Origin of the sequence: Pseudomonas fragi, assembly GCF_002269505.1 — a bacterium.
GTDB lineage: Bacteria > Pseudomonadota > Gammaproteobacteria > Pseudomonadales > Pseudomonadaceae > Aquipseudomonas > Aquipseudomonas fragi_D.
This window is the reverse complement of sequence record NZ_NQKQ01000018.1, coordinates 1-56,440: the sequence shown is the minus strand read 5'-3', so window position 1 is coordinate 56,440 and position 56,440 is coordinate 1. Positions and strand designations below refer to the sequence as shown.

The 56,440-nt window shown below is 57.8% G+C and carries 61 protein-coding genes (1 of these 61 cut by a window edge); 58 read left to right on the top strand and 3 right to left on the bottom strand.

Features of this window, described 5'->3' with window-relative positions; translation table 11 throughout:
- The 40 genes from fliF to CJU81_RS15965 form a co-directional block, all read left to right on the top strand.
- A protein-coding gene (fliF, locus tag CJU81_RS16165; RefSeq protein ID WP_095037446.1) for a flagellar basal-body MS-ring/collar protein FliF crosses the window boundary here: on the top strand, nt 1-1,063 show its 3' portion. Its footprint begins 725 nt before the window's first position; the window shows 1,063 of its 1,788 coding nt (coding positions 726-1,788); the start codon falls outside the window, past its left edge; its stop codon occupies nt 1,061-1,063.
- Nucleotides 1,056-2,078 (top strand): flagellar motor switch protein FliG, encoded by a 1,023-nt coding sequence (gene fliG / locus CJU81_RS16160; protein ID WP_083369860.1) that lies wholly within the window; start codon nt 1,056-1,058, stop codon nt 2,076-2,078. Before fliF ends, fliG begins: the two co-directional genes overlap by 8 nt.
- The gene (fliH, locus tag CJU81_RS16155) at nt 2,079-2,837 is read left to right on the top strand and encodes a flagellar assembly protein FliH (RefSeq protein WP_095037445.1); all 759 of its coding nucleotides are present in this window, start codon (nt 2,079-2,081) and stop codon (nt 2,835-2,837) included. It begins immediately after the preceding gene.
- Entirely contained in the window at nt 2,827-4,185 is a 1,359-nt protein-coding gene (fliI, locus tag CJU81_RS16150; RefSeq protein ID WP_095037444.1) for a flagellar protein export ATPase FliI, read from the top strand. Before fliH ends, fliI begins: the two co-directional genes overlap by 11 nt.
- Nucleotides 4,186-4,191: 6 nt before the next feature.
- Nucleotides 4,192-4,644, top strand: coding sequence for a flagellar export protein FliJ (fliJ, locus tag CJU81_RS16145; RefSeq protein WP_095037443.1), 453 nt, complete (start codon nt 4,192-4,194; stop codon nt 4,642-4,644).
- A gap of 67 nt (nt 4,645-4,711) precedes the next feature.
- Complete coding sequence (locus CJU81_RS16140; protein WP_095037442.1) at nt 4,712-5,017, top strand: STAS domain-containing protein; 306 nt, start codon at nt 4,712-4,714, stop codon at nt 5,015-5,017.
- Nucleotides 5,018-5,025: 8 nt separating this feature from the next.
- On the top strand, nt 5,026-6,363 hold the full coding sequence (locus CJU81_RS16135; RefSeq protein WP_095037469.1) for an ATP-binding SpoIIE family protein phosphatase: 1,338 nt from the start codon (nt 5,026-5,028) through the stop codon (nt 6,361-6,363).
- Nucleotides 6,364-6,393: 30 nt separating this feature from the next.
- A complete protein-coding gene (locus tag CJU81_RS16130) occupies nt 6,394-6,756 on the top strand; it encodes an Hpt domain-containing protein (protein ID WP_095037441.1) in 363 nt (120 codons plus the stop codon).
- 78 nt (nt 6,757-6,834) lie between these two features.
- A complete protein-coding gene (locus CJU81_RS16125) occupies nt 6,835-8,016 on the top strand; it encodes a flagellar hook-length control protein FliK (protein WP_095037440.1) in 1,182 nt (393 codons plus the stop codon).
- Between the two features lie 196 nt (nt 8,017-8,212).
- Nucleotides 8,213-8,704, top strand: a complete 492-nt coding sequence (gene fliL, locus CJU81_RS16120) for a flagellar basal body-associated protein FliL (protein ID WP_095037439.1) — start codon at nt 8,213-8,215, stop codon at nt 8,702-8,704.
- Nucleotides 8,705-8,713: 9 nt separating this feature from the next.
- A complete protein-coding gene (gene fliM, locus CJU81_RS16115; RefSeq protein ID WP_019828822.1) occupies nt 8,714-9,682 on the top strand; it encodes a flagellar motor switch protein FliM in 969 nt (322 codons plus the stop codon).
- A gap of 58 nt (nt 9,683-9,740) precedes the next feature.
- Nucleotides 9,741-10,205, top strand: a complete 465-nt coding sequence (gene fliN / locus CJU81_RS16110) for a flagellar motor switch protein FliN (RefSeq protein ID WP_095002606.1) — start codon at nt 9,741-9,743, stop codon at nt 10,203-10,205.
- Entirely contained in the window at nt 10,206-10,640 is a 435-nt protein-coding gene (fliO, locus tag CJU81_RS16105) for a flagellar biosynthetic protein FliO (protein ID WP_095037438.1), read from the top strand.
- Nucleotides 10,640-11,383 carry a flagellar type III secretion system pore protein FliP gene (fliP, locus tag CJU81_RS16100; RefSeq protein WP_095037437.1) on the top strand — a complete coding sequence of 248 codons (744 nt, stop codon included), beginning with the start codon at nt 10,640-10,642 and terminating at the stop codon, nt 11,381-11,383. Before fliO ends, fliP begins: the two co-directional genes overlap by 1 nt.
- A gap of 4 nt (nt 11,384-11,387) precedes the next feature.
- Nucleotides 11,388-11,657, top strand: a complete 270-nt coding sequence (fliQ, locus tag CJU81_RS16095; protein ID WP_095002603.1) for a flagellar biosynthesis protein FliQ — start codon at nt 11,388-11,390, stop codon at nt 11,655-11,657.
- Nucleotides 11,658-12,440 (top strand): flagellar biosynthetic protein FliR, encoded by a 783-nt coding sequence (fliR, locus tag CJU81_RS16090; protein ID WP_095037436.1) that lies wholly within the window; start codon nt 11,658-11,660, stop codon nt 12,438-12,440.
- A gap of 2 nt (nt 12,441-12,442) precedes the next feature.
- Entirely contained in the window at nt 12,443-13,579 is a 1,137-nt protein-coding gene (gene flhB, locus CJU81_RS16085) for a flagellar biosynthesis protein FlhB (RefSeq protein WP_095037435.1), read from the top strand.
- Nucleotides 13,580-13,912: 333 nt separating this feature from the next.
- Nucleotides 13,913-14,449, top strand: coding sequence for a fimbrial protein (locus tag CJU81_RS16080; protein ID WP_095037434.1), 537 nt, complete (start codon nt 13,913-13,915; stop codon nt 14,447-14,449).
- A gap of 56 nt (nt 14,450-14,505) precedes the next feature.
- Nucleotides 14,506-15,072 carry a fimbrial protein gene (locus CJU81_RS16075; RefSeq protein WP_254924887.1) on the top strand — a complete coding sequence of 189 codons (567 nt, stop codon included), beginning with the start codon at nt 14,506-14,508 and terminating at the stop codon, nt 15,070-15,072.
- Nucleotides 15,073-17,646: an outer membrane usher protein gene (locus CJU81_RS16070; RefSeq protein ID WP_095037433.1), complete on the top strand. Its 2,574-nt coding sequence runs from the start codon at nt 15,073-15,075 to the stop codon at nt 17,644-17,646.
- Between the two features lie 44 nt (nt 17,647-17,690).
- On the top strand, nt 17,691-18,407 hold the full coding sequence (locus CJU81_RS16065) for a fimbria/pilus periplasmic chaperone (RefSeq protein ID WP_254924889.1): 717 nt from the start codon (nt 17,691-17,693) through the stop codon (nt 18,405-18,407).
- A gap of 22 nt (nt 18,408-18,429) precedes the next feature.
- Entirely contained in the window at nt 18,430-19,002 is a 573-nt protein-coding gene (locus tag CJU81_RS16060) for a fimbrial protein (protein ID WP_095037431.1), read from the top strand.
- A 9-nt stretch (nt 19,003-19,011) separates the two neighbouring features.
- Entirely contained in the window at nt 19,012-19,509 is a 498-nt protein-coding gene (locus CJU81_RS16055) for a fimbrial protein (RefSeq protein ID WP_095037430.1), read from the top strand.
- 13 nt (nt 19,510-19,522) lie between these two features.
- Nucleotides 19,523-20,002 (top strand): fimbrial protein, encoded by a 480-nt coding sequence (locus tag CJU81_RS16050; protein WP_095037429.1) that lies wholly within the window; start codon nt 19,523-19,525, stop codon nt 20,000-20,002.
- A gap of 11 nt (nt 20,003-20,013) precedes the next feature.
- Nucleotides 20,014-20,565, top strand: a complete 552-nt coding sequence (locus CJU81_RS16045; RefSeq protein ID WP_095037428.1) for a fimbrial protein — start codon at nt 20,014-20,016, stop codon at nt 20,563-20,565.
- 40 nt (nt 20,566-20,605) lie between these two features.
- Nucleotides 20,606-21,562: a fimbrial protein gene (locus tag CJU81_RS16040; protein WP_176464857.1), complete on the top strand. Its 957-nt coding sequence runs from the start codon at nt 20,606-20,608 to the stop codon at nt 21,560-21,562.
- A gap of 664 nt (nt 21,563-22,226) precedes the next feature.
- Nucleotides 22,227-24,356, top strand: a complete 2,130-nt coding sequence (gene flhA, locus CJU81_RS16030) for a flagellar biosynthesis protein FlhA (protein WP_095037467.1) — start codon at nt 22,227-22,229, stop codon at nt 24,354-24,356.
- 11 nt (nt 24,357-24,367) lie between these two features.
- Nucleotides 24,368-25,690: a flagellar biosynthesis protein FlhF gene (gene flhF / locus CJU81_RS16025; RefSeq protein ID WP_095037425.1), complete on the top strand. Its 1,323-nt coding sequence runs from the start codon at nt 24,368-24,370 to the stop codon at nt 25,688-25,690.
- Between the two features lie 119 nt (nt 25,691-25,809).
- Nucleotides 25,810-26,637: a flagellar synthesis regulator FleN gene (fleN, locus tag CJU81_RS16020; protein ID WP_016781547.1), complete on the top strand. Its 828-nt coding sequence runs from the start codon at nt 25,810-25,812 to the stop codon at nt 26,635-26,637.
- Nucleotides 26,637-27,377, top strand: a complete 741-nt coding sequence (fliA, locus tag CJU81_RS16015) for an RNA polymerase sigma factor FliA (RefSeq protein WP_095028720.1) — start codon at nt 26,637-26,639, stop codon at nt 27,375-27,377. Before fleN ends, fliA begins: the two co-directional genes overlap by 1 nt.
- 194 nt (nt 27,378-27,571) lie before the next feature.
- A complete protein-coding gene (locus tag CJU81_RS16010; RefSeq protein WP_162939305.1) occupies nt 27,572-27,943 on the top strand; it encodes a chemotaxis response regulator CheY in 372 nt (123 codons plus the stop codon).
- Nucleotides 27,944-27,963: 20 nt separating this feature from the next.
- Nucleotides 27,964-28,752 (top strand): protein phosphatase CheZ, encoded by a 789-nt coding sequence (locus CJU81_RS16005; protein ID WP_095037424.1) that lies wholly within the window; start codon nt 27,964-27,966, stop codon nt 28,750-28,752.
- Nucleotides 28,753-28,816: 64 nt separating this feature from the next.
- Entirely contained in the window at nt 28,817-30,991 is a 2,175-nt protein-coding gene (locus tag CJU81_RS16000) for a chemotaxis protein CheA (protein WP_095037423.1), read from the top strand.
- Between the two features lie 47 nt (nt 30,992-31,038).
- Nucleotides 31,039-32,184: a protein-glutamate methylesterase/protein-glutamine glutaminase gene (locus CJU81_RS15995; protein WP_095037422.1), complete on the top strand. Its 1,146-nt coding sequence runs from the start codon at nt 31,039-31,041 to the stop codon at nt 32,182-32,184.
- Complete coding sequence (locus CJU81_RS15990) at nt 32,184-32,924, top strand: flagellar motor protein (RefSeq protein WP_095037421.1); 741 nt, start codon at nt 32,184-32,186, stop codon at nt 32,922-32,924. The genes CJU81_RS15995 and CJU81_RS15990 overlap by 1 nt, the downstream gene beginning before the upstream one ends.
- A 2-nt stretch (nt 32,925-32,926) precedes the next feature.
- A complete protein-coding gene (gene motD, locus CJU81_RS15985; RefSeq protein WP_095037420.1) occupies nt 32,927-33,817 on the top strand; it encodes a flagellar motor protein MotD in 891 nt (296 codons plus the stop codon).
- 38 nt (nt 33,818-33,855) lie between these two features.
- Entirely contained in the window at nt 33,856-34,644 is a 789-nt protein-coding gene (locus CJU81_RS15980) for a ParA family protein (protein ID WP_095037419.1), read from the top strand.
- Nucleotides 34,645-34,728: 84 nt separating this feature from the next.
- Nucleotides 34,729-35,451, top strand: coding sequence for a CheW domain-containing protein (locus CJU81_RS15975; protein WP_095028713.1), 723 nt, complete (start codon nt 34,729-34,731; stop codon nt 35,449-35,451).
- Nucleotides 35,452-35,532: 81 nt separating this feature from the next.
- Nucleotides 35,533-36,012: a chemotaxis protein CheW gene (locus CJU81_RS15970; protein WP_016781537.1), complete on the top strand. Its 480-nt coding sequence runs from the start codon at nt 35,533-35,535 to the stop codon at nt 36,010-36,012.
- Nucleotides 36,013-36,405, top strand: coding sequence for a DUF2802 domain-containing protein (locus tag CJU81_RS15965; protein ID WP_095037418.1), 393 nt, complete (start codon nt 36,013-36,015; stop codon nt 36,403-36,405). It begins immediately after the preceding gene.
- A 158-nt stretch (nt 36,406-36,563) separates the two neighbouring features.
- Here CJU81_RS15965 and CJU81_RS15960 read toward each other — a convergent pair whose 3' ends face one another.
- Entirely contained in the window at nt 36,564-37,439 is an 876-nt protein-coding gene (locus CJU81_RS15960; RefSeq protein ID WP_095037417.1) for a LysR family transcriptional regulator, read from the bottom strand.
- A 108-nt stretch (nt 37,440-37,547) separates the two neighbouring features.
- On the opposite strand from CJU81_RS15960, the gene CJU81_RS15955 reads away from it, so the two are divergent.
- Both CJU81_RS15955 and CJU81_RS15950 read left to right on the top strand, forming a co-directional pair.
- Nucleotides 37,548-37,961, top strand: coding sequence for a VOC family protein (locus tag CJU81_RS15955; protein ID WP_095037416.1), 414 nt, complete (start codon nt 37,548-37,550; stop codon nt 37,959-37,961).
- Between the two features lie 29 nt (nt 37,962-37,990).
- A complete protein-coding gene (locus tag CJU81_RS15950) occupies nt 37,991-39,271 on the top strand; it encodes an amidase (protein ID WP_095037415.1) in 1,281 nt (426 codons plus the stop codon).
- Nucleotides 39,272-39,418: 147 nt separating this feature from the next.
- On the opposite strand, the gene CJU81_RS15945 is transcribed toward CJU81_RS15950, so the two are convergent.
- Nucleotides 39,419-39,736, bottom strand: a complete 318-nt coding sequence (locus CJU81_RS15945) for an EscU/YscU/HrcU family type III secretion system export apparatus switch protein (RefSeq protein ID WP_095037414.1) — start codon at nt 39,734-39,736, stop codon at nt 39,419-39,421.
- Entirely contained in the window at nt 39,733-41,304 is a 1,572-nt protein-coding gene (gene fliK, locus CJU81_RS15940; protein WP_095037413.1) for a flagellar hook-length control protein FliK, read from the bottom strand. The genes CJU81_RS15945 and fliK overlap by 4 nt, the downstream gene beginning before the upstream one ends.
- 192 nt (nt 41,305-41,496) lie before the next feature.
- Here fliK and ccmA point away from each other — a divergent pair, with 192 nt between their 5' ends.
- The 16 genes from ccmA to CJU81_RS23845 all read left to right on the top strand — a co-directional run bounded on the left by ccmA (nt 41,497) and on the right by CJU81_RS23845 (nt 56,399).
- Nucleotides 41,497-42,132: a cytochrome c biogenesis heme-transporting ATPase CcmA gene (gene ccmA, locus CJU81_RS15935; RefSeq protein ID WP_095037466.1), complete on the top strand. Its 636-nt coding sequence runs from the start codon at nt 41,497-41,499 to the stop codon at nt 42,130-42,132.
- Entirely contained in the window at nt 42,129-42,797 is a 669-nt protein-coding gene (gene ccmB / locus CJU81_RS15930; protein ID WP_016781529.1) for a heme exporter protein CcmB, read from the top strand. The genes ccmA and ccmB overlap by 4 nt, the downstream gene beginning before the upstream one ends.
- An 84-nt stretch (nt 42,798-42,881) precedes the next feature.
- Nucleotides 42,882-43,640, top strand: a complete 759-nt coding sequence (locus CJU81_RS15925) for a heme ABC transporter permease (protein WP_176464856.1) — start codon at nt 42,882-42,884, stop codon at nt 43,638-43,640.
- Nucleotides 43,637-43,813: a heme exporter protein CcmD gene (gene ccmD / locus CJU81_RS15920; RefSeq protein ID WP_016781528.1), complete on the top strand. Its 177-nt coding sequence runs from the start codon at nt 43,637-43,639 to the stop codon at nt 43,811-43,813. Before CJU81_RS15925 ends, ccmD begins: the two co-directional genes overlap by 4 nt.
- Nucleotides 43,810-44,271 (top strand): cytochrome c maturation protein CcmE, encoded by a 462-nt coding sequence (gene ccmE, locus CJU81_RS15915; RefSeq protein WP_016781527.1) that lies wholly within the window; start codon nt 43,810-43,812, stop codon nt 44,269-44,271. Before ccmD ends, ccmE begins: the two co-directional genes overlap by 4 nt.
- The gene (locus CJU81_RS15910; protein WP_176464855.1) at nt 44,271-46,256 is read left to right on the top strand and encodes a heme lyase CcmF/NrfE family subunit; all 1,986 of its coding nucleotides are present in this window, start codon (nt 44,271-44,273) and stop codon (nt 46,254-46,256) included. Before ccmE ends, CJU81_RS15910 begins: the two co-directional genes overlap by 1 nt.
- Nucleotides 46,253-46,789, top strand: coding sequence for a DsbE family thiol:disulfide interchange protein (locus CJU81_RS15905; protein WP_095037411.1), 537 nt, complete (start codon nt 46,253-46,255; stop codon nt 46,787-46,789). Before CJU81_RS15910 ends, CJU81_RS15905 begins: the two co-directional genes overlap by 4 nt.
- Entirely contained in the window at nt 46,786-47,262 is a 477-nt protein-coding gene (locus CJU81_RS15900) for a cytochrome c-type biogenesis protein (RefSeq protein WP_095037410.1), read from the top strand. The genes CJU81_RS15905 and CJU81_RS15900 overlap by 4 nt, the downstream gene beginning before the upstream one ends.
- Nucleotides 47,255-48,457 carry a c-type cytochrome biogenesis protein CcmI gene (gene ccmI, locus CJU81_RS15895; RefSeq protein WP_095037409.1) on the top strand — a complete coding sequence of 401 codons (1,203 nt, stop codon included), beginning with the start codon at nt 47,255-47,257 and terminating at the stop codon, nt 48,455-48,457. Before CJU81_RS15900 ends, ccmI begins: the two co-directional genes overlap by 8 nt.
- A 2-nt stretch (nt 48,458-48,459) precedes the next feature.
- Complete coding sequence (locus CJU81_RS15890; protein WP_095037408.1) at nt 48,460-48,855, top strand: hypothetical protein; 396 nt, start codon at nt 48,460-48,462, stop codon at nt 48,853-48,855.
- 399 nt (nt 48,856-49,254) lie between these two features.
- Entirely contained in the window at nt 49,255-50,670 is a 1,416-nt protein-coding gene (locus tag CJU81_RS15885) for a TolC family outer membrane protein (RefSeq protein ID WP_095037407.1), read from the top strand.
- 155 nt (nt 50,671-50,825) lie between these two features.
- A complete protein-coding gene (locus CJU81_RS15880) occupies nt 50,826-52,973 on the top strand; it encodes a type I secretion system permease/ATPase (RefSeq protein WP_095037406.1) in 2,148 nt (715 codons plus the stop codon).
- 50 nt (nt 52,974-53,023) lie between these two features.
- On the top strand, nt 53,024-54,439 hold the full coding sequence (locus CJU81_RS15875; protein WP_095037405.1) for an HlyD family type I secretion periplasmic adaptor subunit: 1,416 nt from the start codon (nt 53,024-53,026) through the stop codon (nt 54,437-54,439).
- Between the two features lie 40 nt (nt 54,440-54,479).
- The gene (locus tag CJU81_RS15870) at nt 54,480-55,154 is read left to right on the top strand and encodes a hypothetical protein (RefSeq protein ID WP_141232612.1); all 675 of its coding nucleotides are present in this window, start codon (nt 54,480-54,482) and stop codon (nt 55,152-55,154) included.
- 520 nt (nt 55,155-55,674) lie between these two features.
- A complete protein-coding gene (locus CJU81_RS24255; RefSeq protein WP_254924886.1) occupies nt 55,675-55,809 on the top strand; it encodes a hypothetical protein in 135 nt (44 codons plus the stop codon).
- A gap of 260 nt (nt 55,810-56,069) precedes the next feature.
- Nucleotides 56,070-56,399: a hypothetical protein gene (locus tag CJU81_RS23845; protein WP_141232611.1), complete on the top strand. Its 330-nt coding sequence runs from the start codon at nt 56,070-56,072 to the stop codon at nt 56,397-56,399.
- The last annotated feature ends 41 nt before the right edge of the window (nt 56,400-56,440 follow it).

The following is a 56,440-nucleotide window of genomic DNA, read 5'->3' as shown; positions in this document are numbered from 1 at the left end:
CGAGCTGACCATGGCCGGCAAGCAGTTCGACTACAGCCGCCGTATGGAAGGCATGCTCACCCAGCGCGTGCACAACATCCTGCAGCCGGTGCTGGGCAATGACCGCTACAAGGCCGAAGTGTCGGCCGATGTGGACTTCAGCGCAGTCGAGTCCACCTCCGAGCAGTTCAACCCCGATCAGCCGGCCCTGCGCAGCGAGCAATCGACCAGTGAGCAGCGCACCGCCAGCAACGGCCCGCAGGGCGTGCCCGGGGCCCTGAGCAATCAGCCGCCGAGCCCGGCCAGTGCGCCGCAACAAACCGGTCAGGGCGCTGCTGGCGGGGCAGGGATGATCCAGCCGGGCCAGCCGTTGCTCGATGCTAATGGCCAGCAAATCATGGACCCGGGCACCGGCCAGCCGATGCTGGCACCGTACCCGGCCGACAAACGTTCGCAATCGACCCGCAACTTTGAGCTGGACCGCTCCATCAGCCACACCAAACAGCAGCAGGGCAGGGTCAATCGCCTGTCGGTGGCGGTGGTGATCGACGACAAGATCAGCGTCAATCCGGCCAACGGTGAAATCACCCAGGTGCCGTGGACCACCGACCAGCTGGCGCGCTTTACCCGTCTGGTGCAGGACGCCGTAGGCTTCGATGCCAGCCGTGGCGACAGCGTCAGCGTGATCAACGTGCCGTTCTCCACCGAACGCGGTGAAGTAATCGCCGATATCCCGTTCTATTCCCAGCCCTGGTTCTGGGATGTGGTCAAGCAAGTGCTCGGCGTGCTGTTTATTCTGGTGCTGGTGTTTGGCGTGCTGCGCCCGGTGCTCAACAACATCACCGGTCACGGGCGCAACAAGCAGGTGGCCGGCATCGGCAGCGATGCCGAGATGGGTGGCTTGGGCGGTCTTGATGGCGAACTGGCCAACGACCGTGTCAGCCTTGGCGGCCCGCAAAGCATCATGTTGCCAAGCCCGAGCGAAGGTTATGACGCGCAGTTGAATGCAATCAAGAGTCTGGTCGCAGAAGATCCGGGTCGTGTAGCCCAAGTAGTAAAAGAGTGGATCAATGCCGATGAGTGATAACCGCGCCGCCGCCAATGCCAAGTTGACCCGGGTCGACAAGGCCGCCATTTTGCTCCTGTCGCTGGGCGAATCAGATGCCGCCCAGGTGCTGCGCCATATGGGGCCCAAAGAGGTCCAGCGGGTGGGTGTGGCGATGGCGCAAATGCGCAACGTGCACCGCGAGCAGGTCGAACAGGTGATGAGCGAATTCGTCGAGATCGTCGGCGACCAGACCAGCCTCGGCGTGGGTTCGGACAGCTACATCCGCAAAATGCTCACCTCGGCCCTGGGCGAAGACAAGGCCAACGGCCTGATCGACCGTATCCTGCTGGGTGGCAACACCAGCGGCCTGGACAGCCTCAAGTGGATGGAACCGCGTGCTGTGGCCGACGTAATCCGCTTCGAGCACCCGCAAATCCAGGCCATTGTGGTGGCATACCTCGACCCCGACCAGGCCGGTGAAGTGCTGGGTCATTTCGACCAGAAGGCGCGCCTGGACATCATCCTGCGGGTCTCGTCGCTCAACACCGTGCAACCGGCAGCGCTCAAGGAGCTGAACCAGATCCTCGAGAAACAGTTCTCCGGCAACTCCAATGCGGCGCGCACCTCATTGGGCGGTGTCAAGCGGGCGGCCGACATCATGAACTTCCTCGACAGTTCGATGGAAGCGCAGTTGATGGACTCGATCCGCGATATCGACGAAGACCTCTCGGGCCAGATCGAAGACCTTATGTTCGTGTTCAACAACCTGGCCGATGTCGACGACCGCGGCATCCAGGCGTTGCTGCGTGAAGTGTCCTCCGATGTCCTGGTGCTGGCGCTAAAGGGCTCCGACGAGAACGTGCAGGAAAAGATCTTCAAGAACATGTCCAAACGTGCCGCCGAACTGCTGCGCGACGACCTGGAAGCCAAAGGCCCGGTGCGCGTCAGCGATGTCGAGACCGCGCAGAAAGAAATCCTCACCATCGCCCGCCGTATGGCCGAAGCCGGAGAAATTGCTCTCGGCGGGAAGGGCGGCGAAGAGATGATCTAAGTGAGCAGCGGCGAATCCCCCGGTGATGTGATCCGTGCCAAGGATGTCGGTGCTTTCGATGTATGGGGTTTGCCCAGCTTCGATCCGTGGCGCGAGCCCGAGGCAGAGCCCGAACCCGAGCCGGTTGAAGAACTGCCCGAGATGGAAGAAGTGCCGCTGGATGAAGTTCAGCCGCTGACCCTCGAAGAGCTCGAAAGCATTCGCCAGGAGGCTTACAACGAAGGCTTCGCCACGGGTGAGAAAGAAGGTTTTCACAGCACCCAGCTCAAGGTTCGCCAGGAAGCCGAAGCGGCGTTGACGGCCAAGGTCAACAGCCTGGAACGCTTGATGAACAGCCTGCTGTCGCCACTGGCCGAACAGGACCAGCAGCTTGAAAAAGCCATGGTCGGGCTGGTCGAGCACATGACCCGGCAAGTGATCCAGCGCGAGCTGAAAACCGATTCGAGCCAGATCGGGCAAGTGCTGCGCGAGGGTTTGAAGCTCTTGCCAATGGGCGCTGAAAATATCCGTCTGTTTATCAATCCGCAGGACTTTGACCAGATCAAGGCTCTGCGCGAGCGTCATGACGAGCAATGGCGGATTGTCGAAGACGACAGCCTTCAGCCCGGCGGTTGCCGGATTGAAACCGAACACAGCCGTATCGATGCCAGTATCGAAACCCGCATCAAGCAGGCCATGAGCCAGTTGCTTGACCAGCTCCACGAACAGGTACTGCATCCGGCGGCGCCTGATATCGATATCGACCTCGATGCACCTTAAGCGTACCAGCTTCGCCAAACGCCTGGGCAGCTACGCTCCGGCGGTGTCCTTGCCCGTGCAGCCGGTGGTTGAAGGCCGTTTGCTGCGCATGGTCGGCCTGACCCTGGAGGCCGAAGGCCTGCGTGCCGCCATGGGCAGCCGCTGCCTGGTGATCAACGACGACAGTTTTCACCCGGTGGAAGTCGAAGCCGAGGTAATGGGCTTTAGTGGCAGTAAAATTTTCCTGATGCCCGTCGGCAGTGTGGCCGGCATTGCGCCAGGCGCCCGAGTGGTGCCGTTGGCCGATAATGGCCGCTTGCCTATGGGGATGAGCATGCTCGGCCGGGTGCTCGATGGTGCCGGGCGTGCGCTGGACGGTAAGGGCCCGATGAAGGCCGAAGACTGGGTGCCGATGGACGGCCCCGCCATCAACCCGCTCAAGCGCGACCCGATCAGCGTACCGCTGGACGTGGGCATTCGCAGCATCAATGGTTTGTTGACGGTGGGTCGCGGTCAGCGGCTGGGCCTGTTCGCCGGCACGGGCGTGGGCAAGAGTGTGCTGCTGGGCATGATGACCCGTTTTACCGAGGCCGACATTATTGTGGTGGGCCTGATCGGTGAGCGGGGTCGTGAGGTAAAGGAATTTATCGAGCATATCCTTGGCGCCGAAGGCATCAAGCGCTCTGTGGTGGTGGCATCGCCTGCCGATGATGCGCCCTTGATGCGTTTGCGCGCGGCGATGTATTGCACGCGGATTGCCGAATACTTTCGCGACAAGGGCAAAAACGTCCTGTTGCTGATGGACTCCCTGACCCGATTCGCCCAGGCCCAGCGGGAAATCGCCCTGGCCATTGGTGAGCCGCCCGCGACCAAGGGCTATCCGCCTTCGGTGTTCGCCAAGCTGCCAAAACTGGTGGAGCGTGCGGGTAATGCCGAAGCCGGGGGTGGTTCTATCACCGCGTTTTACACGGTGCTGTCAGAAGGCGATGACCAGCAGGACCCGATTGCCGACTCGGCACGGGGCGTGCTTGACGGCCATATCGTGTTGTCCCGCCGATTGGCTGAAGAGGGCCATTACCCGGCCATCGATATTGAAGCGTCCATCAGTCGGGTCATGCCCTCGGTGGTGAGCGAAGAGCACATGCGCCGCGCCCAGCAGTTCAAACAACTCTGGTCCCGCTTCCAGCAAGCTCGGGATCTGATCAGCGTGGGCGCCTATGTGCCGGGCGGCGACCGCGAGACCGACACGGCGATTGCCTTGCAACCGGCGATGGTGGGGTATCTGCGCCAGGGGTTGAACGACAATATCAGCCTGGCCGAGAGTGGCGGTCATCTGGGCAGCATCTTCGCCCCTGCAGCCGGGGGTTAATCGAGCATGGCCAGTGACAGCAGGGCTTCACGCCTGGCGCCGGTGGTGGACATGGCCGAAAAGACCGAGAAGGCGGCCGCCCAGCGTCTGGGGCACTTCCAGGGACAGGTCAACCTGGCCAACAGCAAACTCGGTGATCTGGAAAATTTTCGCGGTGAATACCAGGCGCAATGGATCGATCGTGGCAGTCAGGGCGTGACGGGGCAATGGCTGCGCAACTATCAGTATTTCCTTGGGCAACTGGAAACTGCAGTGGGCCAGCAGCGGCAAAGTCTTGTCTGGCACCAGAACAACCTCGACAAGGCCCGCGAGACCTGGCAGCAGGCCTATGCCCGGGTCGAAGGCCTGCGCAAGCTGGTGCAGCGCTACGCCGACGAAGCTCGTCAACTGGAAGACAAACGCGAACAAAAGCTGATGGACGAACTGTCCCAGCGTTTGCCGCGTAAAGACGTTTACTAGTCCGCCAATCCAGCCCGCTCCCACACAAGGGTCTATAGTTGCACTGACTATCTCGGGAGCAATTCACATGGCAGTGACATCTGAAGTCTCGGCAGATGGCAGTAAGCTGACGATCGCCATCAAGGGCCGTTTCGACTTTGCCAAGCACCAGGAGTTTCGTGACGCTTACGAAGAACTCAGCCCCGCACCCGCCTGCGTAGTGGTGGATTTGAAGGATGCAACCTATCTCGACAGTTCAGCCCTGGGCATGTTGCTGTTGTTGCGTGAGCATGCCGGAGGCGATGATTCTGATATTCGGGTGGTCAACAGCAGCCCGGATGTGCGCAAAATTCTGGGGGTTTCCAACTTCGACAAGTTGTTCGATATCAATTGAGCGGCTCGATACAGCGCCTGCGCAGGCTGCAGCAGACGATAGTGCAGCAGCGCGACCAGATTGCGCGGCACAACGACTACCTGCTCAACGAGCAGCGGGTGGCCAAGGCCGTATTTGACCGGGTGGCACACTCGGGCTGCCTCAATGCCCCCAATATCCGCTATCTGCAATCGCCCTATGCCTTGTTCAATGGCGATTTACTGTTGGCCGCCTATACGCCATCAGGGGATACCCACCTGCTGCTCGCCGACTTTACCGGTCACGGCTTGCCTGCTGCGATTGGTGCCATGCCCCTGGCGGAGGTGTTCTACAGCATGACGGCCAAGGGCTATGGGCTGGCGGAAATACTCAGAGAAATGAACGCCAAGCTTAAACGTATCCTCCCCGTCGATATGTTCTGTTGCGCCGTGTTGCTGTGTGTGAGTGCCCAGCGGCGCTGCGTCGAAGTCTGGAATGGCGGCATGCCTGATGGCTATCTGCAAGCGGCACTCAGCGGTGAGCGCACGGCACTGACCTCGCAGCACTTGCCATTGGGTGTTTTACGCGCCGAAGTGTTTGATCATGCCACCCAGGTAATGCCGATGCTGCCCGGCGATCAGTTGTTTTTATTGACCGACGGCGTGATCGATACCTGTGGCCCCGATCAGCAGCTGTTCGGGGTTGAGCGTCTGGAGCGGGTACTGGATGCCAACCGGCATCCGCTGCAACTGATTGCCGAGGTCGAACAGGCGTTGCGCGATTTTCAGGGGCAAGCCCGGGATGATGTGAGCATGGTGCAAATCACTTCACAGCTGCCGGCGTTTCTGGGGGTGCCGGCTATTGTCTACTCAGACAGCGGCCAATGCAGCCCGCGGGACTGGTCGGCCAGCTTCGAGTTTCGCGCGTCGACCCTGCGCCAGTTCAATCCGCTGCCCTTCTTGCTGCAACTGTTGATGGAGGTCCACGGGTTGCGTGCCCAGGGGCCGGTGATCCATGCGGTGCTGGCCGAGCTTTACAGTAATGCCCTGGAACACGGGGTTTTGGGTCTCGATTCGCGGCTCAAGCGCGATACAGGGGGCTTCGCCCATTACTATCAGCAACGCAAGGAGCGTTTGGCGACGCTCAAGTACGGCTTTGTACGGGTGTCCTTGCAAGTCGAACCGATCGGGGAGAGCGGCCGTCTGCTGATTCAGGTGGAAGACAGTGGTGCGGGTTTTGATGTTGCCAGGGTGATGGCCAGGCCACTGGATTTAGACCGTCTGTCGGGACGCGGGGTGAGCCTGGTACGTCAACTCTGCCCTGCAGCGCGTTGGGCGCCTGATGGCCGTAGCGCGACCGTGGAGTTTTCGTGGGGGGGTCTGGCATAATCCGCCCATTCTTGATCAAGGAGTGAACAAGTGTCTGACATTCATATGGATCCGAAAGTGGTCAATGCATTGCGAGACGTGATGGAGGGAGGGTTTGCCGACCTGCTGGACACCTTCCTCTCCGATTCCGAAGAGCGTCTTGGGCAATTGCACAGCACCCGCGAAGTCGGCGACCTGACCCTGGTTGCTCATAGTTTCAAAGGCAGCAGCAGCAACATGGGCGCCATTCGTTTGGCGCATTTGTGCGGCCTGCTTGAAGAGCGTGCGCAAAAGAAGCAACTGGCCGAGATCCAGGACCTGGTGATCAAAATCGACGATGAATACCAGATGGTCCGGCGCCTGTATCGCGCCGAGCGCCAGCGTTCGGTGCCGCCGCATTTTGTATCCCGCTGATTTTACAAAAAACTGGCCCGAACCTTGCTCTGACTCTCTGACCTGTACCTATGCCAGCCGTACAGCGGAGATCCGTTAATGCCCGTTGCCGCCCAAACCCTGCTTCAGACACCCGCCGCCACTGCCCCTAAAGCAGCGGCGGGCAGCCCTGCGCAGCCTGCCAAGGCTGATGCGCAGGCTTTTGCAAAGGTCTATGCCAAGGCGTCTGACCCGGCGCCAGCTGTTGCCGATAGCGGCAACCCCTTGCCTGTCGGCAAGGCCAAGGATGCAGTCAGCACCGATCAGGATGACAGTGCTGACAAGCCGGACGATAACGCGGCAACGGCCGATCCGCTGGCAGTGCAGCCGGTGGCGCCGGCTCCGGTGCCGGTTGTCGAAGCACCACCCTCCGCGCAGCCGACCACCCCTGAAGTGTCAGCAGTGCAATTGGCGGTTGCGGCGCCACCGTCACCGGTGGCTGACGATACCTTCGACCCCGAAGCCGACCCCTTGGACGCGATGCCCGCCGTGCGCCTGGCGATGGAGCAGGGCGGGCATGTTTCGGCCGGCAGCCAGGCTCCGGTCAAAACCCCGACGAACGAAGCCGCGCCTGCTGCCGCTCAGGGGCAGGCCAGCGCGATTGCCACGCTGGTCGATGGGGAAGGTGAAGACTCGACCACGGGTGATGGTGGTGATAAAGCCTTTAAGGGTTTGGTCGATGAGGGGCTCAAGGATCTGAAAAGTGCCTCCAGCGACACCCGTGTTGATGACTTCGCCAACCGTCTGGCTGCGCTGACCCAGGCGGCGGTACCGAAAACCACCAATGCGCTGCCGGTCAATCAGCCGTTGGCCATGCATCAGAGCGGCTGGTCTGAGGAAGTCGTCAACCGCGTAATGTACCTGTCCAGCGCCAACCTTAAATCAGCCGATATCCAGCTGGAGCCTGCAGAGTTGGGGCGTCTGGATATTCGGGTCAATATTGCGGCTGACCAGTCGGCGCAGGTCAACTTTGTAAGTGGCCATGCCGGCGTGCGCGAGGCGCTGGACAGCCAGATGCACCGCTTGCGCGAAATGCTCGCCCAGCAAGGCATGGGGCAGGTGGACGTCAACGTGTCGGATCAGTCGCGCAACTGGCAAGGCCAGCAGGGCCAGGAACAACAGGCCCGCAGCGGCAGTAGTGGCCAGCGCCTGGAGAGCGTGATTGATGACGAGCCGGTTGAAGTGACAGCAGTTGCGCCAAGCGTGGTGCTGGGCTCCAGTGCGGTGGATTACTACGCCTGATAAAAAACCTGTGGGAGCGGGCTTGCTCGCGATGCAGGCAGTGAGGTTTGCCAGAAGCACCGCGGTGATGCTATCGCAGGCAAGCCAGCGCCCACAAAATCGCCAGCGCTCATGATCCATCAGCGCCACTTCTGGCATAACACTTGCTCTGCCTAGTCCAGCACCTGTGAAAACCGAAAAGTGACGGATTATTGGCATGGCGACGAGCGACGCAGTAAAAGACCCCGCCGTTAAAGGCAAACTCAAGCTGATTATCCTGATCGTCGTGGCGGTGCTGCTGGCGATTGGCCTGTCCGTGGGCGCCACCTGGTATTTCATGCACAGCCCCAAGAGCGAAGCTGTGCCGCAGGCCGACCTCAACATTAAACTGCCGGCCATCTATGAACCCATGGCCCCGGCCTTTGTGGTCAATTTCAACGCCAATGGTCGCCAGCGCTATATGCAAGTCAGCGTGACCCTGCAAGCTCGCGACCCGGCCGATCTCAAGGCGCTGATGGTGCATATGCCGGTGATTCGTAACAACCTGGTGATGTTGTTCTCCGGGCAGACCTTTGACGACCTCGCCACACCGGTTGGCCAGGAAATTTTGCGCCAGAAAACCACTGCCAGCGTGCAGGAAGTAGCGCAGAAAGAACTCGGCAAAGTGGTTATCGACCAGGCGCTGTTTACTAACTTTGTATTGCAGTAGGACCACGACATGGCCGTGCAAGACCTGCTGTCCCAGGATGAGATTGACGCGCTGTTGCATGGTGTCGATGACGGTCTGGTACAGGCCGAAACCGCTGCCGAGCCCGGCAGTGTCAAAAGCTACGACCTGACCAGTCAGGACCGTATTGTCCGGGGCCGCATGCCGACCCTGGAAATGATCAACGAACGTTTCGCCCGCTACACCCGCATCAGCATGTTCAACTTGCTGCGCCGCTCGGCGGACGTGGCGGTGGGCGGGGTGCAGGTGATGAAATTCGGCGAATACGTGCATTCGCTGTATGTGCCCACCAGCCTCAACCTGGTCAAGATCAAACCGTTGCGCGGCACGGCACTGTTTATCCTCGACGCCAAGCTGGTGTTCAAGCTGGTGGACAACTTCTTTGGCGGCGACGGCCGTCACGCCAAAATCGAAGGCCGTGAATTCACCCCCACCGAACTGCGCGTGGTGCGCATGGTGCTGGAGCAAGCCTTCATTGATTTGAAGGAAGCCTGGCAGGCGATCATGGAAGTCAATTTCGAGTACATCAACTCCGAAGTTAACCCGGCCATGGCCAATATCGTCGGGCCCAGCGAAGCCATTGTGGTGTCGACCTTCCATATCGAACTCGACGGCGGTGGCGGCGACCTGCATGTGACCATGCCGTACTCCATGATCGAACCGGTGCGCGAAATGCTCGACGCCGGTTTCCAGTCCGACCTCGACGACCAGGACGAGCGCTGGAGCAAGGCCCTGCGTGAAGACGTGCTGGACGTCAGCGTGCCGCTGAGCGCCACCGTGGCCCGCCGCCAGCTGCGCCTGCGCGATATTTTGCATATGCAGCCCGGCGACGTGATCCCCATCGAGCTGGAAGATGAACTGGTGATGCGCGCCAATGGCGTGCCGTCGTTCAAGGTCAAACTGGGTTCGCACAAAGGCAATCTGGCCTTGCAAGTGGTTGAGCCCATCGGTCGGCGCTAGGCGCCTGGCCACAAGAATTTGCTGTGCTAATGATTGAATGCCCGCCGAGGATACCCCCATGGCTAACGAACACGATACAACCGCTGCAGACCAGGCGCTGGCTGATGAATGGGCAGCCGCGCTGGAAGAAACCGGCGATGTTGGCCAGGCCGATATCGACGCGCTGTTGGCGGCCGATGCGGCAACCAAACCGTCCTCCAGCCGTCTGCCGATGGAAGAGTTCGGCAGCGTGCCGCGCAACAACCAGCCGGTGACCCTGGACGGGCCCAATCTGGATGTGATTCTGGATATTCCGGTGTCAATTTCCATGGAAGTGGGCAGTACCGACATCAACATCCGCAACCTGCTGCAACTCAATCAGGGCTCGGTAATCGAGCTCGATCGTCTGGCCGGTGAGCCGCTGGATGTGCTGGTCAACGGCACCCTGATTGCTCACGGCGAAGTGGTGGTGGTCAACGAGAAGTTCGGCATTCGCCTGACCGACGTGATCAGCCCAAGTGAACGCATCAAGAAGCTGCGCTGAATGAAACGGCTTCTTGGCGGTTTACTGGCCTTGCCCTTGAGTGTACTGGCCGCCGAGCCTGTGGCCTCGGCTGCTACGGCCCCGGTGGTGGGCAGCAGCCTTGGCGGGCAGTTGACCCAATTGGTGCTGGGCCTGCTGCTGGTGCTGGGCTTGATTTTTGCCCTGGCCTGGCTGCTGCGCCGCGTGCAACAGGCGGGGCCGCGCCAGGGGCAGGTGATCGAGCTTGTCAGCTCCCGGGCCCTGGGTGCACGGGACAGGCTGGTGCTGGTGCAGGTGGGCAATGAACAGATCCTGCTCGGCCTTACGCCAGGCCGTATCACCCCCTTGCATGTGCTCAAGGAACCGGTGCAAGTACCGGGCGCGGCGCAACCGGCCACCCCCGAATTCGCCAAGCGCCTGATGGAAATACTCGGTCAGCAAAAGGACAAGCCGTAATGCGTTTAGTTGTCGCGCTGTTGTTGGCGCTGGTCGCGCCATTGGCGTTCGGAGCTGACCCGCTGTCGATTCCGGCCATTACCCTGGGTACCGGGGCCAACGGCCATCAGGAATACTCGGTCAGCCTGCAAATTCTGCTGATCATGACTGCGCTGAGCTTTATCCCGGCGTTTGTCATGCTGATGACCAGTTTTACGCGGATCATCATTGTGTTTTCGATCCTGCGTCAGGCCCTGGGCTTGCAGCAGACGCCGTCCAACCAGATCCTTACAGGCATGGCGCTGTTTTTGACCATGTTTATCATGGCGCCGGTGTTCGATCGGGTGAATAACGACGCCTTGCAACCCTACCTGGCGGAAAAGCTCTCGGCCCAGGACGCAATCCTCAAGGCTGAAGTGCCGATCAAGGACTTTATGCTGGCGCAGACCCGCAGCAGCGACCTCGAGCTGTTTATGCGGTTGTCCAAGCGCACGGATATTGCAACGCCGGATGCGGCGCCCCTGACCATTCTGGTGCCAGCGTTCGTGACATCGGAGCTTAAAACTGCCTTTCAGATCGGCTTCATGATTTTCATCCCGTTCCTGATTATCGACCTCGTAGTGGCCAGTGTGCTGATGGCCATGGGCATGATGATGCTCTCGCCACTGATCATCTCGTTACCGTTCAAAATCATGTTGTTTGTACTGGTGGATGGCTGGGCGCTGATTATCGGTACCCTGGCCAGCAGTTTCGGCGGAGTTTGACCCCATGACCCCAGAAGTCGCGGTAGACCTGTTTCGCAGTGCGTTGTGGCTGACCACCCTGATGGTCGCCGTGCTGGTGATCCCTAGTTTGCTGGTGGGGTTGCTGGTGGCGATGTTCCAGGCTGCGACCCAGATCAACGAACAGACCCTGAGCTTCCTCCCGCGCTTGCTGGTGATGCTGGTCACGCTCATCGTGGCCGGGCCGTGGCTGGTGCAGACCTTTATGGAATACATCCTGCAGTTGTACGGCAGTATTCCGCAGTTGATCGGCTAAATGTCGCTGCTCGCCCTGACAGACGCGCAGATCAGTACCTGGGTCGCCAGCTTTATGCTGCCGCTGTTCCGGGTGGGCGCGCTGCTAACCACCATGCCGATCATCGGCACCACCCTGGTGCCCAAACGCATCAAGTTGTTTTTGTCCCTGGCGATCACCCTGGCGATCATGCCCAGCCTGCCGCCGTTGCCCGCCGTCAACCCGCTGGATCTCAGTGGCCTGCTGCTGATTGCCGAGCAAATCGTCATCGGTGCGTTACTGGGGTTTGCATTGCAGTTGTTTTTCCAGGCGTTCGTGGTCGCCGGGCAAATTGTCGCGATCCAGATGGGTATGGGCTTTGCGTCCATGGTCGACCCGGCCAACGGGGTCAACGTGGCAGTCATCGGGCAGTTTTTCACCATGCTGGTGACCTTGCTGTTTTTGTCCATGAATGGCCATCTGGTTGTGTTTGAAGTGTTGACCGAGAGCTTCACCACCTTGCCGGTGGGCGGTGGCTTGTTGCCCAACCACTACTGGGAAATCGCCAACAAGCTCGGCTGGGTGCTGGGTGCGGCGTTGCTCCTGGTACTGCCGGCGATCACTGCGCTGCTGGTGGTCAACATTGCCTTTGGTGTAATGACCCGGGCCGCGCCGCAACTGAACATCTTTGCCATCGGCTTTCCGCTGACCCTGGTGCTGGGCATGGTGATCCTGTGGATCAGCATGGCGGACATTCTCAACCAGTATCAACCGCTGGCCTCCGAGGCCCTGCAGTTTTTACGTGATCTTGCGCAGGCCAGATAGCCATGGCCGAAAGCGAGAGTGGCGCCGATAAAACAGAAGACCCCACGGAGAAACGAAAAAAGGACTCCAGGGAAAAGGGTGAGATCGCACGCTCCAAAGAGCTCAACACCCTGGCCATCATGCTGGCTGGCTCAGCGGGCTTGCTGATTTTTGGCGGCGCGCTGGCGCAGGATCTGATGGAGCTGATGCGTTACAACTTCAGCTTGAGCCGTGAGGTGCTGCTTAACCCGGATTCGATGGGCGCGTTCCTGCTGCACTCGGGCAAGATCGCGCTGCTGGCCGTGCAGCCCGTGTTGATCACTTTGTTGATTGCCGCTCTGGTCGGCCCGATATCCCTGGGCGGCTGGCTTTTTGCTGCTGGCAGCCTGGCACCTAAATTCAGCCGCATGAACCCGGCCGCCGGGATCAAGCGCATGTTCTCGGCCAAAGCGCTGGTGGAACTGCTCAAGGCGCTTGCCAAATTCTTTATCATCCTGATCGTGGCCTTGCTGGTGTTGAAGTCCGATATCGATGACCTGTTGCGCATCGCCCATGAGCCACTGGAGCTGGCGGTGATCCATAGCCTGCAAGTGGTGGGCTGGAGTGCCTTGTGGATGGCCTGCGGGCTGATCCTGATCGCTGCGGTCGATGTGCCGGTACAGCTGTGGGAAAGCCATCAGAAGCTGCTGATGACCAAGCAGGAAGTGCGCGACGAGCACAAGGATCAGGAAGGACGTCCGGAGGTCAAGCAGCGGATTCGTCAGGTACAACGCGAAATGTCCCAGCGCCGCATGATGGCGGCGATCCCGGATGCTGACGTCATCATCACCAACCCGACGCACTACGCCGTGGCCCTCAAGTACGACCCCGAGAAGGGCGGGGCACCCATGCTGCTGGCCAAGGGCAGCGACTTTCTGGCGTTGAAAATCCGTGAGATCGGCGCCAAGCACAACATTCTGCTGCTGGAATCGCCGGCGCTGGCGCGGTCGATCTATTACTCCACTGAGCTGGAGCAGGAAATCCCTGCGGGGCTATACCTTGCCGTAGCCCAGGTGCTGGCCTACGTGTATCAGATCCGCCAGTACCAGGCCGGTAAGGGCAAGCGCCCGGATCCGCTCAAGGACTTGCCGATCCCGGCGGATTTGCGACGTGATGAGTGAAGTGCCAGCAGTTTTGTTGCAGTGCTGACTCTTTGATTCGAGTGATTTCTTGTCAATTTCTTCAAACAAAGAGTGTCTGGTAGTGCACTGTTATATGCTGATCTTGTATTAGGGTAGATCCTACAAAATACTTGGAATCGCCTTACTTCTTGCTTTTAAGTTAACTGTTAACTTCCCCGCATCTTATTTCTCTGGATTGAAATAAACAAGAGCTTTTCAAGCTTGCAGTTCTTGTTTGTTTTGGAGGGGTAAGTGTGTAATCGTCTTTGGCTTTAAACGGCTTAATATACAATTAAAACAATTGCTTTGATGCATTTGTAGGGAGGCTATTTGATGAATGTTGCAATTAAATCGGCTTTGGCAGCTATGGTGCTGTTGGCTTCTTCGGCATCGGTTGTTAATGCTGCAGGTGCGGGGACGGGTTCAGTTACGTTTAGTGGCGAGATTATTGAGGCGGCGTGCTCCATTACCCCTGAAAGTGTGGATCGGCCTGTGCCGCTGGGCTCAGTTTCGAAGTCCCAGCTGAGTGGCGGCGGGGTCGGGACTAAACACTATTTCGACATTGAGTTGATCGGCTGTTCGTTGACCGGCCTTACTGACAAAACGGTAACGGCCACCTTTACCGGTACCGGGACGACTGAGGTGCCTGGTGCGTTGGCCCTGAACGGCGTTGCTGGTGCGGGCATCCTTTTGACCGAGTTCGATGGCACTGCGATTACTTTGGGTAATGCAACCACCCCGAAAGCGATTACGCCGGGAAGCAATACTCTGACGTTTGGTGCTCAGTTGAAAGGCCAGTCATCAACAACCGGTACTGTTGGTACGGGTACATTTACCGCTGTTACACACTTCGCCCTCGCGTATCAGTAAGCAATTACCCTGTTGCCACCTGTGTGGCAACAGGGTGTATGCCTGTGGAGTTGCCGGTGAGTATTATTTTGAATTCTATAGTTGCTTGCACGTTTAGCGTGTTTGTAGCTTTATTTTCTGGTGTTTCGGCTGTGCAAGCAAGTCCGGGGAACGGGCGTGTAACCCTTGAAGGGCAAGTTGTTGATTCTGCATGCGCACTTGATGCGAGCAATGCGTATCAACTTATTGAATTCGGTCCTTTGCCCATGGGGCAACTTATTCGTCAGGGCCAGTCTTTGCCAAAGTTATTCACGTTGCGTTTGATCAAGTGTTCATTGGCCAGGCCTGACTCTTTCCGTCCAAGTAGTTACTTGCCTGACTGGCTGCATGTAAGGGTGACTTTTGACGGTCTGGCAGACGCCGGCGGGCGCTGGTTTGCCGTTGGCGGAACCGCAAAAGGTCTTGCCCTGCGCATTGCTGATGCGCATGGGCAGGAAAGCCAGCCCGGAGTCGCCATGGCACTGATACCTCTGACTGGAGCGGACCAGGAGCTGCACTACAGCCTTCAACTGGTTGGCAATGGTCGTCCCATGGCCGTTGGATCTCACCGAACGGCGGTGCGTTTTCGGCTGGAGTATTTCTGAATGTACGGGCTGTTTACAAGGCGGGATTATTCAATCGCTCAAACGATACTGCGCACCGGCATGCTGGGCGGGTTGATGGCACTTGGCGCTGAGGCATGGGCTGGGGATGATATTCAGTTCAATAGCGATGTTCTTGACCTCAACGATCGTACCAATGTCGACCTTTCACAATTTTCGCGCAGCGGCTTTATTTTGCCTGGCGTTTATCCGATGCAGGTACAGATCAATACGCACTTGTTGTCTGAGCAACGTATTGCTTTTTATCCTCCGGACGATGATCCGAAAGGCAGCCAGGCCTGCCTGACTCCCGAGCTGGTTGCGCAGTTGGGACTCAAGCGTGCCAGGCAAGCTGAGCTCGGCTGGTGGAAGGGTGGCGAGTGCCTGGATACCAACAGCCTGGCGGGGATGGACGTCAGCGGGGATCTGGGCACTTCTACCCTGCATGTTTCCGTGCCACAGGCCTATCTGGAGTACAGCGCCCAGAACTGGGATCCGCCCTCGCGGTGGGACAACGGCGTGCCTGGCGTTCTGATGGATTACAACCTGACGGCCAAGTCCACCAGCCAGAAGGGTACGGCCCGTCGAACCGACTTGAGCGGCAACGGTACGTTCGGCGCCAACGCCGGCCCCTGGAGGTTCCGCGCAGACTGGCAAGGTCGTATAGAAGACGAGCGTTACAGCCGTGCGCAACGGCTGGAGTGGAGCCGTTTTTATGCCTATCGCGCGCTGCCTGCCATTCAGGCTCGTCTGACCCTGGGTGAGAACTACCTCTATTCAAATGTGTTTGACAGCTTCCGTTTTACCGGCCTTGCACTGAGCTCGGATGAAAACCAGTTGCCGCCCAATTTGCGCGGCTACGCACCGGAAGTCGTCGGCGTTGCTAAAACCAATGCCAAGGTCATTATCAGCCAGAAAGGCCGTGTGCTCTATGAGGCGCTGGTGGCGGCGGGCCCTTTCCGTATTCAGGATCTCAATGATGCCGTAACCGGCACCCTGGATGTACGCGTCGAAGAGCAGGATGGCAGCGTCACCACCTTTCAGGTTGAGTCGGCCAATATTCCCTACCTGACGCGCCCCGGCACAGTGCGCTACAAGCTAGCCACCGGTCGACCGTCTTCTCTTCAGCATGGAGGGCAGGGCGACATCTTTGGTACGGCCGAGTTCTCCTGGGGGGTAAGCAACGGCTGGTCCCTGTATGGCGGTGGTCTCAGTGACAATAATTACACGGCGCTTTCTATCGGGGCGGGGCGCGACCTGCTTGCCTTTGGTGCCATGTCATTCGATGTTACCCGGGCCAGCGGCACAGTGCAGAACAAGTCTTTGTCGGGCGATTCCTTTCGGCTGAGCTATTCGAAAAACTTCGACCAGTACGACAGTCAGGTCACGTTTGCGGGCTACCGGTTTTCCCGGAAAAACTACCTGAGCATGAGTGAGTACCTGAGTGCGCGCCATGACGGTGGCCCGGTGGGGGGGAGCAAGTCGCTTTACACGGGGACATTCAGCAAGCATTTTCGGGATCTGGGGCTTACCACTTATCTGAGTTACAGCAACCAGTCCTATTGGGATCGCCCGACCAGTGAGCGCTGGAACTTGTCCCTGGCACGTTATTTCAGTGTCGGTTCGGTCAAGAACATGAGTCTTTCCATGAACCTGTTCCGCAACCAGGAGAAAAATCAACACAGTGGCATCTCCAGCGACAATACCGGCATGTACCTGTCGGTCAGCCTGCCTCTGGGGCGTTCCGGGACACTGAACAGCAGCGTCAACAGTTCGCAAGGCCAGAACAGTTACTCCACGACTTACAGCGACCGGCTTGATCAGCGTAACAGCTATCAACTGGGTGCAAGCGACACCTCGGTCAGCGGTTACCTCAACCATGCCGGTGACCAGGCTGACATTACTGTCAGCGCTGCCCTGCAAGAGAACAGCTACAACAGTCTCAGCCTGTCTGCGCGCGGTGGCGGTACGTTGACGCCCTATGGGGGGGCAGGGCATCGAACTGCCGGTACGGGTGGCACCCGGTTAATGATCGACACCCGTGGAGTGCCTGATGTACCGATCCGGGGCTACGGCAGCCCGACGCGCAGCAATGTTTTCGGCAAGGCAGTGGTCGCAGATGTCGCCAGCTTTATGCGCACAGGGGCCAGTGTCGATCTGGAAAGCCTGCCAACCCATGTGGAAGCGACGCAGTCCATGACTCAATTGACGCTGACAGAGGGTGCCATCGGTTATCGCACGCTGGACGTGATTGCCGGGCTTAAGGCCATGGCGGTGTTGAACCTGCCTGACGGCAGTTTCCCCCCCTTCGGTGCCACCGTGAAAAACCAAAAGCAGCAGGGCACCGGCATCGTCAATGATGCTGGCAACGTCTACCTGAGCGGCATTCAGCCCGGCGGGCAGATGGTTGTCAGTTGGGGGGGGCGCGAGCGCTGCGCCTTTGTGTTGCCTGAAAACTTACCGATCGACGGTTTGTCCTCCACCCTCAATCTGTCCTGCCAGATGGTATCAGCGGACAAGAATATGCCTGCGTCAGACTCGCTGACCGGGATTATTGATACAGAGAAACAGTCATGAAGATTAACAAACTCAGTTCTGCGAGCTCGTCGCTTGCCATCCTGATGCTGGTTCTGGCCGGCAACGTCAACGCCGCCATAGGTCTGGATCGAACCCGGGTCGTGTTTGATGGCAGCAAGGATGTCGCCAGCATGACCATCACCAACAACAATACCCAGTTACCCTATCTGGCCCAGGGCTGGATCGAGGATGAACAGGGCAACAAGATCACCTCGCCGCTGATCGTTCTGCCGCCGGTTCAACGGCTGGAACCCGGCAAAAAAAGCCAGGTAAAGATTCAGTCGCTACCTGCGATCAAATCGCTGCCCCAGGACCGCGAGACTGTCTATTACTTCAACCTGCGGGAAATCCCGCCTCGCAGCGACAAGGCCAACAGCCTGCAAATTGCCCTGCAGACTCGCATCAAGCTGTTTTACCGCCCGGCTGCGATAGTTCCAGGTCAGCAGGAGCACTCTGACCCCTGGCAAAAAAAACTGACGCTTACCCGTGAGGGGGATGGCTATCAGGTCAATAACCCGACCCCGTACTACATCACGCTGATAGATGCCCGTAGCGGCAAAGATGCCAAAACCGCCTCCGGTTTCGAACCCTTGATGGTGCCGCCAAAAGGCACGCTCAAGCTGGGTGTGAGTGCAGCAGAACTGGGCGCCAAACCCTGGCTGACCTATGTGAATGATTACGGCGGTCGCCCGACGCTGGCGTTCAATTGCAGCGGCAACATGTGCAGGGTGGATGCCGATGCGTCCCCGACCAATGACTAGTCCAAGGCGCAGGAGAGTCGCGATGAAACCTTACTCCGTGACGGCTCTGAGCTGCCTGTTGCTGGCGCTTTATGCCGCGCAGGGCCATGCCGAAACCCAAGGCATGAGCGGAGTTCTGGATATCTTGGGCTCACTGGTGGATACCCCTTGTGCCCTGGACATGAGCTCGGCAGATCAGGCCATAGACCTTGGAAATGTGTCGCGCAGTCAATTGCTGCGCCCCGGTGATGAGGCATCGCCGGTGGCTTTTCAGCTGCGCTTCATCGATTGCCAGCGCGCCTCCGGCAGCATCCTCAATGAACACACCGGCAATCTGGTGTGGAGCGCGTATCAACCCGTGGTCTCCGTGACTTTTCTGGCTCCGGCCGATGAGGATGATCCGCGACTGGTCAAGGTGTCCGGCGTCAGCGGCCTGGGCTTGCGCCTGACCGATGCCCTGGGTCGGGATGTGCGTCTGGGGGCTCGTGGTGAGCCTTTGTTTCTGGCTCATGGCAACGACACTCTGAACTGGCAAGTGCAGCCCACGCGCACTGCTGCAGCGCTGAGCAACGGTGCCTTTCGGGCCACGGTCGATTTCAGGCTTATGTATGAGTGAGGGAAAACGATGACCATACCATTCGCGTCGCGGGCCGTACTCACGTGTGGCTGTCTGCTGCTGATCCTCTGCGAACGTGTTCAGGCAGATGTCGCCGTCACTATCCGCGGGACGATCCTGCCGCCTCCACCTTGCATCATCAATGCCGGCAACACCCTTGTTGTCCCGTTCGGTAATGATCTGATGACCACCCGGATTGACGGGGTCACTTATCGGCGCGCCGTGCCCTATACGGTCACTTGCGACCCGCAGCCCTCGAACGACATGAAGATCACCTTGCAGGGCACCGGGGCGGGGTTTGACAGTACGGTGCTGAGAACCAGCAAGAGTGATCTTGGGGTCAAGCTGCTGCTGGGTGGTGTTCTCTGGCCCCTCAACAGCGCGGTGAACTTCACATACCCCAATTTGCCGGTCATGGAAGCGGTACCGGTGAAAAACCCAGGCAGCAGCACACTGACCGGCGGGGCGTTCACCGCTGCCGCTACGTTAGTGGTTGCGCTGCAGTAAGAAGGATCCGGATATGAAACGCTGGCAACAGACAGCCTTGTTTGCACTGTGCACATTCGGCTCTGGCAGCAACGCAATGGCAAACCTTGCGTTCAATGGCACGCTGGTGGAGCCGCCACCGTGCACGATCAACAGTGGCAGCAATATCGATATCGACTTTGACAATGTGGGTATCAGTACCATTGATGGCGTGAACAATCGCAAAGCCGTGAATTACACCATCAATTGCACGGCAGGGACTTTGCCGTGGGCGATGAGGTTGACGGTGCAGGGCACAGCAACGACGTTTGACTCGGCCGCAGTGCAGTCCAGTGTTGCGGGTCTGGGGATCAGGCTTTTGCGAAATGACGTGCCCTTCGTGCTGAATACGCCGGTGCTGATCAATCCTTCGAGCCCTCCGCTGCTGCAAGCGGTGCTTGTCAAAGACACTGGGAGCTCGCTCGCCCTGGTCGGGTTTACCGCTTCGGCAACGCTGCTGGCCTATTACCAGTGAGGAGTCTGTCCATGGGACTTGAGATAAAAGCCAGTTGCTGGAAGCCAGTGGTTGTGACGCTGTTGATGGGTGCATCGCTGCTGTCCGCCAGCGCGCCGGCAGCACCCAACATGAGTTTCAGGGGCGCATTGGTGGCGCAGGCGTGCACGCTCCGGCCCGGCGATGATGATATTCCGCTGCAACTATGGGATACATCGAGCCAATATCTTTACTTGAACACCCGCACTATTGGCAAGCCCTTTGAAATTCATCTTGAGGGGTGTGACATCAGTATTGGCAGCGATGTGACTATTACTTTAAGCGGCAATGCAAGTGCCGTGCTACCAGGTCTGCTGGCGCTGGGCGGTGGCAGTACTGCCGCTGGGGTGGCGATCGGGATAGAAACCCCGGCGGGCAATTTGTTGCCGCTCAACGTGACAAGCGACAGGCAAGCATTAACCAGCGGCGCCAATGTCATTGCACTCCAGGCCTTTATCAAAGGTGAGCCTCTGGCCATTGCCAACCAGGCAATAATCGCGGGTGCCTTTACTGCCACATCGACCTTTACTTTGGATTACCCATAATTCCTCGCAAGGAATGGCGGTATTGAAAAATGAGAATCATATGAAATATTTGATAGCTATGCTTTTTTTGCTATGTGGTGCGCAAGTTGCAATGGCGGGGCAATGCCGAGTTGATTCTGGTCCTTTGATTGATGTGTATGATAATTCTGTCCACATTTATGCCGATGTGCGGGCGATCCCTGGTAGCGGAAAAATTGTGTTGGGTGGATATCAGATGGAGTGTAGATACACACCCAGCGGCCCAACGGGGGATAACTCTAGAGATTATTGGAAAACCAATTTGAATCCGTTGGTGCCGGGTCCTAAGTTCAGTGGTTACAGTATGGGGTTAAGTATCCAGAATGCGGACTATTTGCCTGCAGTTAGCGGTATTCATGTGGCGACGATGGAAAACAGTGGGAGCGGCGGCAGCGGTGGGTGGGTTGATCTGAATACCTATATGTTTCTTCGTACTGTTGGGGTGCCAGTCCATTTGATTAATATCCGCGCAGGAGATCTGATCGGAACCATGAATTTTAGGCAGACGAACAATACCAGCAATCCTCCAGCCGATGTGGAGGTTTATATACTGGCCAAGAATGATTTCAACTTTCATATTTCCACTTGTACAATAAATGGCGATATGCCAATTGTCGTTGACTTTAATGAGGTTGATCCCGTGGCGATTGGAGAGAGCTCGGTTGGTTCGCCTATCCAGGTAACCAGAAATCTGACGTATTCCTGTCCTGATCCCGGTATTACGTCTGCGATAACCATTACATTGAATGGCTCGCCTGCGTCGTTCGACTCTAATATTTTGAGGACGAGTAATCCCGATATTGGTGTGGGTTTGCTGCGTGCAGGGGTGGAGGTGGCCCCCGGAACGTCTTTTAGATCGGCTCTAAATAACAGTGTTGGATCGGACAGTGTAGTGTTCTCACTCGTCCGCAAGCTAGGCAGCTTTCCCGCAGCAGGGCTTTTTGCGGCCAGTGCAACGCTGATTATGGGGCTTCCGTAACGGGCGTCAATTTGAAGAGTGTGGGTACAACCCCTCGGGCCATATGAAGAGGTGTGTGAAGTATATATATCTGGAATGCTGTTGTTGCTGTTGTTGCTGTTGTTGCTGTTGTTGCTGTTGTTGCTGTTGTTGCTGTTGTTGCTGTTTGTGCATGTTTCTATTGTCGTCGATGAATAGAGTGTAAATAACGGTTCCTGGGCCGGTATAGTAAGTTATTCGCCGGGCTGCACTGTTAATGATAATGCGCCGATCGATGTTGTTTTTGGTGTGCCTGGCCCTGATTCGATCACGGCAAATGTATATCAATCGACTGCCACGAAGTTTGTTTTGGTGAGATTTTCGTGCGCAGCTGCTTCAGCTGCCCAAGAGGGGCACAGCAAAGGTTGTAAATGTTTTGCGAAGCGGCCTTGGTGAGCCAGATAAAATGAGCCATCAGGTCTACGTCCGATTGCGAAGCGGTCGCAATGACTGAGTGCATGAGTTATCTGGCAGGCGCAGAAATCTGACTTTACGTTTGCTTCGCTGTGCTCACCCGCGGTAGAGATTATCGACCGCGGCAAGCCCTCCAGCCTGGCCGATTGCCAAAGTTGGAAGGTTTCTTGCAGAGGCAGGCTCTACGGCGCACATGGCGTCAAAAGTTTGCTAAAGGTTTGTCGCAATGTCATTGGATCGCTCTCAGTTAATCAACACCGCTCGCAGCGGTCTGGCCGGCCTGGGTCAGGGCCAGTTGGGTGTGCCGCTGTTGTTGTTGGTGATGCTGGCAATGATGATGTTGCCCATCCCCGCGTTCCTGCTGGATGTGTTTTTTACCTTCAACATTGCCTTGTCGATTGTGGTGCTGCTGGTGTGCGTCTACGCCCTGCGGCCACTGGATTTCGCCGTATTCCCCACCATTCTGCTGGTCGCGACCCTGATGCGGCTGGCGCTCAACGTGGCCTCCACGCGGGTGGTGATGCTCCATGGCCAGGAGGGCCACGCCGCCGCGGGCAAGGTGATCCAGGCCTTCGGCGAGGTGGTGATCGGCGGCAACTATGTCGTGGGTATCGTGGTGTTTGCGATCCTGATGATCATCAACTTCGTGGTGGTGACCAAGGGCGCGGGGCGTATCTCCGAAGTCAGCGCGCGCTTTACCCTTGACGCCATGCCCGGCAAACAAATGGCGATCGACGCCGACCTCAACGCCGGGCTGATCGACCAGAACCAGGCCAAGATGCGCCGCCAGGAAGTCGCCCAGGAAGCCGAGTTCTATGGCTCGATGGACGGTGCCAGCAAATTCGTACGCGGTGACGCCATCGCCGGCCTGCTGATTCTGTTTATCAACCTCATCGGCGGCATGGCTGTAGGTATCTTCCAGCACGGCATGACGTTCAGTGAGGCAGGCAAGGTGTACGCCTTGTTGACCATCGGTGACGGTTTGGTGGCGCAATTGCCGTCCCTGTTGCTGTCCACGGCCGCCGCGATCATGGTGACCCGTGCTTCGGGCTCCGAAGACATGGGCAAGCAGATCAACCGCCAGATGTTTACCTCGCCCAAGGCGCTGGCTGTCTCGGCAGGCATCATGGCGATCATGGGCATCGTGCCCGGCATGCCGCATTTCTCCTTCCTGAGCCTGGCTGCAGTCGCCGGTGGTGCGGCGTACCTGATGTGGAAAAAACAGAACGTGGTCAAGGTCCAGGCCCTGCAAGAGGTCAAGCGCCAGCAGGAGCTGCTGCCTTCGCCAGCCCGCGCCCAGGAAACCAAGGAGTTGGGCTGGGATGACGTCACCCCGATCGACATGATCGGCCTGGAAGTGGGCTACCGCCTGATTCCGCTGGTGGACCGCAACCAGGGTGGCCAGCTATTGGCGCGGATCAAGGGTGTGCGTAAAAAGCTGTCCCAGGACCTCGGCTTTCTGATGCCTACCGTGCATATCCGCGACAACCTCGACCTGGCCCCCAGTGCTTATCGCCTGACCCTGATGGGAGTGATTCTGGCCGAGGCCGAGATCTACCCGGACCGCGAAATGGCGATTAACCCGGGCCAGGTTTTTGGCACGCTTAACGGGATTACCACCAAAGACCCGGCCTTTGGTCTGGAAGCGGTGTGGATTGAAGTCAGCCAGCGCAGCCAGGCGCAGTCGCTGGGCTATACCGTAGTGGATGCCAGCACTGTGGTGGCGACGCACCTCAATCAGATTTTGTACAAGCATTCCCACGAGCTGATTGGCCATGAAGAAGTCCAGCAGTTGATGCAGTTGCTGGCCAAGTCTTCACCCAAGCTGGCCGAAGAGCTGGTGCCAGGCGTTTTGAGCCTGTCGCAATTGCTTAAAGTATTGCAGGCCTTGTTGGCCGAACAGGTGCCGGTGCGGGATATCCGCAGTATTGCCGAGGCCGTCGCCAACAATGCCCATAAGAGTCAAGATACTGCCGCTTTGGTTGCCGCCGTACGTGTGGGCCTGTCCCGTGCCATCGTGCAAAGCATTGTAGGCGTTGAGTCCGAGCTGCCTGTGATCACCCTGGAACCCAGGTTGGAACAAATATTGCTCAATAGTTTGCAGAAGGCAGGAGTTGGCCAGGAAGAGGGCGTTTTGCTGGAGCCAAGCATGGCAGAGAAGCTCCAGCGCTCGTTGATCGACGCTGCTCAGCGTCAGGAGATGCAAGGCAACCCGGTAATCTTGTTGGTGGCAGGCCCGGTACGCGCGATGCTTTCGCGTTTTGGCCGTCTGGCGGTGCCCAACCTGCATGTACTGGCTTACCAGGAAATCCCTGACAACAAGCAGGTCACGATCGTTGCGACAGTAGGCCCTAACGGCTGAGGGTTTGTTTTATGCAAGTGAAGCGATTTTTCGCCGCCGATATGCGTCAGGCCATGAAGCTGATTCGTGATGAGCTGGGGGCTGACGCCGCCATTATTGGCAACCGCCGGATTGCCGGGGGCGTTGAGTTGACCGCGGCCCTGGACTACAAACTGTCCGCGCTGGCACCCCGGGTACCGAACATTGAGCTCGAAGAAGAGCTGCGCAAGACCCAGTCGCGGATTGTCTCGGCCCAGGCCGAGTTGAGCCTGCGCGGTGAAGGCGAGGCCGCAGCAGGGGATAACCGGCAGTTGTTTGCCGGTTTGCCGCTGACCGCTGCAGAACCGTTGATTGAACCGACCCTTGAAGAGCCGCCGCGCCCGGCACCTACGCCCGCCGCACCGACGATCGATCAGCGCGCATTCGACAATATGCGTCATGAACTCAACGGTTTGCGCGAATTGCTGGAAGTGCAGCTGGGCTCGCTGGCCTGGAGCCAGTTGCAGGACGCCAAGCCGGCCCAGGCCAATCTGTGGCGACGCCTGCAGCGGATCGGTCTGTCCGGGCCGTTGTCGCGGGATTTGCTGGCGCAAGTGGCTGGCATTGAAGAGCCGCGCCAGGCGTGGCGGATGCTGCTGGCGCATCTGGCGCGGATGATTGCCACGCCAGAGCTGGAGCCGCTGGAAGAGGGCGGTGTGATCGCCATGGTCGGACCTGCCGGGATGGGTAAAACCACCACGCTGGCCAAGCTGGCGGCGCGTTACGTGCTCAAGTACGGCGCGCAGAATATCGCGCTGGTGAGCATGGACAGTTTTCGCATTGGCGCCCAGGAGCAGCTCAAGACCCTGGGGCGCATTTTGAATGTACCGGTGACCCATGTGGCCCCCGGCCAGTCGCTGGGCCAGACCCTCGAACCGCTGGTGCGCAAGCGCGTGGTGCTGGTCGATACTGCGGGCCTGCAAGCCAGTGATCCGGCGTTGCGCCTGCAGCTTGAAAGCCTGGCAGGGCGCGGGATCAAGGCCAGGAATTACCTGGTATTGGCCACCACCAGCCAGAAGCAGGTGCTGACGGCCGCGTACCTCAGTTACAAGCGCTGCGGGCTGGCCGGTTGCATTCTGACCAAGCTGGATGAAACGGCGAGCCTGGGCGAAGTGTTGAGCCTGGCGATCAGCAACGAGTTGCCGGTGGCTTACCTCACCGACGGCCCACGGATTCCGGACGACCTTCACCTGCCGCGGCGTCACCAGTTGGTGAGTCGCGCAGTGAGTGTGCAAATGCAGGAAGAACCCAGCGAAGAGGCCATGGCCGATATGTTCGCTGATATCTACCACAGCCCACCCAAACGGGTTGGCTGAGGTAGTCAAGATTACGTTGCAATGTACCTACATCGGCTGGTCTGAAGGTGTTGTTCCACTGGGGAACGAGCAGCCAACGCATGTAGCCGCGTCTAAGTAAGACAAGGTAAAGAAAGATCATGGGCAGCATGCATCCCGTACAGGTGATCGCAGTGACCGGCGGCAAGGGTGGCGTCGGTAAAACTAACGTGTCAGTCAACTTGTCCATCGCATTGGCCGAGCTGGGCAGGCGCGTTCTGTTGATGGACGCGGACCTTGGGCTGGCGAACGTTGATGTTTTGCTGGGCTTGACCCCAAAATTCACTCTGGCCGATGTGGTCGAGGGGCGTTGCGAGCTGCGCGACGTTCTGCTCCAGGGCCCCGGCGGGATCCGCATCGTGCCGGCGGCCTCGGGCACCCAGAGCATGGTCCACCTGAGCCCGGCGCAGCATGCCGGCCTGATCCAGGCCTTCAGCGACCTGGGCGACAACCTGGATGTGCTGGTGATCGACACCGCCGCCGGGATTGGCGAGTCAGTGGTCAGTTTTGTCCGTGCCGCCCAGGAAGTGCTGCTGGTGGTGTGCGACGAGCCGACCTCGATCACCGACGCCTATGCGCTGATCAAGCTGCTTAACCGCGATTACGGCATGAATCGCTTCCGCGTGCTGGCCAACATGGCGCAAAGCCCGCAGGAAGGGCGCAACCTGTTCGCCAAGTTGACCAAAGTCACCGACCGCTTTCTCGATGTGGCCCTGCAATACGTGGGCGCCGTGCCTTACGACGAGTGCGTGCGCAAGGCCGTACAAAAACAGCGCGCCGTGTACGAAGCGTTTCCGCGCTCCAAGTGCTCGCTGGCGTTCAAGGCCATTGCGCAAAAAGTCGATACCTGGCCGTTGCCCGCAAACCCGAGGGGGCATCTGGAGTTCTTTGTCGAGCGTCTGGTGCAGCAGGCAGGAGGGCGCTTTTAATGACGGCCAGCGGTTACCGCATGTACAGCAAGTCATCGCGCGACAGCCAGTACGAGCTGATCGAGCGCTACGCCCCTCTGGTCAAGCGCATCGCCTATCACCTGTTGGCGCGTTTACCTGCCAGCGTGCAGGTGGATGACCTGATCCAGGCGGGGATGATCGGCCTGCTCGAAGTGTCGGGCAAATACGACGCCACCAAGGGCGCGAGTTTCGAGACTTACGCCGGTATCCGCATCCGTGGCGCGATGCTCGATGAGGTGCGCAAGGGCGACTGGGCACCGCGTTCGGTACACCGCAATACACGCATGGTCAGTGACGCAATTCGGGTAATTGAAGCAAAAACCGGTTGTGACGCTAAAGATCATGAAGTTGCGGCCGAACTCCAGTTAAGCCTTGACGATTATTACGCCATTTTGAATGACACCCTGGGCAGCCGCCTGTTCAGTTTTGACGATCTGTTGCAGGACGGCGAACACGAAGGGCTGCATGAGGATGGCGCGAGTGCCCACACGGAGCCGTCGCGCGACCTTGAAGACGAGCGCTTCCAGGCTGCGCTGGCCGATGCCATCGCCCACCTGCCAGAGCGTGAAAGGCTGGTGCTGGCGCTGTATTACGACGAGGAACTGAACCTCAAGGAAATCGGCGAAGTGCTGGGGGTCAGCGAATCCCGTGTCAGCCAGTTGCACAGCCAGTGCGCGGCACGTTTGCGGGCACGGCTGGGGCAGTGGCGCGCGCACTAGGGCCCTTGATACCTGTGGGAGCGGGCTTGCCCGCGATGGGATCGACACGGTGAATCAGACAGACCGCGTCGACCCCATCGCGGGCAAGCCCGCTCCCACAGTCGATTAGGTGTGTTTGAAAACGAATTGATTGAATGACGCGCCCTGCACATGAGCGCGTTAAAGACTGCTTGGAGGTCGAATTGGACAAGAACATGAAAATCCTCATCGTTGATGACTTTTCAACGATGCGGCGGATCATTAAAAACCTGTTGCGTGACCTGGGGTTCACCAACACGGTCGAGGCGGATGACGGCACCACGGCGTTGCCGATCCTCAACCTGGGGCACATCGACTTTCTGGTGACGGACTGGAACATGCCGGGCATGACCGGCATCGAGTTGCTGCGCCATGTACGTGCCGACGAAAAGCTCAAGCACTTGCCGGTGCTGATGGTGACCGCCGAGGCCAAGCGCGAGCAGATTATCGAAGCGGCCCAGGCCGGTGTTAACGGTTATGTAGTCAAGCCGTTCACCGCTATCGCACTCAAAGACAAAATCGAAAAGATCTTTGAACGCATCGGTTGATCGGCTGCCTTGGGGGCACTATGGAGCATAAAGATTGCACACAGGCCGATTTCGAATCGACCCTGAAAAAACATGCTCACGAATTGGTCGAAAGCCTTGAACGAGGCCAGTTTGGCGATGCCGTGCAGTTGATTCACGAGCTTAACCAGACCCGCGACCGCGGGTTGTATCGCGAAGTCGGCAAACTGACCCGCGAGCTGCACAGTGCCATTGTCAATTTCCACATTGACCCAAGCATGCCGCAAGCCGAAGAAGTGTCGCAGATCACGGATGCCACCGAACGTTTGGCTTATGTTGTGAAACTCACGGAAGCGGCAGCCAACCGGACCATGGACCTGGTGGAAAACAGCACGCCACTGGTCAACGGGCTGGGTCAGGAAGCCAAAGAACTGAGCGCGGATTGGGGGCGCTTCATGCGTCGCGAAATCGGTGCCGAAGAGTTTCGCGAGCTGGCGCGTCGAATTGACAGTTTTTTGACGCGCAGTGAAACGCAAAACAACATCGTCTCCGCCAATCTGACTGACATCTTGCTGGCCCAGGATTTCCAGGACCTGACCGGTCAGGTGATCAAGCGGGTGACGCAATTGGTTACGGACGTGGAGAGCAACCTGCTCAAGCTGGTGTTGATGGCCAGCCAGGTAGATCGCTTTGCCGGCATTGAACACGACCGTGATGCATTGCGCGCTGAAAATAATTCGCAAAAAAACCAGGCCAAGGGTGAAGGTCCGCAGATTCATGCCGATACACGTAATGACGTCGTATCCGGTCAGGATGATGTAGACGATTTGTTGTCCAGTTTGGGTTTTTAGGACTTGAAGAGGCGTGCGGGCGCTGTTGCCCGGCGTCGAAGAGCCTATTTCAAGGAGCACGTACATGAGCTTCGGCGCCGATGAAGAAATCCTTCAGGATTTCCTGGTTGAAGCCGGCGAAATTCTGGAGTTGTTGTCCGAACAACTGGTCGAGCTGGAAAGCCGACCGGATGATGCGGATCTGCTCAATGCCATTTTTCGCGGTTTTCACACTGTAAAAGGGGGCGCCGGCTTCCTGCAGCTCCATGAGTTGGTGGAGTGCTGTCACATTGCCGAGAACGTCTTCGACATCCTGCGCAAGGGTGAGCGTAGCGTCGACGCAGAGCTGATGGACGTGGTGCTTGAGGCCCTGGATGCGGTCAACGGCATGTTCAGCGAAGTGCGCGAGCGCAGCCCGATCACCGCCGCGACCCCCGAGTTGCTGGCAGCGCTGGCGCGCCTGGCCGAGCCTGCTGCTGCGCAGGCCGTGGTTGCAGCAGTGTCTGAACCGGTGCTTGAAGCCCCGGTGACCGACATTACCGACAGCGAATTCGAACAGCTGCTCGAATCTCTCGATGCGGTCAAGGCCGCTGCGTCCGAGCCTGAACCCGCGGCCCCGGCAGAACTGTCGGCAAGCGACGAAATCAGCGATGCCGAGTTCGAATTGCTGCTCGACCAGTTGCACGGCAAGGGCCAGTTCTCGACAGATGCAGCCGTTGTTGCTGCTGTGCCTGAGGAAGTGCCTGCCGCGCCTGTTGAAGTCAGCAATGAAATCACCGATGACGAATTCGAAGCCCTGCTTGATCAACTGCATGGCAAGGGTTCGTTTAATACCGATGCGCTGGATACCGCGACCGCGGCACCTGCCGAGCCTGCGGCCAGTGCCGCGGAGCCTGCGGGCGACCCGGACCTGATCAGCGATCACGAATTCGAAGCCCTGCTCGACGAGATGCACGGTAAAGGCAAGTTCAGCGCCGACTCGGCAGCAGTGGTGGCTGCAGTAGCCCCGGCCAAGCCTGCTGCGGCGGCTGCGCGTCCGGCACCGGCCCGTGCTGCTGCGGCACCTGCGGAAAAACCGGTCGCCAGCGAAGCTGAAACCACCGTGCGCGTCGATACCGCGCGGCTGGATGACATCATGAACATGGTCGGCGAGCTGGTCTTGGTGCGTAACCGTCTGGTGCGCCTGGGCCTGAACAGCCATGACGAAGAGATGGCCAAGGCGCTGTCCAACCTCGACGTGGTTACCGCCGACCTGCAAACCGCCGTGATGAAAACGCGGATGCAGCCGATCAAGAAAGTCTTCGGCCGCTTCCCGCGTCTGGTGCGTGACCTGGCGCGCCAGCTGAAAAAAGAAATCAGCCTGGAGCTGGTGGGCGAAGACACCGACCTGGACAAAAACCTCGTCGAGGCCCTGGCCGACCCGTTGGTTCACTTGGTGCGCAACGCCGTCGACCACGGCTGCGAAACCCCTGAAGAGCGCGCCGCTGCCGGCAAGCCGAGCTGTGGCCGGGTGATTCTGTCGGCCGAGCAGGAGGGCGACCATATCCTGCTGTCGATCTCAGACGATGGCAAAGGCATGGACGCCAACTTCCTGCGTTCTCTGGCGGTGAAAAAAGGCCTGATGGACAAGGATGCGGCCGATCGCCTGAGCGAAAACGACTGCTACAACCTGATTTTTGCGCCGGGCTTTTCGACCAAAACCGAAATCAGCGATGTGTCCGGGCGTGGCGTGGGCATGGACGTGGTGAAAACCAAGATCGCCCAGCTCAATGGCTCGCTGAGCATCGAGTCGGCCTTGGGGCGGGGTTCGAAAATCGTCATCAAGGTGCCGCTGACCCTGGCCATTATGCCGACCCTGATGGTGATGCTGGGCAATCAGGCCTTTGCTTTCCCGCTGGTCAACGTCAACGAAATCTTCCACCTCGACCTGTCGCGTACCAATGTGGTCGACGGTCAGGAAGTGGTGATCGTGCGCGACAAGGCGCTGCCATTGTTCTACCTCAAGCGCTGGCTGGTGGCTTCTGCCGCCCATGAAGAGCAGCGCGAAGGGCATGTGGTGATTCTGTCCATCGGTACCCAGCGCATCGGTTTTGTGGTCGACCAACTGGTCGGTCAGGAAGAGGTGGTGATCAAACCGTTGGGCAAGATGCTCCAGGGCACGCCAGGCATGTCGGGGGCTACCATCACCGGTGATGGCCGTATTGCCTTGATTCTGGATGTTCCGAGCATGCTCAAGCATTACGCATCACGGCGTATTTGATTCTGGTGAGTCGGGGCCCGCGCCCCGTACTGCCTAACGGAGTGTTTATGGTAGTCAAGGTCCTGGTGGTGGATGATTCCGGTTTTTTCCGCCGCCGCGTCTCGGAAATTCTGTCGGCTGACCCGACGATTCAAGTGATCGGCACCGCCACCAATGGCAAGGAAGCGATTGATCAGGCGCTGGCGCTCAAGCCGGACGTGATCACCATGGATTACGAGATGCCGTTGATGGATGGCATCACGGCCGTGCGCCATATCATGCAGCGCTGCCCCACGCCGGTATTGATGTTCTCGTCGCTGACCCACGAAGGCGCCCGTGTCACCCTCGACGCGCTGGATGCCGGGGCGGTGGATTTCCTGCCGAAAAACTTTGAAGACATCTCGCGCAACCCCGAGAAGGTCAAACAGATGCTGTGCGAAAAAGTACACAGCATCTCGCGCAGCAACCGGCGCATGTCCAGCTACAGTGCACCTGTACCGGCAGCGGCGGTCCCGGCTCCGCCAGCAGCGCCCCGGCCAGGTCTTGGCGGTTTTGTTGCGCCAGCCCCGGCCCCTGCGGCTGTGCGCACCACACCGATTGCCAGCCGTGGTGGCCCGGCGCCGACCCCCGCTGCAGCTGCGCCCAAGCGCAAGGCTTACAAATTGGTGGCTATCGGTACTTCAACTGGCGGGCCGGTGGCCTTGCAACGCGTACTGACTCAGTTGCCGGGCAATTTCCCTGCGCCGATCGTGCTCGTGCAGCATATGCCGGCGGCATTCACCAAGGCATTTGCCGAGCGCCTCGACAAGCTTTGCCGCATCAGCGTCAAGGAAGCCGAGGACGGCGATATCCTGCGCCCCGGACTGGCCTTGCTGGCTCCTGGCGGCAAGCAAATGATGATCGATGGTCGTGGCGCTGTACGCATCCTGCCGGGCGATGAGCGTCTGAACTACAAGCCGTGTGTGGATATCACCTTCGGCTCTGCTGCCAAGTCCTTTGGTGACAAAGTTTTGGCGGTGGTGTTGACCGGCATGGGCGCCGACGGCCGCGAAGGCGCCCGCCTGCTCAAGCAGGGCGGCAGCCAGGTGTGGGCGCAGGACGAAGCCAGTTGCGTGATCTACGGCATGCCCATGGCCATCGTCAAAGCCAACCTGGCGGATGCTGTTTATGGCCTCGATGATATCGGCAAGCATCTGGTCGAGGCCTGCCACTGATGGACGTGCTCAGCCTGATTGGCATCATCATGGCGTTTGTCGCGATTATCGGCGGCAATTACCTGGAGGGCGGCCATCTTGGTGCCCTGGCCAATGGCCCGGCAGCGCTGATCGTGCTGGGCGGCACTGTGGGCGCGGCGTTGCTGCAGTCGCCGATGAGTGCATTCAAGCGGGCGATGCACACCGTGGTGTGGATTTTGTTCCCGCCGCGCATCGATATGGCGGGCGGCATCGACCGCGTCGTCAACTGGAGCCTGACGGCGCGCAAGGAAGGCTTGCTGGGCCTTGAAGGCGTGGCCGATACCGAGCCCGACAGCTATTCGCGCAAAGGCCTGCAATTGCTGGTCGACGGCGTAGAGCCGGAAACGATCCGCAGCGTGCTGGAGGTCGATTACATGACCCAGGAAAGCCGCGATATCGAGGCCGCCAAAGTGTTTGAAAGCATGGGCGGCTACGCGCCGACCATCGGCATCATCGGTGCGGTCATGGGCCTGATCCATGTCATGGGCAACCTGGCTGATCCGGGGCAACTGGGCAGTGGCATTGCCGTGGCGTTTGTCGCGACCATCTACGGCGTGGCCAGCGCCAACCTGGTGTTGCTGCCCATCGCCAGCAAACTCAAGGCCATTGCCATGCGCCAGTCGCTGTACCGCGAGATGTTGCTCGAAGGCATCCTGTCGATTGCCGAGGGCGAGAACCCGCGTTCCATTGAACTCAAACTGCAAGGCTTTACGGGTTAACTATGAGCCGGCGCCGTCGCCACGGGGATGAACACGTCAATCATGAACGTTGGCTGGTGTCCTACGCGGACTTCATCACCTTGCTGTTTGCCTTTTTCGTGGTCATGTACTCGATTTCCTCAATCAACGAAGGCAAGTACCGGGTGATTTCCCAGGCCTTGGTCGGGGTTTTCAATGACACCGAGCGCAGCATCAAGCCGGTGCCCATCGGTGAAGAGCGCCCGCTGACTACCCTGCCCGCCGAGCCGTTGATCAAAGACAGCGAACATACCGACGCCGGATTGGGCCAGAGGCCCGATGACCCGCTCAAGACCATTGCCAATGACATCACCAATGCCTTTGGCGATCTGATCGCGTCCAAACAATTGACGGTGCGCGGCAATGAGTTGTGGGTCGAGATCGAGCTCAACTCCAGCCTGCTGTTCGGCAGCGGCGATGCGATGCCCAGCAATGCCGCCTTCGAGATCATCGACAAAGTGGCCGCGGTACTTAAACCGTTTGAAAATCCGATTCATGTTGAAGGTTTTACTGACGACCTGCCGATCCGGACTGCGCAGTACCCGACCAACTGGGAACTGTCATCGGCACGTTCTGCGAGCATCGTACGCATGCTCGCCATGCAGGGCGTCAACCCCGGACGCATGGCCTCGGTGGGCTACGGCGAGTTCCAGCCGGTGGCCAATAACGCCACGCCAGAGGGCCGCGCGTTGAATCGCCGGGTAGTGCTGGTGGTGTCGCGCAACCTTGAGGTGCGCCGCAGCCTGACCGGCACGGGCACCGCCAACGCAACACCGGATGCCGCCCTCAAGCGGGCTGGCACACAAACTGCACCGCCACAGACACAGCCACTGGTTCGCGGGAATGCCGTCAATTCCCCGTCACCACCCCTATAATCTCGGCCGGCACGCATGCAGCCGGGAGGAACAACTGAATGAGAGTCTGGGCAGTAGCCAATCAAAAAGGTGGGGTCGGCAAGACCACCACATCCATCGCCCTGGCCGGTTTGCTGGCAGAGGCGGGCAAACGTGTGGTGATTGTCGATCTCGACCCGCACGGCTCCATGACCAGCTACTTCGGTTATGACCCCGATGGTCTGGAACACAGCGTTTACGACCTGTTTCTGCATCAGGGCCAGGTGCCTGAAGGCCTGGCAGCGCAGTTGCTGCTGCCCACCAGCCACGAGAAGATTGCCTTGCTGCCGGCCACCACGGCCCTGGCGACCCTGGAGCGTCAGGCCCCGGGGCAAAGCGGTCTGGGTCTGGTGATTGCCCGCAGTCTGGCGCAACTGTGGCAGGACTATGACTACGCGATCATCGACAGCCCACCGATTCTGGGTGTGCTGATGGTCAACGCATTGGCGGCCAGCCAGCAACTGATCATCCCGGTACAGACCGAGCATCTGGCGCTCAAGGGCCTGGAGCGCATGGTGCATACCCTGCGCATGATCAACCGCTCGCGCCCCCAGGCGCTGCCGTTCTGTATCGTGCCGACGTTGTTCGACCGTCGTACTCAAGCGTCGATGAGTACCTTGCGGGTGTTGCGTGATGTGTATCCCGAGACCCTGTGGCAGGGTTTTATCCCGGTCGATACCCGTTTGCGCGATGCCAGCCGGGCAGGGCAGACGCCTTCGCAGTTCGATGACAAGTCCCGTGGAGTGATCGCCTACCGTGCGTTGCTCAAACATGTACTGACCCGCCAGCTTGCACCGCAGGTGGCGTGAGGTGGGCGGGTATTCAAGTATCGGTCGGGTCTGGCCGATAACGTCTACAGGTCTCTGTCGCGAGGCTGTTGAGTGGGGCACTTTATGACGCAGCCAGTAGCACTTTCCAATCGCTCGCAAGTGGCCTTGCAGTCGTATCTTGACGACTTGCTGTTTGATGCAACCCAGGCGCTGGAAGCGGCTGAACCCGTGCCTGCCGAGCCGCAGGCTGAAGTCGCACCTGCCATTGAAGCGCCGCTGGCGATGCCGGTGGAGCTGTCTGAGGTCGGCGTGCCTGCCGAGGCGCTGGCCCATCCGCTGGTCGAAGTCCATCGGCCCAGTGCCCCCGGTGCGCATTTGCCGGTGCCCGATGATGGCCGCCCGGCCTGGGCGGCCGAACCCTTCGAGTGCCTGCTGTTCGATGTGGCCGGGCTGACTTTGGCAGTGCCATTGGTGTGCCTGGGTTCGATCTACTCACTGGCCGGGCGTGAACTCACTCCGCTGTTTGGTCAGCCGGACTGGTTTCTGGGGATACTGCCCAGCCAGAGCGGCAAGCTCAACGTGCTCGATACTGCGCGCTGGGTGATGCCTGAACGCTATCGCGACGATCTGCGCGAAGGCCTGCAATATGTCATTTCGGTACAGGGTTACGAATGGGGGCTGGCAGTGCATCAGGTCAGCCGTTCGTTGCGCCTGCACCCCAACGAAATCAAATGGCGTTCCCAGCGCGGGCAGCGGCCATGGCTGGCGGGCACGGTGATCGAACACATGTGCGCATTGCTGGACGTGGAGCAACTGGCGGCATTGATCGCCAAGGGCAAGTCATAACAAAAATTGTGGTCGATTCCCCTGTGTGGGCGAGTCGCCAGTTATCAGCATCGAGCAGTATTTCAGTCAGGGGTTTGGGGTATGAAACAGTCAGCGGCACAGGGTTCTGAAGATCCGATCCTGCAATGGGTTACCTTCAAGCTGGACAACGAGACCTACGGCATCAATGTGATGCAGGTGCAGGAAGTGCTGCGTTACACCGAAATCGCTCCGGTACCGGGCGCGCCTTCCTACGTGTTGGGCATTATCAACCTGCGCGGCAACGTGGTAACAGTCATCGACACCCGTCAGCGTTTTGGCCTGTACAACGCCGAGATCACCGATAACTCACGCATCGTCATCATCGAAGCCGACAAGCAAGTGGTCGGGATTCTGGTCGATAGCGTGGCAGAGGTGGTGTATCTGCGTCAGTCAGAGATCGAAACGGCGCCTAACGTGGGCAATGACGAATCGGCCAAGTTTATCCAGGGCGTGTGCAACAAGAACGGCGAACTGCTGATTCTGGTTGAGCTGGACAAAATGATGACCGAGGAAGAATGGTCGGATCTGGAGAACATCTGATTGATCCTTGAGGCGGCGATAATTGTCCTGGGCCTGTTGTGGGCCGTGACCCTGTGGCTGTTTGTCAGCCACGTGCGCCGCCAGCGCGTGCTTGCGGCGCAACAGGCCGCCGCCGATGAGCAGCGTGACCGACGCCTGCGGGAACTGGCGCGGCGCCTGGACACCTACCAGAACGGCAATGTGCAAATGGGCGAAGCCCTGCACGAACTGCGTGCCGTGGTCGCGCCGCTGCCCGAGAAGCTGACCCAGCTTGAACAGCGCGACCCTACCAGCCTGTCGTTCAACCAGGCGGCGCGTCTGGTCAGCATGGGCGCCAGCGTCGATGAACTGACCCAGGCGTGCGGCCTGACCCAGGCTGAAGCCGAACTGATGAGCAAGATGTACAAGGGTTGAGTGGCGTGTATTTCTGTAGTCGCTGAGGATTGCAGCGAGGCTGCGATCGTCGGCGAAGCCGTCGTGAAAGCTGAATCCACGATTTACCTGAAACACCGCACAACCCGACTTTACGGCTGCTACGCAACCGATCGCAGCCTCGCTGCGCTCCTCAGCGACTACAGATTGCTGCCGATATCCTCCAGCAGCGCCTGGCGCAACACTTCAATCATGCGCAACCTTGGCCCTCGGGCATGGCTGAGCAGCACAATTTCGCGGACATAGCGCTCATCACCTGCCGGTTCCAGCACACAACTGCCGGTCCAGCGTTCAATTCCCGACCAGCATGGCACCAGGCTCACGCCAAGGCCCTGTGCCGCAAGCAGGGCGATGGTTTCCAGTGCATCCAGATCGAGCAGGGCAGCGGGTGTCAGGCCGTGGTCGTGCAGGTACTGCACGGCATGGCGGCCACCCCAGGCGTCGGGGTCATACTGAATGTACGGGCAGTGTTGCAGGCGGGCGTTGATGCTTTGCGCAGAATGTCCATTGGAAATAAACAGTAAGGGCTCCTTGCGCAGCAGCACCGCGTCGAAGGTCTTGCTCAGCGCAAACGGTGGCGCGACCACTAGCGCGGCATCCAGCTCATTGGCCTCCAGTGCCTGATACAGCGAACGCGACGTGCCTGGCACAATCACCGGCTTTAGCTGTGGGGTCGAGCGGGTCATGCTGCGCAAGGCTTGCGGCAAAAGCCCGGTGAGTGCCGTGGAAATAGCGCCGATGCGCAAGGGCCCGGTCAGGCCACGGGTGTCGGCGTCACCTGCCAGCAGCGCCACTTCATTGACGATGGCGCGCGCCCTTGGCAGCAAGTCCATACAGGCCAGGCTGGGTTTGGCTTCATGCCCGACCCGCACCAGAAGCGCCATGCCCAGTTGCCGTTCGAGCGCCACAATACGCTGGCTGACGGCCGCGGATGTGAGGTTTTCCAGGCGTGCGGCCTTGGCGATCGAGCCGCAATCAACCACGGCGACAAGGCTTCTCAGGTAGCGCGTATCCATAAGAATTACTTTCGTTCGTGGAAGAAATAACAGGTTATCTCTTTTGATGGGGGCAGTGCATGATTTCTCTCGAGGCCATTCGGCCAGAGCCGTTCTCGGGAGGTCACTGTGCAATCGCTGTTTCATTTTGCCTATCACGTTCGCGACCTGGATCAGGCCCGGCGCTTTTATTGCGAGGTACTTGGCTGTGTGCAAGGGCGCAGCACCGAGACCTGGCTGGATATTGATTTTTTTGGTCATCAGCTGTCATTGCATCTGGGCGAGCCGTTTGCCGTCAGCAACACCGGCAAGGTGGGTGATCACTGGGTGCCCATGCCGCATTTCGGGGTGGTGTTGAACATGCCGGACTGGAATACCCTGAAGGCCCGGTTGCTGGCCCACGATGTGGAATTTGTACTGGCGCCGACCCTGCGCTTTGCCGGAACGGCGGGTGAGCAGGCGACGATGTTTTTTCTCGATCCCTCGGGCAACCCGATTGAGATCAAGGGTTTCGCAGATTGGGCGGCGGTGTATGCCGTGTAATGCAGCCATGAGCCGAGGTTGAACATCCTATGAGCTTTCTCGACACCGCAGATGCCCGCGCTATCGCTGAACACGTGCGCACGGCGCAGCTTAGCCCCGGGCGGGTAGCTGAGCATTTTCTGACGCAAACCAGCGCCCGCGAGCCTGCTATCCAGGCGTTTGTCGCACTTGATCCGCAGCGCGTGCGCAAACAGGCCCAGTGCCTGAGCAGCTCGCAGCTCAACGGATTGCTGGCCGGTGTGCCGGTGGGCATCAAGGACATCATCGATACTGCCGATTATCCCACGGCGTTTTACTCGCCAATCTATACCGAAAACCAACCTTCGCGGGATGCCCATGTGGTTGCGTTGTTGCGTCAGGCCGGGGCAGTGATCATGGGTAAAACCCATACCACCGAATTTGCCTACATGAAGACCGGGCCGAGCCGCAACCCCCATGATTTGAACAGAACTCCGGGCAGCTCCAGCGCCGGCTCTGCGGCGGGTATGGCGGCAGGCTTCTTCCCGATGGCACTGGGTACGCAAACGGCGGGTTCATTGCTCAAGCCAGCTTCTTATTGCGGGTTGTACGCGTTCAAGCCGTCCCATGGGCTGGTGTCGCTGGAAGGGGTCAAGCCGCTGGCGCCGAGTTTTGACACCTTGGGCTGGTACGGCCGTTCGGTTCGCGACCTGGCACTGCTCGCCCGTGTATTGGTGCCCGGCTTGCCGCAAACGAACAGGGACAATGGCGCCAGATCATTCGGGTTTTGTCGTACGTCGCGTTGGGATCAGATCGATCCGCCGGTGGCTCAGGCCTTGCTGGCAGCTATCGAACAAGTTAAGGCCGCAGGCCACAGCGTGACTGAGGTGGTTCTGGAGGACGAGTTTGCCAGTGTCTTTGATGATCATCAGTTGATCAATGACTGCGAGGGTGCCCGGTCACTGAGCAAGGAATGGCAATCGAACCCGGAGCAACTGAGCGCGCAAGTGCTGGCCATGATTGAGCGCGCTCGGGCTACAACCTGGGATCAGGAAACGGCGGCCAGGAGCCGGCTGGCGGCGTTGGCACCGATACTGACAGCGCATTTTGAACCCTTCGACGCCATGCTCGGTGCCACCTGCGGCATGGTTGCGCCGTTGGGTCTGGAGGGTACGGGTCCATCAGACTTTTGCAAATGCTGGATGGCCTTTGGCTTGCCCCAGATCAACATCCCGTTGCCCCGTGCGCAGGCGGAGTTGCCGGTGGGGCTGCAAGTTATCGGCGGGTTTCGCCAGGACAGCATGCTGCTGGATGCGGCGCAGCAGGTGGACATGGTTTTGTCCGGTCTGTAGTCGCTGAGGAGCGCAGCGAGGCTGCGATCGATTGCGCAGCGATCGTAAAGTCTGAGCACCGGGTTTGACTGGCACGGCGCAGGAGTCTGAATTTACGACGACTGCGCCGCCGATCGCAGCCTTCGGCAGCGACTACAGGGAGGGTGGTCAAGGGGGGGTGATGTCCCGTTCCTCCGGCTCGGCCTGCGGGTCAAAACCCTCAGGGAACTTGCCTTTAAGCTGCCAGGCAAACGCAATGATCTCTGCCAGTGTGCGGTACAGCTCTTGCGGAATGCTGTCGCCCAATTCCATGCGCGCCAGTAATTTGACCAGCTCGGCATTTTCGTAAATCGGCACTTCGTGTTCACGGGCCAGGGCCAGGATGGCTTCGGCCAGTTCGTCATCACCTTTGGCGGTGAGGGTAGGGGCCTGCTTGCCGTCGTATTTGAGGGCAATCGCCTGGCGTGGTTCGGTGGGTGTATTCATGCGGTTTCATCGACCCAGCGTTGTTCCAGACGGGTATGGCCACTTTGTGGCGGGGTGCCTTGATGGCAATCCAGATCGGTCACGCTCAACCCGGCATCACTCAGGCGCTGGCGCAAGGCGCCCAACTGGCTTTCGATCAGGTTTGCAGTGAACGCCTGTTCAGCCCAGAGCTGGCCCGACAGGTTGCCGCGCAGCAACTGCGCCTGCACATGCAGCGGGCCCAGCGGGGCAAGGTCGAAGGCCAGCTCCACGCGCCACAGTTGATCCTTGATTTCCCGGGACTCGGGTTTGTCTTGCGCTTGTTTTTCCGGCGGGTCTTCACGCTGGAACTTGATCTGCAAAGGCACGATGTCGTGGGCATTGCGCATGGGAATTTCCAGTTGCCAGGTGGTCAGTACCCCACCCTCGGCGGTGCGCCCGCTCTGTTCCAGACTGGACAACTGATGGCTTTGCAGGCGCGAGATGGCTGCCGCTGCCAGTTTCAGCAAGTTTTCCAGGCTGTCTTCACCTTCGCCACTTTGCAACAAACGCTGGGGCAGCGGGAAGCCGCCGGGCTGCGGCTTGGCGCTGATCTGGCCAAGCATGCCCAGGGCGTTGCGCACAAAAGTCGGCAGCGCCTGGGCCTGGGTGCTGGCCGCCATGCCCGGGTTGAAACTGGTGCTGGCCGGCAGACCGGGCAGGATCTGCGCAATCAGGCGCAACAAGGTGGCTTTCATGTCCGGGGCCAGTGCCTGGGTTTGTCCGCTCAGCAACCGCGCTTCCAGAAATGCGCCGCTGTTGAGCAGGGCATCGCCCAGGCCTTTGGCGTTGCTCAATTGCGCGTGCGCAGGCAAGCCGGCCAGTAGTTTGTCGATGGATGTGCGCAGATCGGCAGGCATGTCGGCACTGGCCGGCAGTTTTTGCAGGGCGTTGAGCAGGCCCTCCAACGAGCCTTGCCGGCGCTGTTGTGTTGCCAGTTGTTGCGCCACGGCCAGTTGTTCCTGGCGCCCGTTCAGTGGCACAAAGTTCAGACTCTGCGGGCCGTCCACCTGTGCGCTGAGCAAACTGCCGATCCGCAAAGGCTGCGGGCTGTCCAGGGTCAGGGTGCTGCCGCTCAGCGCGCTGTTGAGCAGGGTCACCAGCGATCGGTAGACCGCCGGTTGCCCGGCGGGCTGGGCCAGCGCCTGGGTGGTCAGGACCTTGCCTTGCAGCAGGGTGCCCACTGGCAGTTGTTGGGTGTCCAGGCGGGTCAGGGTGGCGACGCTGCTGCTCAGCGCCTGTTGCAGGCTGATCGCAAGGTTGCCCGCAGAGGGTTGGGTCACGGCCAGTTGGCTGCCCAACGGTAGCGGGAAAGTGCTGCTGGCCTGTACGTTGGTTTCCCGGCCACCGGCCAGGGTCAGCTTGAGCAGCAACTGAAATGTCAGGTCGTTTTGTTTGAGCGCCAGCACCTCTGCCTGGGCGCTCTGGCCGGGTCTTATCAGGCCTTCTGCAGGTTGCAGCAGCTTGAGCACTTCACCGCCCACAAGCCCCTGACGCACACTGCTGGGGGCGGATTGTGGGATAGGTGGAATATTCATGTCGCCTTTCATCGTAACAACCTGTCGAAATTGCCCTCTTTAGCGTAGGACATGGCATGTATAATGCTGCCCCGTCGTTCAGAGCGCATAAAAAACATAACAATTGTTTGATCCAGCTCTCTGAATCAGGCCGCAAATGCATTTATCCTGCATCACTTTAACGGCCATGCCTGCGCCGACTTGAACCGTGAAGGCCTCAATTACGTGACCAGCCCTCTTTTAGAAGCCGTAGCGCTCGCTTGTGAGCGTGACTGGCGCATGCTGTTCGAACACCTCGAATTGCGTCTGGCCAGTGGCGACATGCTGCAAATCAGCGGCCCCAACGGCAGCGGCAAAACCAGCCTGCTGCGCTTGTTGGCGGGCCTGATGCAGCCAACGGCTGGCGAAGTACGGCTTAACGGTATGGCCCTGAGCGCCCGGCGTCATGAACTGACCAGCAACTTGTTGTGGATCGGCCATGCGGCGGGGATCAAGGATTTGCTCAGCGCTGAAGAAAACCTCAGCTGGCTGTGCGCCCTGCATCGCCCGGCAACCCGCGTGGCCATCTGGGCCGCGCTGGCCGCGGTTGGCTTGCAGGGCTTTGAAGACGTGCCGTGCCACACCTTGTCGGCAGGGCAGCAGCGCCGTGTGGCGCTGGCCCGCCTGTATCTGGACAGCCCGCCGTTGTGGATTCTCGACGAGCCGTTTACCGCGCTCGACAAGCAAGGCGTGGCGCAACTCGAGGAGCACCTGGCCCGGCATTGCGAAAGCGGCGGCATGGTGGTGCTCACCACGCACCATACCTTGGCCCGGATGCCGGCCGGTTACCGCAATATCGACCTGGGGCAGTGGGCTGTATGAGTGTGTTTGCTGTGTTGGTGGCGCGCGAAGCGCGTTTGCTGTTTCGCCGCCCGGCCGAATTGGCCAACCCGTTGGTGTTCTTCGCCATAGTGATCGCGATGTTTCCGCTGGCTGTCGGCCCGGAGACTAAATTGTTGCAAACCTTGTCTCCTGGCCTGCTGTGGGTCGCGGCCCTTTTAGCGGTTTTGCTCTCGCTGGACGGGCTTTTCCGCAGTGATTTCGAAGACGGATCGCTTGAGCAGTGGGTCCTTTCGTCGCACCCCCTGCCTCTACTGGTGCTGGCCAAAGTGCTGGCACACTGGGCGTTTTCCGGCCTGGCGCTGGTTATCCTGTCACCCCTGCTGGCCCTGATGCTCGGGCTGCCGGTGGCCTGCCTGCCGGTGTTGCTGATGTCGTTGCTGCTGGGGACGCCAGTATTGAGCCTGCTCGGTGCCGTGGGCGCTGCCCTGACCGTGGGCCTCAAGCGTGGCGGCTTGCTGCTGGCGCTACTGATTCTGCCTTTATATATCCCGGTATTGATCCTTGGTAGTGGCGCCCTGCAGGCGGCATTGCAAGGCATGCCTGCAACTGGTTACTTGCTGTGGCTTGGTAGCCTGACCGCCCTGGCTGTAACCCTGACACCTTTTGCAATAGCTGCCGGCCTGAAAATCAGCGTCGGCGAATAATGAGGTCTGGCCTGCGTGGGCCAGTAAAGACCCTGGCTGGCATGACAGCAAACCTGTCGTGACCGGCACCGTGATGGAAGCAGCGTGATGAACTGGACTTGGTTTCACAAACTCGGCTCGCCCAAATGGTTCTATGCCATCAGTGGGCGGCTGTTGCCGTGGTTAAGCATTGCCGCGGTGCTGCTGATCACCTGCGGGGTGGTCTGGGGCCTGGCCTTTGCACCGCCGGACTACCAGCAGGGTAATAGCTTCCGCATCATCTATATACATGTTCCTGCGGCCATGCTGGCGCAATCCTGCTACGTGATGCTGGCGGTGTGCGGTGTGGTGGGGCTGGTGTGGAAGATGAAAATCGCCGACGTGGCCCTGCAATCCGCGGCCCCCATTGGCGCCTGGATGACTGCCGTGGCGCTGGTCACCGGTGCGGTGTGGGGCAAGCCGACCTGGGGCTCGTGGTGGGTCTGGGATGCGCGTCTGACCTCGATGCTGATTCTGCTGTTTCTGTACTTCGGCCTGATTGCCCTGGGCAACGCCATCACCAATCGCGACAGCGCGGCCAAGGCCTGCGCGGTGCTGGCGATTGTGGGCGTGATCAATATTCCGATCATCAAGTACTCGGTGGAGTGGTGGAACACCCTGCACCAGGGCGCGACCTTCACCCTTACCGAAAAACCGGCCATGCCCATGGAAATGTGGATGCCGCTGTTGCTCACGGTGCTGGGCTTTTATTGCTTCTTTGGCGCGGTGCTGCTGTTGCGCATGCGTCTTGAGGTACTCAAGCGCGAGGCCCGTAGCAGCTGGGTCAAGGCTGAGGTGTTGAAAGCTCTGGAGGGTGCGCGATGAGTTTTGCTTCTTTTGGCGACTTTCTCGCCATGGGCCATCACGGGGTGTATGTCTGGTCGGCCTATGGCATTTGCCTGGCGGTGCTGGGGTTGAACGTGGCACTGCCAATCATGGCGCGCCGGCGTTATCTGCAACAAGAGGCGCGTCGTTTGCGTCGGGAGAATTCGAAGTGAATCCGCTGCGCAAAAAACGCTTGATCATCATCCTGGCGATTCTGGTAGGGGTCGGCGCTGCCGTGGCCCTGGCTCTGAGCGCCTTGCAGCAGAACATCAACCTGTTTTACACCCCGACCCAAATCGCCAATGGCGAAGCGCCATTGGATACCCGCATTCGTGCCGGTGGCATGGTCGAGGACGGTTCGCTCAAGCGTTCGGGTGACTCGCTGGACGTGCAATTTGTGGTCACCGACTTCAACAAGTCCGTGACCATCCAGTATCGCGGCATCCTTCCCGACCTGTTCCGTGAAGGGCAGGGCATCGTCGCGCTGGGCAAGCTCAATGCCCAGGGCGTGGTGGTGGCCGATGAAGTACTGGCCAAGCACGACGAAAAATATATGCCGCCCGAAGTGACCAAGGCGCTGAACGAAAGTGGCCAATCCGCGCCTGTGCCTGCAAGTGAGGGTAAGTACTGATGTCTGGACTCTATATTCCCGAATTGGGCCATCTGGCCATGATTCTGGCCCTGTGCTTTGCCATCGTGCAGGCCATCGTGCCGCTGCTGGGGGCCTGGCGCGGCGACAAATTGTGGATGAGCCTGGCGCAACCCGCTGCCTGGGGGCAATTTGCCTTCTTGTTGTTCTCCTTTGCCTGCCTGACCTATGCCTTTATGGCCGATGACTTTTCGGTGGCGTACGTAGCCAGCAACTCAAACAGCGCACTGCCGTGGTACTTCAAGTTCAGCGCGGTGTGGGGTGCCCACGAAGGGTCACTGCTGTTGTGGGCGATGATCCTCGGTGGCTGGACCTTCGCCGTGTCGATCTTTTCGCGGCAGTTGCCGCAAGTGATGCTGGCGCGGGTGCTGGCAATCATGGGCATGATCAGTGTCGGCTTCCTGCTGTTTTTGATCCTGACCTCAGATCCTTTCGTGCGCTTACTGCCGCAGATTCCTTCGGATGGCAACGACCTTAACCCGCTGTTGCAGGACATTGGCCTGATTGTTCACCCGCCAATGCTGTACATGGGTTATGTCGGTTTCTCCGTGGCCTTCGCGTTCGCCATTGCCGCCTTGCTGGGTGGTCGGCTGGACGCTGCCTGGGCGCGCTGGTCGCGGCCGTGGACCATCGTGGCATGGGCCTTCCTCGGTATCGGCATCACCCTCGGTTCGTGGTGGGCTTACTACGAGCTGGGCTGGGGCGGCTGGTGGTTCTGGGACCCGGTGGAGAATGCCTCGTTCATGCCATGGTTGGTGGGTACGGCGCTGATTCACTCGCTGGCCGTGACCGAAAAGCGTGGTGTTTTCAAAAGCTGGACCGTTCTGCTGGCGATTGCCGCGTTTTCCCTGAGCCTGCTGGGTACGTTCCTGGTGCGTTCCGGCGTATTGACCTCGGTGCATGCATTCGCGTCCGACCCTGAGCGCGGTGTATTCATCCTGATCTTCCTGCTGTTTGTAGTGGGCGGTTCGCTGACCCTGTTTGCCCTGCGTGCGCCAGTGGTGAAAAGCCATGTCAGTTTCAAGCTGTGGTCGCGTGAGACCCTGCTGCTGGGCAACAACCTGATCCTGGTGGTGGCAGCGTCGATGATTCTGCTCGGCACCCTGTACCCGCTGATTCTGGATGCCATCAGTGGCGCCAAAATGTCGGTGGGCCCACCTTACTTCAATGCCCTGTTTATCCCGCTGATGGCTTTGCTGATGGTGGTGATGGCAGTCGGTATGCTGGTGCGCTGGAAAGACACGCCGGTCAAATGGCTGTTGGGCATGCTCACCCCCGTATTGCTGGGCAGCGCCGCGCTATCGGCCATTGCCGGGGTGGCCTATGGCGACTTCAACTGGGCGGTACTGACCACCTTTATGCTGGCGGCCTGGGTGCTGCTGGCCGGGGTGCGTGATATCGGTGACAAAACCCGTCACAAAGGCCTGATCAAAGGCGTGCGTAGCCTGACCCGCAGCTACTGGGGCATGCAGATTGCCCACCTGGGTATCGCCGTGTGCGCGTTGGGTGTGGTGTTGTCGAGCCAGCACAGTGCCGAGCGCGACTTGCGCCTGGCACCGGGCGAATCGATGGAACTGGGCGGTTATCACTTTATTTTTGAAGGTGCCAAGCACTTCCAGGGTCCGAACTTTACGTCAGACAAAGGCACTGTGCGTGTGATCCGTAACGGCAAGGAAGTCAGCGTACTGCACCCGGAAAAACGCCTGTACACGGTGCAGAACTCGATGATGACCGAAGCCGGGATCGACGCTGGTTTCACCCGTGACCTCTATGTTGCGCTGGGCGAGCCGCTCGATAATGGCGCCTGGGCCGTGCGGGTGCATGTGAAGCCGTTTGTGCGCTGGATCTGGTTCGGTGGCCTGCTCACAGGCTTTGGTGGACTGCTGGCAGCGATGGACCGTCGCTACCGGGTCAAGGTTAAAAGCCGCGTGCGTGAAGCACTGGGCATGACAGGAGCCACGGCATGAAACGTTGGTTGATGCTGGTCCCGCTGGCCGTTTTTCTCGGTATGGCGTGGTTTCTCTACCGAGGCTTGTATCTGGACCCGACCGAGTTGCCGTCGGCGATGATCGACAAGCCTTTCCCGGCCTTTAGCCTGCCTTCGGTGGAGGGTGACAAAACCCTCACCGAGGCTGACCTCAAGGGCAAGCCTGCGCTGGTCAACGTGTGGGCCACCTGGTGCATTTCGTGCCGGGTCGAGCACCCGGTGCTGACCAAGCTGGCCGATCAGGGTGTGCTGATCTATGGCGTGAACTACAAAGACGTCAACGAAGATGCGAAAAAGTGGCTCAAGGATTTCCACAACCCTTATCAGCTAGACATCAATGACGCAGACGGCTCCTTGGGCCTGAACCTGGGCGTGTACGGCGCTCCTGAGACATTCCTGATCGACAGCAAGGGCATCATCCGCCACAAGTTTGTCGGCGTGATCGACGAGACCGTGTGGCGCGAGCAGCTTGCGGGTAAATATCAGGCACTGGTTGACGAGGCCAAACCATGAAGCGCTGGCTAGCCGCCGTGGTGTTCGGTTTGACCCTGACCGGGGTTGCCCATGCAGCCATCGACACCTATGAGTTTGCCAACGACGCCGAGCGCGACCGTTTTCGTGAGCTGACCAAGGAACTGCGTTGCCCCAAGTGTCAGAACCAGGACATCGCTGATTCCAACGCCCCTATTGCCACTGACCTGCGTCGCGAGATCTATCGCATGCTCGGCGAGGGCAAGGACAACCAGCAGATCCTTGATTTCATGGTCGCCCGCTATGGCGATTTCGTGCTCTATAAACCGGCCCTGACCAGCAAGACCGCTGTGCTCTGGTTTGGCCCGCTGGCCCTGCTGGTGGGTGGCCTGGTGGTGATTGGCGTCATCGTCGGGCGCCGTCGTCGTACAGAGCAGGTTGCAGGTTCGGACACACTTTCTGCCGAGGAGCGCAAGCGCCTCGACACTTTGCTGGATAAAACCAAAGATGATTGATTTCTGGCTCGCAGCAGGCTTGCTGCTACTGATAGCCCTCAGCTTTTTATTGATCCCGGTATTGCGCGGGCGCCGTGCCCAGCGCGAAGAAGACCGTACCGCCTTGAACGTTGCCTTGTATCAAGAGCGGGTGGCCGAGTTGCAAGCCCAGCGCGAAGAGGGCGTGTTGACCGCTGAACAGTTCGAAACCGGCCGCGCCGAAGCGGCCCGCGAATTGCTCGCGGACACTGAAGGCGTGGCGCCGGGGCGGGTGTCCAGCCTGGGCAAGGCCATTCCGTTGTTGGCCGCAGTGCTGGTGCCGGTACTGGGCTTGAGCCTGTACCTGCATTTTGGTTCCAGCGACAAGGTCGAACTGACCCGCGAATTCTCCCAGCCGCCGCAATCCCTTGAAGAAATGGTCGCACGCCTTGAGCGTGCCGCTGCAGCACAACCGGATTCGGCTGAAGGCCTGTATTTCCTGGGCCGTGCCTATATGGCGCAAAACCGTCCGGCGGATGCGGCCAGGGTGTTCGAACGCGCGGCCAACCTGGCCGGTCGTCAGCCCGAGTTGCTGGGCCAGTGGGCACAGGCGCAGTACTTTGCCGACGATAAAAAATGGAGCGACAAGATCCAGGCGCTGACCGATGAAGCCTTGAAGGCCGACCCGAAGGAAGTCACCAGCCTCGGCCTGCTGGGCATCGCCGCCTTTGAGGACCAGCGCTTCGAACAGGCCATTGGCTACTGGCAACGGTTGATGACGGAACTGCCCGAGGGCGATGCTTCCCGCGCGGCGCTGGAAGGTGGTATTGCCAAGGCCCGTGAGCAACTGCAGGCCAGCGGCGGCAAGGTTGAAACTGCACCTGTGGCCAAGGCGATGGCCTCGATCAAGGTCAGCGTGGATCTGGCCGATGCGGTCAAGGCCAGTGCCTTGCCGGGCGACAGCGTGTTTATTTTTGCCCGTGCGGTATCCGGCCCGCCGGCACCGCTGGCAGTAAAGCGCGTGACCGTGGCGGATTTGCCGATCACCGTTGAACTGGGCGATGTCGATGCAATGCTGCCGCAATTGAAACTGTCGAACTTTCCTGAAGTCCAATTAATGGCACGCATCTCCCGTGCTGGCCAGCCGACAGCAGGCGAGTGGGTAGGGCGCAGCCAGCCGCTGTCCAGCAGCACTAAAGAGCTGCAACAGCTGACCATCGATAGTCCGGATAAATAGACATGCATCCACTTGCACGCATCACCTTGCTCACACTGGCTTTAGGCTTGAGCGCTTGTGCGGTTCACCAGCCTTACGAACCGCCTGCGCCCTCCACGCCGGTGCCGCAGCCGACGCCCCAGCCGTCAGGTAAACCTCTGCCGGACATGCCGATACCCAAGGCGCCAAAACCGCTGCCGCGCACCTCGGCGACCTTCGCGCCACCCCCCGGCGGCCCGAGCCACTGGGATGCGCGCATGGGCGTGTATGTGCTGGATAACCAGACCAACGTCTTCTACCGCCAGCGCGCCTACTACCGCTGGGACAACGGCTGGAGCCGCGCTGTGAGCCCCAACGGGCCGTGGGAAGAGACCGATATCAGCGGCGTACCGCCGGGGTTGAGTCGGCAGTTCAAGTAAAGCCAAGCGGCGACCTTCGGGTCGCCGTTTTTGTTTTGCACACCATGTCTGTCGCGCAGGGCCTTGCTGCAAGCCAAGCGCCGAAATATAGGCAGACAACAGGATTGCGTTTAGATCTAGCAAGAGATGAATAGGCCGAATTATATATTCCGGTATGTTTGTCGGAAATTAATTAGCTTGTTTGAGAAGTTTCGCACCTTAATCAGGAGCGGTACTTCTCTATCTGTAGGTTGGGTCTGAAATTACGGTGTTTTGTTTGAATGGGTGAGGGATTTGTACTAAGTTTGATTTTAAGGTTGGTAGCGATATGTCTTGTTTAAGTAGCTGTTGGGCTGAGCGGAGTGTTGTTTATCGCAGTTTGTATTGTTTGTATTGCCTTGCAAAAGAAGGTGAAATGTTATGTTTCTGGTTAAATATCTTTTTGGTCTTTGTCTGGTCATCATGATGGTCGCTGGCACTGTCAGCGCTGAGCAAAATAATAAGCGCGCAGACTTAATAACGGTTTATCAACAAGCAATTGTTAATGATGCGAAGCTGTCAGCCGCGCGTCATGAGTATATGGCTCTTCGCGAAACCGTTCCGCAGGCCAGGGCAGGGTTGCTGCCTGCACTCAGTATCGGTGGATCACTTGAGTCTGTCCGTTTGGCGATGGAAGAACCGGAGTTCTCGCGAGCGCGAAGCCAATCGGTATTTCATGCTGACATTAATCAACCCCTGTTTCGTCTCGATCGCTGGCTTCAACTCGACGCCGCACAGGCCAGCACAGCACGGGCCGAACTGGAGCTGCGTGCAAAAGAGCAAGGGATGATTCTTGGTGCGGCACAGGCCTATTTAGATACATTACGTGCACTGGACTCATTGGCAGCCTCGAGAGCCGAGGAGGCGGCACTAAAGCGTCAGCAAGAGCAGGCACAAGGACGGCTTGTCCATGGTGCCTCCAGTATTACCGATGTTTTGGATGCACGGGCAGCTTATGACACTGCCAATGCAAATCGAAAGCTGGCAGAACGTAAGGTTGACGATGCATTTGAAGCCTTGGTGCGACTCACTAACCACGAATATTCGTCAATCGAAGGTATTGATCACCACTTGCCGGTACAGGCGCCAACACCCAATAACGCAAAGTTTTGGGTTGGGAAGGCGCTGCAGCAAAACCTTTCACTGTTGGCCAGTAATTTTGCGGTAGTTGCTGCCGAACGTACCAATCAGCAGCAAAAAGCTGGCTTTGCACCCACCCTGGATATGGTGGCATCTTATCGCAAGGGAGATAACGACGGTTTTGGCTATAGCAACCCTGCTGGGGTTGGTGCTCCTGAATATCGAGGTGATGTTTCGCGAAATAGCATTGGGCTGCAACTAAATATTCCTTTGTATTCAGGAGGGATGACGCGTTCGAAAGTTCGCGAATCGACGGAGCGGTTGGCACAAAGTGAGGATCAGCGAGATGATCGACGGCGTGAGGTGGTGCAAAATACCCGAAATTTTCATCGTGCCATTAATTCGGATGTCGAACAGGTTGCTGCAAGACGGCAAAGTATCCTGTCCAGTCAGTCATCACTCTTGGCAACTGTGCGGGGGCGCGAGTTGGGCTCGCGCAGTCTCATGGACGTGCTTAATGCTGAGCGTCAGCTTTATGGTGCTGTCAGAGAATACAATAATGCGCGATATGATTATGTATTTAATACGCTAAGTTTGAAGCAGGTTGCAGGTGTATTGAATGCTGCAGATTTGACGTCGCTGACAATGTTTATGAACAAGGGTTATGATCCGGATCGTGATTTTCTCCCCCCCCGGCTAGCGGTGTTGAGCTGGTAAGGGCTTTTCTGTTTTCTTGTTTGGCCAGTTGTGTGTGGGTGTTGAGATTTTATCACCTGAGCAAGAGTTCGATTGTTTGAGCTTTTTGTAACTGTTCTTGATATTCAAAATATTAATGTAATGTATTTTCTCTGCAAAAGAGAGCGGGCGGCTCTATGGACGAAAATGGACAATCTGGATATGCAACTGCTTCTCCTCAACTGGATGCCGGTCTGGTTTGTTTAGTAATGTTGGCCCGCTTTCATAATGTGGCTGCATCGGCTGAACAAATAGCGTATGAGTTTGAAAATAAGTTATTCACGCCTGATGAGTTGCTGCTGGCCGCGAGAAAGCTTGGATTGAAATCCAGGTTGGTCACGACGACGCTTGTCCGACTCGCTAATACCCCGTTGCCTGCTATAGCCATTGATGGTAATGGGCGTTTCTTTATCATTGCCAGGGTTGATCAAGATCAAGGTAAAATTCTTATTCATGATCCCTGTGATGAGCGGGCAAATATCATCAGTGTCGAAGTGTTACGCAGCCGATGGAACGGTCAATTAATATTGATCAGGTCTGAAGCAGGTAGTCCTGGAGAAACTTCCCGATTCGATTTTACCTGGTTTATCCCTGCAATCGTCAAGTACAGGAAGTTATTGGGTGAAGTGCTATTGGTCTCTTTTGTGCTACAAGTTTTTGCACTGCTGACACCGCTTTTTTTTCAAGTGGTGATGGATAAGGTACTTGTGCACCATGGTCTGACTACATTGGATGTCGTTGCCATTGGCCTTTTAGTCATCATGTTATTCGAGTCAGCATTGAGTGGTTTGCGTACCTATATATTTGCCCATACGGCGAGCCGAATTGATGTGGAATTGGGCGCTAGGCTTTTTAAGCATCTGGTTAATTTGCCACTGGCCTACTTTCAAGCTCGTCGAGTAGGCGATTCTGTCGCACGTGTGCGTGAACTGGAAAATATTCGTAGTTTTCTGACGGGGAACTCGATAACGTTGGTATTGGATGTGATGTTCTCGGTCGTATTCATCGCCGTTATGTTCTACTACAGTGTCTGGTTAACACTGATAGTATTGTTCTCACTGCCACTGTATGTGCTGATTTCAGCGCTTATTACGCCTGTCCTGCGGGCACGACTGCAGGACAGTTTTAGCCGCGGAGCCGAAAATCAGGCTTTTTTGGTTGAAACCGTAAACGGTATTGATACGGTTAAATCCATGGCTGTTGAGCCACAGGTTATTCGTACCTGGAATAACCAATTGGCAGCTTATGTTGCTGCAGGGTTTAAAACGCAAAACCTCTCAATGCTGGCCAATGAATCAGTCAGTTTGATTGGTAAGTTAGTTACAGTAGCCACGCTCTGGATGGGTGCCAGATTGGTCATTGACGGTAGTCTCACGGTCGGTCAATTGATTGCTTTTAATATGCTTGCAGGCAGAGTCGCACAACCCATCATGCGAATGGCCCAGTTGTGGGCCAGCTTTCAACAAACGGGTGTCTCAGTTCAACGCCTGAGCGACATTCTAAATACGCCAACTGAATTGTCCCAAGGTAATCGCAGTGCCTTGCCTGCCCTTGAAGGGCATATTGAATTTGATCAAGTATATTTTCGCTATCGTACGGACGGTTCTGAAGTGCTTCGCGGTATTAGTGTCCACATCACCGCTGGCGAAGTTATTGGTGTGGTAGGGCGCTCGGGTTCTGGAAAAAGCACGATTACACGTTTGCTCCAACGCTTGTACGTGCCTGAACGTGGCCGGGTGTTAGTGGATGGCATGGACTTGGCATTGGCTGATGCATCTTCTTTACGTCGTCAGATCGGTGTGGTGCTTCAGGATAATATGCTGTTTAACCGCACTGTTCGCGAAAATATTGCATTGACTGATCCAGGTACTCCATTTGAAGTTGTTATGCAGGCGGCACAAATGGCCGGCGCACACGAATTTATTCTGGAGTTACCTGAGGGTTACGACACCGTGGTCGGTGAACATGGGGCTTCATTATCGGGTGGTCAGCGGCAACGGGTGGCGATCGCTCGAGCATTAATCGGAAATCCACGGATTCTTATTTTTGATGAGGCGACCAGCGCTCTGGACTATGAATCCGAGAGGCTTATTCAGCAAAACATGCAGCTTATTTGCAAGGGCCGCACGGTCATTATTATTGCTCACCGCTTATCAGCTGTAAGGGATGCGAATCGAATTCTTGTGATCGATCGAGGGCAAATTGTTGAGCAGGGCACCCATACAAATTTACTGACTCTTGAGGAGGGGCACTACGCTCGGTTGCATCGAATGCAACAGGGATAAGTCTCTGTGGCACGCACCCTGAATGTGTATGTCCTCAAAGGATGGTCTGTATGAGTGCTCGATCTGATTTGTTGCAACGCTACCGCTGTGCCTGGCGCGAGACATGGCGTAGCCGTAAAACCATGGATGCCCCAAAACGCCTGGCTCATGAAATTCAATTTTTACCTGCTGCATTAGAGTTACAGGACAAACCAGTACACCCTGCGCCGCGTGTGTTTATGTGGAGCATTATTTCTTTCGCCACATTGGCGTTGATCTGGGCCTGCCTTGGAAAAATCGAAGTCGTTGCCGTCGCTCCAGGGAAAGTTGTGCCCAGTGGCAAGACCAAAGTGATCCAGCCCAGTGAAACTGCAGTGGTCACAGCGATTCATGTCAGCGATGGTCAGGAAGTTAAAGCAGGCGAGGTGCTGGTCGAACTGGACTCCACTTCAGCAGATGCTGAAGTCAAGCGAGTGAAGGGGGATCTATTAGCGGCACGCATAGACAGTGTGCGTGGTGGAGCAATGCTGGAGGCGATCAATCATCAAAAAGCTCCTGAACCGCTTATTGGTCTGATTCAAGGTGCCACCCAGGAGCAAGTGCTGAGTGCCCAGCGTTGGTTGCAAGGGCAATATCAGGAGTATCGAAGCAAGATAGATCTGGTGGACGCTGAAATTGCTCAACGAAGCGCGGATATTCAGTCAGCCAAAACTCAAGTTTCCAGCTTGCAGAGAACCTTACCGATAGCTACTCGGTTGGCAGAAGACTACAAGCAGCTATTGGCACAGCAGTTTGTGGCAAGGCACGAGTACCTGGAAAAGGAACACGCGCGCCTGGACCTCCAGCGCCAACTCGGTGTTCAGCAAGCGAGCGTTTTGCAGTCCACTGCGGCGCACAGTGAAGCCAGCCGAAGACGGGAAGGGGTTGTGGCTCAAACCCGTCGTGCCATGCTCGATTTGCAGCAAGAAGCCAATCAGAAAGAAGCAAGCCTGGTTCAACAATTGACCCAGGCCACGTATCAAGAGCACCTGACCTTACTCAGGGCATCCGTAGATGGCACAGTCCAGCAACTTGCTATCCATACCGTCGGCGGGGTCGTTACGCCAGCGCAACAACTGATGGTGATTGTGCCGACTGGCCAGCCTGTGGAAGTTGAGGCCATGCTGGAAAATAAAGACGTGGGGTTTGTTCGGCCCGGGCAGGCGGTCACGCTTAAAGTTGAAACCTTCACCTTTACCAAATATGGAACCGTTGAAGGGGAGGTCGTCAGCATCTCTAATGATGCCATTGAGGATGAAAAACGGGGTCGAGTTTACAGCAGCCGTATTCGACTTAAAGTTGACAGACTGTTAGTGAAGGGGGAGCGCGTTGCGTTAACCCCGGGAATGTCCGTGACAGCGGAAGTAAAAACTGATCATCGGCGTGTGATTGATTACTTTCTCAGCCCTTTGCAGCAGCATATAAATGAAAGCCTGAGAGAACGTTAATTAAAGCAGAAGTTTTCTCAATGTGCCTGGTGGATGTTCCGTGTTTCAGTTTCAGTCTATTAAATGGCGGTTTTATATGAAAGTAAAAATAGCAGTTACGCTGATCGGCTTATTTTTCATGGCTTTTTTAATCGTAATCATACAGGAGCGAACTGATAAACAGACTCTGACAGAACTTAAAAAATTATCTGCATGGCTATCCAGTGCTGGATCTATAAATGCGGATGACCGGAGTTTTGTGAGTGATTGGACGAGAGGGTCGATCAAGTTTGCGGTTGCAACGACGGGCAGATTCTTGACCGATAAGGAATTTCAAGTTGTTTCAGATGGTTTGGCGCAAAGCATCGCGCACACTGTTTTAGAGGAGGGTGGCATCCTCGCTGTGCACGAGTTGATTGAAGCGGACATAAATGCAACGGTTCAGGGGTTTAACTTGGAAAGGTGGCACTGGCCTGGCACCCTATATGACCAACTTCCATACCCATTCGGTTGGGGGCAGGATTTTGTTCAAGTAACCGGCAATAGCCGTATGGAGTATATTAAAAATATGGGGGGCGCGCTTATGCAAACTGTAGCGGGGCTCAATCGATACCTTGATCGCGACACACTGCTTGATACAGTGCTTCATTGGAAAATGGCCCGTGACGCTAATAGTTGGGTTGACGACAATATATACAGATTGTTCCCTGAGACTTTCGTGCCGGCAGCTGAATAAATAAAGGTTGAATGAGAACCTTCGGCGTCACTGCGTCTCAGTTGTGCTTGCAGAGGAAGATATGAAGAGGTGTCGAAGAGGGTTGAAGTATTATTTTTCAATACTTTATGTCGTGATCTGGCAGTTGTTGAGAGTCGGGGCTGCAGGTCTTTTGCTAATGTACTATGTGCCGGCATTGTTTATTATGTTTAGCGCTCAATATGTTTCATATGAAGATGCTGAGCGCTATGAAAATTATCAGCCATCCAATTCTTACGTTGCGTGCGGGATGATATCGGGAATCGTTATTGAATTGACCGGGAAGTATATCGTGTTCTGGCCTGAGTACGAGGGAAAGAACTCGTGGGATAAAGATTTTATTTTAAATTAAAAGGGCTGTGATGCCAATCTTAGATTATTGGATTTAACGGTTTCATGACCTGGATTTAAAATTGTCAAGTCTGAGGATTATTTTGCCAAGCGAGACGAAAAATCAATATTGGAGGTCGCTGTAACTCTGTTAGTAAAGAGAGATAATTTCATGAGTCGTAAGCTTGGATTTTATGCGTTGGCCGGTCGGAGTGGAGCTGTTTTAAGTGCTAAAGATAAGAGTTTCGCAGTCGGGCTTAATCTTTTTTCTGCTGATCGTAGTGATAATGTTTTACGGATTTTATGAATCGCTACTATTGGTCAGAAATTAATGGTGAGGTGACTGTTTTGTTTGAGTGTTATCGAGCACGCAAAAAATGATCAGCTAGATGACTGTGAAGGATATTTTCTTCTTGATGAGTTCGAAACTTTTGTGAGAGTCAGGTTTTCGTTTGATGAGATGACGTATTGGCAGGGGATAGTTGAAAATACAAAACGTTTTGTTCTGTCTAAAGTGAAAAATGAATAATATTTACGTCGTAATATCACGATTTAAGAGAGGTCAGTATGAATGTGCATAGGGTTGGTATTCTTGCTGCGCTGTCTGCTTTTTCATGTTCAGTATTGGCTGAGTGTGTTTTGTTCGAAGGTCAGCAGGCAAAACTTTCATACAGGCTAAATACTTCAGCGGAAGAGTGTAAGTATGTACGCTATAACGGGGGGAGTGTTGTAACTCTGGATGTGAGTTATCCAGATATGAAAATTGTTAATTCCAAGATTATTAGTGATTCGATGGTGTCTATTTATTTGGTCTCTATATTCGGGGAATATAATCAAGACGCGATTTTTGAAGGGAGGCAGGGCGGTCTCAAGGAACAAGTGCAACACCTGATGTAAGGTGTTGCCATGTCTACCCAATACAAACACTTGAGTACCGA

Coding starts and splice junctions, on each gene's coding strand:
- fliG (WP_083369860.1), top strand. CDS start 1,056: ATGAGTGATAACCGCGCCGCCGCCAATGCCAAGTTGACCCGGGTCGAC.
- fliI (WP_095037444.1), top strand. CDS start 2,827: ATGCACCTTAAGCGTACCAGCTTCGCCAAACGCCTGGGCAGCTACGCT.
- fliJ (WP_095037443.1), top strand. CDS start 4,192: ATGGCCAGTGACAGCAGGGCTTCACGCCTGGCGCCGGTGGTGGACATG.
- CJU81_RS16140 (WP_095037442.1), top strand. CDS start 4,712: ATGGCAGTGACATCTGAAGTCTCGGCAGATGGCAGTAAGCTGACGATC.
- CJU81_RS16125 (WP_095037440.1), top strand. CDS start 6,835: ATGCCCGTTGCCGCCCAAACCCTGCTTCAGACACCCGCCGCCACTGCC.
- fliL (WP_095037439.1), top strand. CDS start 8,213: ATGGCGACGAGCGACGCAGTAAAAGACCCCGCCGTTAAAGGCAAACTC.
- fliM (WP_019828822.1), top strand. CDS start 8,714: ATGGCCGTGCAAGACCTGCTGTCCCAGGATGAGATTGACGCGCTGTTG.
- fliN (WP_095002606.1), top strand. CDS start 9,741: ATGGCTAACGAACACGATACAACCGCTGCAGACCAGGCGCTGGCTGAT.
- fliO (WP_095037438.1), top strand. CDS start 10,206: ATGAAACGGCTTCTTGGCGGTTTACTGGCCTTGCCCTTGAGTGTACTG.
- fliP (WP_095037437.1), top strand. CDS start 10,640: ATGCGTTTAGTTGTCGCGCTGTTGTTGGCGCTGGTCGCGCCATTGGCG.
- fliQ (WP_095002603.1), top strand. CDS start 11,388: ATGACCCCAGAAGTCGCGGTAGACCTGTTTCGCAGTGCGTTGTGGCTG.
- fliR (WP_095037436.1), top strand. CDS start 11,658: ATGTCGCTGCTCGCCCTGACAGACGCGCAGATCAGTACCTGGGTCGCC.
- flhB (WP_095037435.1), top strand. CDS start 12,443: ATGGCCGAAAGCGAGAGTGGCGCCGATAAAACAGAAGACCCCACGGAG.
- CJU81_RS16080 (WP_095037434.1), top strand. CDS start 13,913: ATGAATGTTGCAATTAAATCGGCTTTGGCAGCTATGGTGCTGTTGGCT.
- CJU81_RS16070 (WP_095037433.1), top strand. CDS start 15,073: ATGTACGGGCTGTTTACAAGGCGGGATTATTCAATCGCTCAAACGATA.
- CJU81_RS16065 (WP_254924889.1), top strand. CDS start 17,691: ATGCTGGTTCTGGCCGGCAACGTCAACGCCGCCATAGGTCTGGATCGA.
- CJU81_RS16060 (WP_095037431.1), top strand. CDS start 18,430: ATGAAACCTTACTCCGTGACGGCTCTGAGCTGCCTGTTGCTGGCGCTT.
- CJU81_RS16055 (WP_095037430.1), top strand. CDS start 19,012: ATGACCATACCATTCGCGTCGCGGGCCGTACTCACGTGTGGCTGTCTG.
- CJU81_RS16050 (WP_095037429.1), top strand. CDS start 19,523: ATGAAACGCTGGCAACAGACAGCCTTGTTTGCACTGTGCACATTCGGC.
- CJU81_RS16045 (WP_095037428.1), top strand. CDS start 20,014: ATGGGACTTGAGATAAAAGCCAGTTGCTGGAAGCCAGTGGTTGTGACG.
- CJU81_RS16040 (WP_176464857.1), top strand. CDS start 20,606: ATGAAATATTTGATAGCTATGCTTTTTTTGCTATGTGGTGCGCAAGTT.
- flhF (WP_095037425.1), top strand. CDS start 24,368: ATGCAAGTGAAGCGATTTTTCGCCGCCGATATGCGTCAGGCCATGAAG.
- fleN (WP_016781547.1), top strand. CDS start 25,810: ATGGGCAGCATGCATCCCGTACAGGTGATCGCAGTGACCGGCGGCAAG.
- fliA (WP_095028720.1), top strand. CDS start 26,637: ATGACGGCCAGCGGTTACCGCATGTACAGCAAGTCATCGCGCGACAGC.
- CJU81_RS16010 (WP_162939305.1), top strand. CDS start 27,572: ATGAAAATCCTCATCGTTGATGACTTTTCAACGATGCGGCGGATCATT.
- CJU81_RS16005 (WP_095037424.1), top strand. CDS start 27,964: ATGGAGCATAAAGATTGCACACAGGCCGATTTCGAATCGACCCTGAAA.
- CJU81_RS16000 (WP_095037423.1), top strand. CDS start 28,817: ATGAGCTTCGGCGCCGATGAAGAAATCCTTCAGGATTTCCTGGTTGAA.
- CJU81_RS15995 (WP_095037422.1), top strand. CDS start 31,039: ATGGTAGTCAAGGTCCTGGTGGTGGATGATTCCGGTTTTTTCCGCCGC.
- CJU81_RS15990 (WP_095037421.1), top strand. CDS start 32,184: ATGGACGTGCTCAGCCTGATTGGCATCATCATGGCGTTTGTCGCGATT.
- motD (WP_095037420.1), top strand. CDS start 32,927: ATGAGCCGGCGCCGTCGCCACGGGGATGAACACGTCAATCATGAACGT.
- CJU81_RS15980 (WP_095037419.1), top strand. CDS start 33,856: ATGAGAGTCTGGGCAGTAGCCAATCAAAAAGGTGGGGTCGGCAAGACC.
- CJU81_RS15975 (WP_095028713.1), top strand. CDS start 34,729: ATGACGCAGCCAGTAGCACTTTCCAATCGCTCGCAAGTGGCCTTGCAG.
- CJU81_RS15970 (WP_016781537.1), top strand. CDS start 35,533: ATGAAACAGTCAGCGGCACAGGGTTCTGAAGATCCGATCCTGCAATGG.
- CJU81_RS15960 (WP_095037417.1), bottom strand. CDS start 37,439: ATGGATACGCGCTACCTGAGAAGCCTTGTCGCCGTGGTTGATTGCGGC.
- CJU81_RS15950 (WP_095037415.1), top strand. CDS start 37,991: ATGAGCTTTCTCGACACCGCAGATGCCCGCGCTATCGCTGAACACGTG.
- CJU81_RS15945 (WP_095037414.1), bottom strand. CDS start 39,736: ATGAATACACCCACCGAACCACGCCAGGCGATTGCCCTCAAATACGAC.
- fliK (WP_095037413.1), bottom strand. CDS start 41,304: ATGAAAGGCGACATGAATATTCCACCTATCCCACAATCCGCCCCCAGC.
- ccmB (WP_016781529.1), top strand. CDS start 42,129: ATGAGTGTGTTTGCTGTGTTGGTGGCGCGCGAAGCGCGTTTGCTGTTT.
- ccmD (WP_016781528.1), top strand. CDS start 43,637: ATGAGTTTTGCTTCTTTTGGCGACTTTCTCGCCATGGGCCATCACGGG.
- CJU81_RS15910 (WP_176464855.1), top strand. CDS start 44,271: ATGTCTGGACTCTATATTCCCGAATTGGGCCATCTGGCCATGATTCTG.
- CJU81_RS15905 (WP_095037411.1), top strand. CDS start 46,253: ATGAAACGTTGGTTGATGCTGGTCCCGCTGGCCGTTTTTCTCGGTATG.
- CJU81_RS15900 (WP_095037410.1), top strand. CDS start 46,786: ATGAAGCGCTGGCTAGCCGCCGTGGTGTTCGGTTTGACCCTGACCGGG.
- ccmI (WP_095037409.1), top strand. CDS start 47,255: ATGATTGATTTCTGGCTCGCAGCAGGCTTGCTGCTACTGATAGCCCTC.
- CJU81_RS15890 (WP_095037408.1), top strand. CDS start 48,460: ATGCATCCACTTGCACGCATCACCTTGCTCACACTGGCTTTAGGCTTG.
- CJU81_RS15885 (WP_095037407.1), top strand. CDS start 49,255: ATGTTTCTGGTTAAATATCTTTTTGGTCTTTGTCTGGTCATCATGATG.
- CJU81_RS15880 (WP_095037406.1), top strand. CDS start 50,826: ATGGACGAAAATGGACAATCTGGATATGCAACTGCTTCTCCTCAACTG.
- CJU81_RS15875 (WP_095037405.1), top strand. CDS start 53,024: ATGAGTGCTCGATCTGATTTGTTGCAACGCTACCGCTGTGCCTGGCGC.
- CJU81_RS24255 (WP_254924886.1), top strand. CDS start 55,675: ATGAGTCGTAAGCTTGGATTTTATGCGTTGGCCGGTCGGAGTGGAGCT.
- CJU81_RS23845 (WP_141232611.1), top strand. CDS start 56,070: ATGAATGTGCATAGGGTTGGTATTCTTGCTGCGCTGTCTGCTTTTTCA.